The 54,904-nt window shown below is 65.9% G+C and carries 60 protein-coding genes (1 of these 60 cut by a window edge); 40 read left to right on the forward strand and 20 right to left on the reverse strand.

Annotation, left to right across the window (positions count from 1 at the left end):
- The 10 genes from HDC29_RS02640 to rbfA form a co-directional block, all read left to right on the forward strand.
- Window positions 1–93, forward strand: the 3' portion of a protein-coding gene (locus HDC29_RS02640; protein ID WP_179494107.1) for an acylase. It extends 2,064 nt beyond the left edge of the window; 93 of the gene's 2,157 nt are visible here — the last part of the coding sequence; the start codon falls outside the window, past its left edge; the stop codon is at window positions 91–93.
- Window positions 94–187: 94 nt separating this feature from the next.
- Window positions 188–3,067, forward strand: a complete 2,880-nt coding sequence (locus HDC29_RS02645) for a pitrilysin family protein (RefSeq protein WP_179494109.1) — start codon at window positions 188–190, stop codon at window positions 3,065–3,067.
- 26 nt (window positions 3,068–3,093) lie between these two features.
- Window positions 3,094–3,396: a hypothetical protein gene (locus HDC29_RS02650; RefSeq protein ID WP_179494111.1), complete on the forward strand. Its 303-nt coding sequence runs from the start codon at window positions 3,094–3,096 to the stop codon at window positions 3,394–3,396.
- A 172-nt stretch (window positions 3,397–3,568) separates the two neighbouring features.
- Window positions 3,569–4,762, forward strand: coding sequence for a multidrug effflux MFS transporter (locus HDC29_RS02655; RefSeq protein ID WP_257018007.1), 1,194 nt, complete (start codon window positions 3,569–3,571; stop codon window positions 4,760–4,762).
- Between the two features lie 219 nt (window positions 4,763–4,981).
- Window positions 4,982–5,527, forward strand: coding sequence for a ribosome maturation protein RimP (rimP, locus tag HDC29_RS02660; protein ID WP_179494115.1), 546 nt, complete (start codon window positions 4,982–4,984; stop codon window positions 5,525–5,527).
- Entirely contained in the window at window positions 5,527–7,161 is a 1,635-nt protein-coding gene (gene nusA, locus HDC29_RS02665; protein WP_179494116.1) for a transcription termination factor NusA, read from the forward strand. The genes rimP and nusA overlap by 1 nt, the downstream gene beginning before the upstream one ends.
- A complete protein-coding gene (locus HDC29_RS02670; RefSeq protein ID WP_179494118.1) occupies window positions 7,142–7,912 on the forward strand; it encodes a DUF448 domain-containing protein in 771 nt (256 codons plus the stop codon). The genes nusA and HDC29_RS02670 overlap by 20 nt, the downstream gene beginning before the upstream one ends.
- A gap of 17 nt (window positions 7,913–7,929) precedes the next feature.
- The gene (gene infB, locus HDC29_RS02675; protein ID WP_179494119.1) at window positions 7,930–10,473 is read left to right on the forward strand and encodes a translation initiation factor IF-2; all 2,544 of its coding nucleotides are present in this window, start codon (window positions 7,930–7,932) and stop codon (window positions 10,471–10,473) included.
- A gap of 36 nt (window positions 10,474–10,509) precedes the next feature.
- A complete protein-coding gene (locus HDC29_RS02680; protein ID WP_179494121.1) occupies window positions 10,510–11,067 on the forward strand; it encodes a DUF1697 domain-containing protein in 558 nt (185 codons plus the stop codon).
- Window positions 11,064–11,480: a 30S ribosome-binding factor RbfA gene (gene rbfA, locus HDC29_RS02685; protein ID WP_179494123.1), complete on the forward strand. Its 417-nt coding sequence runs from the start codon at window positions 11,064–11,066 to the stop codon at window positions 11,478–11,480. The genes HDC29_RS02680 and rbfA overlap by 4 nt, the downstream gene beginning before the upstream one ends.
- A gap of 115 nt (window positions 11,481–11,595) precedes the next feature.
- Here the strand turns inward: rbfA and HDC29_RS02690 are convergent, their stop codons facing one another.
- Window positions 11,596–13,017: a wax ester/triacylglycerol synthase family O-acyltransferase gene (locus tag HDC29_RS02690; protein ID WP_179494125.1), complete on the reverse strand. Its 1,422-nt coding sequence runs from the start codon at window positions 13,015–13,017 to the stop codon at window positions 11,596–11,598.
- A gap of 124 nt (window positions 13,018–13,141) precedes the next feature.
- Between HDC29_RS02690 and HDC29_RS02695 the strand changes: the two genes are divergently transcribed.
- From HDC29_RS02695 to pnp, 6 genes are all read left to right on the forward strand, one after another.
- Window positions 13,142–13,744, forward strand: coding sequence for a thymidine kinase (locus tag HDC29_RS02695; RefSeq protein WP_179494127.1), 603 nt, complete (start codon window positions 13,142–13,144; stop codon window positions 13,742–13,744).
- Window positions 13,737–14,273: a GNAT family N-acetyltransferase gene (locus tag HDC29_RS02700; protein ID WP_179494129.1), complete on the forward strand. Its 537-nt coding sequence runs from the start codon at window positions 13,737–13,739 to the stop codon at window positions 14,271–14,273. Before HDC29_RS02695 ends, HDC29_RS02700 begins: the two co-directional genes overlap by 8 nt.
- 49 nt (window positions 14,274–14,322) lie before the next feature.
- Entirely contained in the window at window positions 14,323–14,727 is a 405-nt protein-coding gene (locus tag HDC29_RS02705) for a DUF6491 family protein (RefSeq protein WP_257018008.1), read from the forward strand.
- An 84-nt stretch (window positions 14,728–14,811) separates the two neighbouring features.
- A complete protein-coding gene (gene truB, locus HDC29_RS02710; RefSeq protein ID WP_179494131.1) occupies window positions 14,812–15,705 on the forward strand; it encodes a tRNA pseudouridine(55) synthase TruB in 894 nt (297 codons plus the stop codon).
- Between the two features lie 27 nt (window positions 15,706–15,732).
- Window positions 15,733–16,002 carry a 30S ribosomal protein S15 gene (gene rpsO / locus HDC29_RS02715; RefSeq protein ID WP_179494133.1) on the forward strand — a complete coding sequence of 90 codons (270 nt, stop codon included), beginning with the start codon at window positions 15,733–15,735 and terminating at the stop codon, window positions 16,000–16,002.
- Window positions 16,003–16,195: 193 nt separating this feature from the next.
- Complete coding sequence (pnp, locus tag HDC29_RS02720; RefSeq protein ID WP_179494135.1) at window positions 16,196–18,508, forward strand: polyribonucleotide nucleotidyltransferase; 2,313 nt, start codon at window positions 16,196–16,198, stop codon at window positions 18,506–18,508.
- Window positions 18,509–18,722: 214 nt separating this feature from the next.
- Here the strand turns inward: pnp and HDC29_RS02725 are convergent, their stop codons facing one another.
- From HDC29_RS02725 to HDC29_RS02735, 3 genes are read right to left on the reverse strand one after another with little or no spacing between them, the layout of a single operon-like run.
- Window positions 18,723–19,256 carry an SRPBCC family protein gene (locus HDC29_RS02725; RefSeq protein WP_218844286.1) on the reverse strand — a complete coding sequence of 178 codons (534 nt, stop codon included), beginning with the start codon at window positions 19,254–19,256 and terminating at the stop codon, window positions 18,723–18,725.
- Window positions 19,240–19,635, reverse strand: a complete 396-nt coding sequence (locus HDC29_RS02730; RefSeq protein ID WP_179494139.1) for a helix-turn-helix transcriptional regulator — start codon at window positions 19,633–19,635, stop codon at window positions 19,240–19,242. Before HDC29_RS02730 ends, HDC29_RS02725 begins: the two co-directional genes overlap by 17 nt.
- 48 nt (window positions 19,636–19,683) lie before the next feature.
- Window positions 19,684–20,367 carry a hypothetical protein gene (locus HDC29_RS02735; RefSeq protein ID WP_179494141.1) on the reverse strand — a complete coding sequence of 228 codons (684 nt, stop codon included), beginning with the start codon at window positions 20,365–20,367 and terminating at the stop codon, window positions 19,684–19,686.
- Window positions 20,368–20,500: 133 nt separating this feature from the next.
- Between HDC29_RS02735 and HDC29_RS02740 the strand changes: the two genes are divergently transcribed.
- The 11 genes from HDC29_RS02740 (at window position 20,501) to HDC29_RS02790 (ending at window position 33,001) form a co-directional block, all read left to right on the forward strand.
- Window positions 20,501–21,193, forward strand: coding sequence for a peptidylprolyl isomerase (locus tag HDC29_RS02740; protein ID WP_179494143.1), 693 nt, complete (start codon window positions 20,501–20,503; stop codon window positions 21,191–21,193).
- A gap of 76 nt (window positions 21,194–21,269) precedes the next feature.
- Entirely contained in the window at window positions 21,270–22,064 is a 795-nt protein-coding gene (locus HDC29_RS02745) for an outer membrane protein assembly factor BamD (RefSeq protein WP_179494145.1), read from the forward strand.
- A gap of 47 nt (window positions 22,065–22,111) precedes the next feature.
- Window positions 22,112–23,779, forward strand: coding sequence for a DNA repair protein RecN (recN, locus tag HDC29_RS02750; protein WP_179494147.1), 1,668 nt, complete (start codon window positions 22,112–22,114; stop codon window positions 23,777–23,779).
- Between the two features lie 17 nt (window positions 23,780–23,796).
- Window positions 23,797–24,456, forward strand: a complete 660-nt coding sequence (locus HDC29_RS02755; RefSeq protein WP_179494149.1) for a DUF4240 domain-containing protein — start codon at window positions 23,797–23,799, stop codon at window positions 24,454–24,456.
- A 13-nt stretch (window positions 24,457–24,469) separates the two neighbouring features.
- Window positions 24,470–25,156 (forward strand): GNAT family N-acetyltransferase, encoded by a 687-nt coding sequence (locus tag HDC29_RS02760; protein ID WP_179494151.1) that lies wholly within the window; start codon window positions 24,470–24,472, stop codon window positions 25,154–25,156.
- Window positions 25,153–25,548, forward strand: a complete 396-nt coding sequence (locus HDC29_RS02765) for a putative quinol monooxygenase (RefSeq protein ID WP_179494153.1) — start codon at window positions 25,153–25,155, stop codon at window positions 25,546–25,548. Before HDC29_RS02760 ends, HDC29_RS02765 begins: the two co-directional genes overlap by 4 nt.
- Complete coding sequence (gene ligA / locus HDC29_RS02770) at window positions 25,545–27,689, forward strand: NAD-dependent DNA ligase LigA (RefSeq protein ID WP_179494155.1); 2,145 nt, start codon at window positions 25,545–25,547, stop codon at window positions 27,687–27,689. Before HDC29_RS02765 ends, ligA begins: the two co-directional genes overlap by 4 nt.
- Before the next feature lie 153 nt (window positions 27,690–27,842).
- Window positions 27,843–29,012: a sterol desaturase family protein gene (locus HDC29_RS02775; RefSeq protein WP_179494157.1), complete on the forward strand. Its 1,170-nt coding sequence runs from the start codon at window positions 27,843–27,845 to the stop codon at window positions 29,010–29,012.
- Window positions 29,013–29,171: 159 nt separating this feature from the next.
- Complete coding sequence (locus tag HDC29_RS02780) at window positions 29,172–29,564, forward strand: DUF2946 family protein (RefSeq protein WP_179494160.1); 393 nt, start codon at window positions 29,172–29,174, stop codon at window positions 29,562–29,564.
- Between the two features lie 69 nt (window positions 29,565–29,633).
- A complete protein-coding gene (locus HDC29_RS02785) occupies window positions 29,634–31,643 on the forward strand; it encodes a TonB-dependent receptor domain-containing protein (RefSeq protein WP_179494162.1) in 2,010 nt (669 codons plus the stop codon).
- A gap of 11 nt (window positions 31,644–31,654) precedes the next feature.
- Window positions 31,655–33,001 (forward strand): PepSY domain-containing protein, encoded by a 1,347-nt coding sequence (locus HDC29_RS02790; protein ID WP_179494164.1) that lies wholly within the window; start codon window positions 31,655–31,657, stop codon window positions 32,999–33,001.
- Here the strand turns inward: HDC29_RS02790 and HDC29_RS02795 are convergent.
- Window positions 32,998–33,870, reverse strand: a complete 873-nt coding sequence (locus HDC29_RS02795; RefSeq protein ID WP_179494166.1) for a sterol desaturase family protein — start codon at window positions 33,868–33,870, stop codon at window positions 32,998–33,000. The two genes, HDC29_RS02790 and HDC29_RS02795, sit on opposite strands and share 4 nt — an antisense overlap.
- A gap of 86 nt (window positions 33,871–33,956) precedes the next feature.
- Here HDC29_RS02795 and HDC29_RS02800 point away from each other — a divergent pair, with 86 nt between their 5' ends.
- The 5 genes from HDC29_RS02800 to phhA are packed head-to-tail and all read left to right on the forward strand — an operon-like array spanning window position 33,957 to window position 37,590.
- On the forward strand, window positions 33,957–34,589 hold the full coding sequence (locus HDC29_RS02800) for a Crp/Fnr family transcriptional regulator (protein ID WP_179494168.1): 633 nt from the start codon (window positions 33,957–33,959) through the stop codon (window positions 34,587–34,589).
- Window positions 34,590–34,608: 19 nt separating this feature from the next.
- On the forward strand, window positions 34,609–35,373 hold the full coding sequence (gene modA, locus HDC29_RS02805) for a molybdate ABC transporter substrate-binding protein (protein WP_179494170.1): 765 nt from the start codon (window positions 34,609–34,611) through the stop codon (window positions 35,371–35,373).
- Window positions 35,373–36,068: a molybdate ABC transporter permease subunit gene (gene modB, locus HDC29_RS02810; RefSeq protein ID WP_179494172.1), complete on the forward strand. Its 696-nt coding sequence runs from the start codon at window positions 35,373–35,375 to the stop codon at window positions 36,066–36,068. The genes modA and modB overlap by 1 nt, the downstream gene beginning before the upstream one ends.
- Window positions 36,058–36,678 (forward strand): molybdenum ABC transporter ATP-binding protein, encoded by a 621-nt coding sequence (locus HDC29_RS02815; RefSeq protein ID WP_179494174.1) that lies wholly within the window; start codon window positions 36,058–36,060, stop codon window positions 36,676–36,678. The genes modB and HDC29_RS02815 overlap by 11 nt, the downstream gene beginning before the upstream one ends.
- 39 nt (window positions 36,679–36,717) lie before the next feature.
- A complete protein-coding gene (gene phhA / locus HDC29_RS02820; RefSeq protein WP_179494176.1) occupies window positions 36,718–37,590 on the forward strand; it encodes a phenylalanine 4-monooxygenase in 873 nt (290 codons plus the stop codon).
- A 3-nt stretch (window positions 37,591–37,593) separates the two neighbouring features.
- On the opposite strand, the gene HDC29_RS02825 is transcribed toward phhA, so the two are convergent.
- The 5 genes from HDC29_RS02825 to HDC29_RS02845 all read right to left on the reverse strand — a co-directional run bounded on the left by HDC29_RS02825 (window position 37,594) and on the right by HDC29_RS02845 (window position 42,158).
- Window positions 37,594–38,406 (reverse strand): hypothetical protein, encoded by an 813-nt coding sequence (locus tag HDC29_RS02825; RefSeq protein WP_179494178.1) that lies wholly within the window; start codon window positions 38,404–38,406, stop codon window positions 37,594–37,596.
- Between the two features lie 60 nt (window positions 38,407–38,466).
- Window positions 38,467–39,438 carry a 50S ribosomal protein L11 methyltransferase gene (locus tag HDC29_RS02830; protein ID WP_179494180.1) on the reverse strand — a complete coding sequence of 324 codons (972 nt, stop codon included), beginning with the start codon at window positions 39,436–39,438 and terminating at the stop codon, window positions 38,467–38,469.
- Between the two features lie 3 nt (window positions 39,439–39,441).
- Window positions 39,442–40,149, reverse strand: coding sequence for an SDR family NAD(P)-dependent oxidoreductase (locus tag HDC29_RS02835; RefSeq protein ID WP_179494182.1), 708 nt, complete (start codon window positions 40,147–40,149; stop codon window positions 39,442–39,444).
- An 85-nt stretch (window positions 40,150–40,234) separates the two neighbouring features.
- Window positions 40,235–41,587: a methyl-accepting chemotaxis protein gene (locus HDC29_RS02840; protein ID WP_179494184.1), complete on the reverse strand. Its 1,353-nt coding sequence runs from the start codon at window positions 41,585–41,587 to the stop codon at window positions 40,235–40,237.
- A gap of 103 nt (window positions 41,588–41,690) precedes the next feature.
- The gene (locus HDC29_RS02845) at window positions 41,691–42,158 is read right to left on the reverse strand and encodes an Lrp/AsnC family transcriptional regulator (protein ID WP_179494186.1); all 468 of its coding nucleotides are present in this window, start codon (window positions 42,156–42,158) and stop codon (window positions 41,691–41,693) included.
- Between the two features lie 157 nt (window positions 42,159–42,315).
- On the opposite strand from HDC29_RS02845, the gene ald reads away from it, so the two are divergent.
- The 4 genes from ald (at window position 42,316) to HDC29_RS02865 (ending at window position 45,349) form a co-directional block, all read left to right on the forward strand.
- On the forward strand, window positions 42,316–43,431 hold the full coding sequence (ald, locus tag HDC29_RS02850; RefSeq protein WP_179494188.1) for an alanine dehydrogenase: 1,116 nt from the start codon (window positions 42,316–42,318) through the stop codon (window positions 43,429–43,431).
- 21 nt (window positions 43,432–43,452) lie between these two features.
- Window positions 43,453–43,686 (forward strand): hypothetical protein, encoded by a 234-nt coding sequence (locus HDC29_RS02855; protein WP_179494190.1) that lies wholly within the window; start codon window positions 43,453–43,455, stop codon window positions 43,684–43,686.
- Window positions 43,687–44,075: 389 nt separating this feature from the next.
- Window positions 44,076–44,534, forward strand: coding sequence for a hypothetical protein (locus HDC29_RS02860; protein WP_179494192.1), 459 nt, complete (start codon window positions 44,076–44,078; stop codon window positions 44,532–44,534).
- Complete coding sequence (locus tag HDC29_RS02865; RefSeq protein WP_179494194.1) at window positions 44,534–45,349, forward strand: ferredoxin--NADP reductase; 816 nt, start codon at window positions 44,534–44,536, stop codon at window positions 45,347–45,349. Before HDC29_RS02860 ends, HDC29_RS02865 begins: the two co-directional genes overlap by 1 nt.
- A gap of 116 nt (window positions 45,350–45,465) precedes the next feature.
- Here the strand turns inward: HDC29_RS02865 and HDC29_RS02870 are convergent, their stop codons facing one another.
- Window positions 45,466–45,780, reverse strand: coding sequence for a M20/M25/M40 family metallo-hydrolase (locus tag HDC29_RS02870; protein WP_373562792.1), 315 nt, complete (start codon window positions 45,778–45,780; stop codon window positions 45,466–45,468).
- 73 nt (window positions 45,781–45,853) lie between these two features.
- Here HDC29_RS02870 and HDC29_RS02875 point away from each other — a divergent pair, with 73 nt between their 5' ends.
- Genes HDC29_RS02875 through HDC29_RS02885 form a run of 3 tightly spaced genes read left to right on the forward strand, consistent with a single transcriptional unit; the run spans window position 45,854 to window position 47,672 of the window.
- On the forward strand, window positions 45,854–46,480 hold the full coding sequence (locus HDC29_RS02875) for a lysophospholipid acyltransferase family protein (RefSeq protein ID WP_218844348.1): 627 nt from the start codon (window positions 45,854–45,856) through the stop codon (window positions 46,478–46,480).
- The gene (locus HDC29_RS02880) at window positions 46,477–47,292 is read left to right on the forward strand and encodes a DUF1295 domain-containing protein (RefSeq protein ID WP_179494198.1); all 816 of its coding nucleotides are present in this window, start codon (window positions 46,477–46,479) and stop codon (window positions 47,290–47,292) included. Before HDC29_RS02875 ends, HDC29_RS02880 begins: the two co-directional genes overlap by 4 nt.
- Window positions 47,268–47,672: a ribose-phosphate pyrophosphokinase gene (locus HDC29_RS02885; RefSeq protein ID WP_179494200.1), complete on the forward strand. Its 405-nt coding sequence runs from the start codon at window positions 47,268–47,270 to the stop codon at window positions 47,670–47,672. The genes HDC29_RS02880 and HDC29_RS02885 overlap by 25 nt, the downstream gene beginning before the upstream one ends.
- A gap of 8 nt (window positions 47,673–47,680) precedes the next feature.
- On the opposite strand, the gene HDC29_RS02890 is transcribed toward HDC29_RS02885, so the two are convergent.
- Together HDC29_RS02890 and HDC29_RS02895 are read right to left on the reverse strand one after the other, a co-directional pair.
- Window positions 47,681–48,751 carry a S9 family peptidase gene (locus HDC29_RS02890; RefSeq protein WP_179494202.1) on the reverse strand — a complete coding sequence of 357 codons (1,071 nt, stop codon included), beginning with the start codon at window positions 48,749–48,751 and terminating at the stop codon, window positions 47,681–47,683.
- Window positions 48,752–48,912: 161 nt separating this feature from the next.
- Entirely contained in the window at window positions 48,913–49,842 is a 930-nt protein-coding gene (locus tag HDC29_RS02895) for an isopenicillin N synthase family oxygenase (RefSeq protein ID WP_179494204.1), read from the reverse strand.
- 131 nt (window positions 49,843–49,973) lie between these two features.
- Between HDC29_RS02895 and HDC29_RS02900 the strand changes: the two genes are divergently transcribed.
- Entirely contained in the window at window positions 49,974–50,399 is a 426-nt protein-coding gene (locus HDC29_RS02900) for an EVE domain-containing protein (RefSeq protein WP_179494206.1), read from the forward strand.
- A 5-nt stretch (window positions 50,400–50,404) separates the two neighbouring features.
- On the opposite strand, the gene HDC29_RS02905 is transcribed toward HDC29_RS02900, so the two are convergent.
- The 7 genes from HDC29_RS02905 to HDC29_RS02935 form a co-directional block, all read right to left on the reverse strand.
- Window positions 50,405–50,734 (reverse strand): PilZ domain-containing protein, encoded by a 330-nt coding sequence (locus tag HDC29_RS02905; protein WP_179494208.1) that lies wholly within the window; start codon window positions 50,732–50,734, stop codon window positions 50,405–50,407.
- Between the two features lie 87 nt (window positions 50,735–50,821).
- A complete protein-coding gene (locus tag HDC29_RS02910; protein ID WP_179494210.1) occupies window positions 50,822–51,412 on the reverse strand; it encodes an SOS response-associated peptidase family protein in 591 nt (196 codons plus the stop codon).
- 13 nt (window positions 51,413–51,425) lie between these two features.
- A complete protein-coding gene (gene arfB, locus HDC29_RS02915) occupies window positions 51,426–51,827 on the reverse strand; it encodes an alternative ribosome rescue aminoacyl-tRNA hydrolase ArfB (protein ID WP_179494212.1) in 402 nt (133 codons plus the stop codon).
- Entirely contained in the window at window positions 51,820–52,503 is a 684-nt protein-coding gene (locus tag HDC29_RS02920; RefSeq protein WP_179494214.1) for an RluA family pseudouridine synthase, read from the reverse strand. Before HDC29_RS02920 ends, arfB begins: the two co-directional genes overlap by 8 nt.
- A gap of 24 nt (window positions 52,504–52,527) precedes the next feature.
- On the reverse strand, window positions 52,528–53,286 hold the full coding sequence (locus HDC29_RS02925; RefSeq protein ID WP_373562746.1) for a class III extradiol ring-cleavage dioxygenase: 759 nt from the start codon (window positions 53,284–53,286) through the stop codon (window positions 52,528–52,530).
- A gap of 46 nt (window positions 53,287–53,332) precedes the next feature.
- A complete protein-coding gene (locus tag HDC29_RS02930) occupies window positions 53,333–53,929 on the reverse strand; it encodes an FMN-dependent NADH-azoreductase (RefSeq protein WP_179494218.1) in 597 nt (198 codons plus the stop codon).
- 121 nt (window positions 53,930–54,050) lie between these two features.
- Complete coding sequence (locus tag HDC29_RS02935) at window positions 54,051–54,746, reverse strand: pirin family protein (RefSeq protein WP_179494220.1); 696 nt, start codon at window positions 54,744–54,746, stop codon at window positions 54,051–54,053.
- Window positions 54,747–54,904 lie beyond the last annotated feature (158 nt).

Genomic DNA, 54,904 nt, shown 5'->3' on the forward strand with positions numbered 1-54,904 from the left:
CAGGCCCCCCTGTTCGTGGCGCACAAGCTCAAGCCCGTGCTGTTCGATCCGGCGGCGCTGAAGGCGAGCGGGGCGCGATTCTATCGGCCTTGAAAGCCGGGGGGCGCTGTCCTAAACCATTGATACAGTGCCGTCCGGCACCCGATCGGCAGGCCTGCGCCTGCATGCCTTGATCTAGGGGATTTTCATGGCTCGTTTCCATCGTTTCGCTGTCGTCCTTGCCTTGTCGACCTCGCTCGTCGCCGCCGCTCCAGCCCTCGCCAAGGCCGCGGCGCCCGCGCCGACCGCCGACCTCGTCAAGGCGGTCGATATTCCGTACGAAGCCTTCACGCTCGACAATGGCCTGCGCGTGATCGTCCATGAGGATCGCAAGGCGCCGGTCGTTGCGGTGTCGGTGTGGTATCGCGTCGGGTCGAAGCACGAACCCGCGGGGAAGACGGGTTTTGCCCACCTGTTCGAGCATCTGATGTTCAACGGTTCCGAAAACGCTCCCGACGATTTCTTCGAGCCGCTGCGGCAGGTTGGCGCGACCGATTTCAACGGCACGACCTTCCTCGACCGCACCAATTATTTCGAGACCGTGCCGACCGGCGCCCTCGACCTCGCGCTGTTCCTCGAAAGCGACCGCATGGGGCATCTGCTCGGCGCGGTGACGCAGGAAAAGCTCGATAACCAGCGCGGCGTCGTCCAGAATGAAAAGCGCCAGGGCGACAATAATCCCTACGGCCTGCTGCGATACGAGATTTTCGAGAATCTCTTTCCCAAGGGGCACCCCTATCACCACAGCACCATCGGCTCGATGGCCGACCTCGACGCGGCGAGCCTCGACGATGTGAAAAAATGGTTCACCGACAATTACGGCCCGAACAACGCGGTGCTCGTCCTTGCCGGTGACATCGACGTACCGACGGCCAAGGCGAAAGTCGGCGAATGGTTCGGCGATATTCCGCGCGGCCCCGAGATCAAGGCGCCCGCGGCCCCGGTGCCGACGCTTCCCGCGCCGCTCGCGAAAGAGGTCAAGGATATGATCCCGACCACGCGAATCTATCGCATGTGGACGATGCCGGGGCTCAACGATGCCGAAGCCGTGCCGCTCCAGATGGCGATGTCGGTGCTCGGCGGGCTGTCGTCGTCGCGGCTCGACAACGCGCTGGTGCGCAAGGACCCGATCGCGGTCAGCGTCTCGGCGGGTGCATCGCCGTTCGAGGACGCGGGGATCGTCCTCGTCCAGGCCGACGTCAAGGAAGGCGTCGATCCGGCGCATGTCGCGAAACGGCTTGACGAGGAAATCGCGGCCTTCCTCGAAAGCGGGCCGACCGCCGACGAATTGCAGCGCGCGACCGCCAGCTATCTGGGTGGCGCGATCTCGCAGCTCGAATCGGTCGGCGGCTTCGGCGGCAAGGCGGTGACGCTGGCCGAGGGCGCGCTCTATTCGAACGATCCCGACCATTACAAGGTCGAGCTCGAACGCCTCGCCAAGGCGACGCCCGAACAGGTGCGCGACGCCGCGCGCAAATGGCTGACGCGCCCGGCCTTTTCGCTGACCTATACCCCCGGCGAGCGCACCGAAGGCGGTGAGAACCGCGGCGGCGCTGTCGTGGGGGCAAAGGGCGCGCCCGCAGTTCAGCCCGACCGCTACTGGAACCCCGCGCTGGGCGACGTTGGCCCCGACAGCGGGATCGGCGCGGCGACGTCGATCGCCGACCGCTCGCAATTTCCCGGCGTCACGGGCCTGAAGGCGCTCGAATTCCCCGACATCGAGCGCGCCAGGCTCAAAAATGGCATCGAGGTGGTTTTCGCCCGCCGGACGACGGTGCCGACGGTCAACGTCCAGGTGAGTTTCGACGCCGGCTATGCCGCCGATCCGCGCAGCGCGCTCGGCACCCAGTCGCTGATGCTCAGCCTGATGGACGAAGGCACGACCAGCCTCGATTCGATCGCCTTTGCCGAAGCGAAGGAGCGGCTCGGCGCGCAGACCTATGGCTATGCCGACGCCGACGAAACCGCGCTCGGGCTGTTCGCGCTCAAGCCGAATTTGCGCGCGTCGCTGGCGCTGCTCGCAGATTATGTGCGCAACCCGGCGTTCGATGCGAAGGAACTGGAACGCGTGCGCGCGCAGCAGCTCAACCGGCTGAAGGCCGAACTCAACGAACCGCGCGCGATCGCGAGCCGCGTGCTGATGCCCGCGCTTTACGGCGCCGAGCATCCCTATGGCATCCCGCCTTCGGGCCTCGGCAATGCGGCGGCGGTGACCGCGGCGACGCGCGACCAGCTCGCGGCTTTCCACTCGGCGTGGATCCGTCCCGACAATGCGCGGATCTTTGTCGTCGGCGACACGACGCTTGCCGAAGTGAAGAAGGAACTCGATGCGACATTCGGCGACTGGAAAGCGCCGGCGGCGGCGAAACCGAGCAAGCATTTCGAGATTGCGATCCCCAAGCCGCAGCCGCGCATCCTGCTCGTCGACCGGCCCAAGGCGCCGCAATCGGTGATCCTCGCGGGCAGGGTGCTCGACGTGAAGGGCGGCGACGGGCTGGAAGTGCTGCGGTCGGCGAACGACATTTTCGGCGGCAATTTCCTGTCACGCTTCAACATGAACCTGCGCGAGACGAAGGGCTGGTCCTATGGCGTGCGTACGCAGGTCTCGGGCGAAAAGGACCGCGTCAGCTGGATCGTGTCGGCGCCGGTGCAGGCCGATCGCACCGGCGATTCGATCAAGGAGCTGCAAAGCGATCTCAAGGCCTTCCTCGGCGACAAGGGCGTGACCAAGGAGGAATTGCAGCGCACCGTGAACGGCAGCGTTCGCGAACTGCCCGGCAGTTTCGAAACGTCGAGCGACGTGCTCGGCGGGCTGCGCGCGATCGCCAAATTCGATCGCCCCGACGATTATTACGAGAAACTGCCCGCGACCTATGAAGCGATGACACCCGAAGCCGTCGATGCAGCGGCGCGAAAGGCGCTGAGCACCGATGATCTCGTCTATGTCGTCGTCGGCGACGCCGCGGTGGTGAAACCGCAGCTTGACGGATTGGGTCTGCCGGTGGAAACGGTGTCCCCCGCTAACTAACATCAGTTTCAGTAAGGAGAGCCCCAATGTCCCAAGTCGATGGCAGCTATGATTGCGTCACCAAGTCGCCGATGGGCGACCAGAAGTCGGTTTTCACCGTCACCAGCAACGGCTACAGCTTCACCGGGCAGAATGCCGGCGCGATGGGTTCGCTCGACGTCGAAAATGGCAAGGTCGACGGCAACAAGCTGAGCTGGACGATGAACATGAAGGTGCCGATGCCGATGACGCTCGAATGCGAAGCGACGATCGACGGCGACGCGCTGACCGGCACGATCAAGGCCGGCGCCTTCGGCTCGATGGCGATGACGGGCACGCGCCAGGCCTGACCCGCCCGTCGGCAACAAGCGAAGGGCCGCCTTGATCGGGCGGCCCTTTTTCTTTGCATAGCAATGCCCTTTCGCCTTGGGGGCTATCCAAAGCGGCGGCTTGGGCGCATAGGCTCCTGCCATGCACAAGCCGGCCCAATCCCCCCAACGGAGCCTGCCGGGCGCCCGTGAAATGGTAGTCATGATGGCGATGGTCATGGCGCTCAATGCGCTCGCCATCGATTCGATGCTGCCCGCACTGCCCGCGATCGGCGAAACGCTGGGCGTGACCGTCGCCAACGATCGGCAGCATGTCATCTCCATCTATCTGCTCGGTATCGGGTTCGGGTCGCTGCTTTACGGGCCGCTCTCGGACCGGTTCGGACGCAAGGGTGTCCTCGTCCCGGCGCTCTTCGCCTATCTGGCGCTCTCGATCGGTTGCGGTCTGGCAACCAGTTTCGCTATGCTGCTCGCGCTGCGCTTCGTCCATGGGCTGGTCAGCGCCGCGCTCGGCGTCATCGTCGTCGCGGTGATCCGCGACCTGTTCGCGGGCGATGCGATGGCGAAGCGATTGTCGCTGATATTCCTCGTCTTCATGATCGTGCCGATCATTGCGCCGACGATCGGCGCGGGCATCGCCGCGGTGGCGGGCTGGCGCGCGATCTTCATCGTGCTCGCGGTGATGTCGATCGTGATGCTGTTCTGGCTCCGGCGCCTGCCCGAGACGCTCGATCCCGCCGATGTGCGCCCTCTCGATCTCAGGACGATGGTGGCGGGCTGGGCGACGGTGACGCGGCACCGCCGCGCCGCGGGCTATATGATCGCATCGGGGATGATGCAGGGCGCGCTCTACGGCTATCTCAACAGCAGCGAACAGATCATCGCCGAGGTGTTCGGCGCGCGCGCGATGTTCCCGCTGATCTTCGCCTGCGTCGCGGTGGGCATCGCGATCGCCAATTTCTCGAATGCCGCGATCGTCGAGCGGTACGGCGCGCGGCGCGTGTCGCAATCGGCGGTCTTCGCCTTCATGGCGACGTCGATATTGCAGATCGTCGCGGCGCTCAGCGGCGCCGAGACCCTGTGGATGTTCACCGCGCTGATGATGGTGAACGTCGGCCTCGTCGGTTTCATCGGCAGCAATTTCGGTTCGATCGCGATGGAGGATTTCGGTCATATGGCCGGCGTTGCCTCATCGTATCAGAGCTTCGCCAAGACTTTGCTCGCGGCGACGGTCGGTGCGACGATCGGCCAGCAATATGACGGCACCACGCTGCCGCTCGCCTATGCCTTCCTGATCTCCGCCGTCGTCGGCCTCGCGCTCGTTTTCTGGGCCGAGCGCGGCAAGCTGTTCACCCGGCCGGGAACCGCCCCGAAAAGTCCGTACTGACGGCCAGCAGGCTTCCGGTCGAAACCGGTCGCTTCCAACCTCGACCGGCTGCCAAACAGCCGGGTTCCGCGATCGTCCGCCTTTCCCCTTGCCGACTCACGCGGTAAGGCCTATATCGCGCTCACTTCTTGACATGGTTAGCCAGTTGGGACGTCGGGGCCGCGGGCCGCGGCGGCCATAGCTGCATGGCTTTCCGGTCATCCGGATTGGGAAATTTCATTGGTCGATTTCGACGCTCTCCACGCGATCATCGCGCCCGAAGCCGAGGCCATGGGCCTCGCGCTCGTGCGCGTCGCTTTCTTCGGCGGCGACAGCGATCCGACGCTGCAGGTGATGGCCGAGCGGCCCGAGACGCGCCAGCTGACGATCGACGATTGCGCCGACCTGTCGCGCCGCATTTCGGACCGGCTCGACGCGCTTGAGGAAGCGGGCAAGGACCCGATCGATGCCGCCTACCGGCTCGAGGTGTCGTCGCCGGGCATCGACCGGCCGCTGACGCGCCGCGCCGACTTCGCCGACTGGGCGGGGCACGAGGCTAAGATCGCGCTGAAAGAGAAGCGCGACGGGCGCCAGCGCTTCAATGGCGAACTGATCGGTATCGACGGCGATGTCGTTTTGATTTCGGATAAAGAAGGGGTGGAGCACAAGCTGCCGTTCGACGCGATCGACACGGCGAAGCTGGTTCTCACCGACAAATTGATTGCCGCAACCGTTCCGCTCTCGATCGAGGGCGCCGACGAAATGGAAGAAGAAGGACAGGACTGATGGCCACTGCCATTTCCGCCAACAAGGCCGAGCTGCTCGCGATCGCCAACAGCGTCGCCAGCGAGAAGATGATCGACAAGGGCATCGTCATCGAGGCGATCGAGGAAGCGATCCAGCGCGCCGCGCGCGCGCGCTATGGTGCCGAGAACGACATTCGCGCCAAGCTCGATGCGCAGACCGGCGACCTCCGTTTGTGGCGCGTCGTCGAGGTGGTCGAGACGGTCGAGGATTATTTCAAGCAGGTCGACCTTGCCGCCGGCCAGAAATTGCAGAAGGACGCCCAGCTCGGCGACTTCATCGTCGACCCGCTGCCCGCGGTCGACCTCGGCCGCATCGACGCGCAGTCGGCGAAGCAGGTGATCTTCCAGAAGGTCCGCGAAGCTGACCGCGAGCGCCAGTATGAGGAATTCAAGGACCGCGCGGGTGAGATCATCACCGGCGTCGTGAAATCGGTCGAATTCGGCCACATCGTCGTCAACCTCGGCCGCGCCGAAGGCGTGATCCGCCGCGACCAGCAGATCCCGCGCGAACTGATGCGCGTCGGTGATCGCGTCCGCGCGCTGATCCTGTCGGTGCGCCGCGAGAACCGCGGCCCGCAGATTTTCCTGTCGCGCGCGCACCCCGACTTCATGAAGAAGCTGTTCGCGCAGGAAGTGCCCGAAATCTACGACGGCATCATCGAGATCAAGGCCGCGGCCCGCGACCCGGGTTCGCGCGCGAAGATCGGCGTCATCAGCTATGACGGCAGCATCGACCCCGTCGGCGCGTGCGTCGGCATGAAGGGCAGCCGCGTCCAGGCCGTCGTCCAGGAAATGCAGGGCGAAAAGATCGACATCATCCCTTGGTCCGAAGACACGGCGACCTTCGTCGTCAACGCGCTCCAGCCCGCAACGGTCCAGCGCGTCGTCATCGACGAGGATGACAGCCGCATCGAAGTCGTCGTTCCCGACGACCAGCTCAGCCTCGCCATCGGTCGCCGCGGCCAGAATGTCCGTCTCGCCAGCCAGCTCACCGGCAGCCAGATCGACATCATGACCGAGGCCGATGCAAGCGAAAAGCGCCAGCGCGAATTCGTCGAGCGCTCGACGATGTTCCAGGAAGAACTCGACGTCGACGAAACGCTCGCGCAGCTGCTCGTCGCCGAAGGTTTCGGTGAGCTCGAAGAAGTCGCCTATGTGCCGGTCGAGGAACTGGCGAGCATCGAAGGCTTCGACGAGGAACTCGCGCAGGAATTGCAGAGCCGTGCCGCCGAAGGGCTGGAACGCCGCGAGGAAGCATCGCGCGCCGAACGCCGCGAACTGGGCGTCGAGGACGCGCTTGCCGACATTCCGCACCTGACCGAAGCAATGCTCGTCGTGCTCGGCAAGGCCGGTATCAAGACGCTCGACGACCTCGCCGACCTTGCGACCGACGAGCTGATCGCGAAGAAGCGCCAGGACAATCGCCGTGGCCCGGCGCGCAGCGAGCGCGCCGAGGACAAGGGCGGCGTGCTCGGCGAATATGGCCTGAGCGAAGAGCAGGGCAACGAGATCATCATGGCGGCACGCGCGCACTGGTTCGACGACGAGCCGGAAACCGAGCCCGCGGCGGCGCCGCAAACCGGGGAGGCCGCCGATGCGGACCCCGCGCAATGATCAGCTGACCGAAACCGACCGCGCAAAGGGGCGCGGCCAGCATGTGCCCGAGCGGCGCTGCGTCGTGACCGGTGAGGTTTCGCCGGCGGAGCAGCTCGTGCGCCTGGCGCTCGGCCCCGACGGCAGCATCGCCCCCGACGTCCATGGCAAGGCGCCGGGACGCGGCGCGTGGATCGGCGTTTCCCGCGCCGACCTCGAAGCCGCGCAGGCCAAGGGCAAGCTCAAGGGGGGGCTCGCGCGCGCGCTTCACGAGGGCCATATCGCGATCCCCGACGATCTCGGCGCGCGGATCGAGACGCAGCTTCAGCGCGCGACGCTCGACCGGCTGGGGCTGGAGTCGCGATCGGGTACCTTGCTCAGCGGCAATGAAAAGATCGAAACTGCGGCGCGCAAGGGGCAGGTCCGCCTGCTCCTCCACGCGAGCGATGCGGGCGAGGATGGCCGCAAGAAACTTGCGCAGGCATGGCGCGTCGGCGAGGACGACGAAGGCTCGGGCCGCGAAGGTCTGGTCTTGCCGGTGGACCGCGGCACCCTATCTATGGCATTGGGGCGCGAGAATGCGGTGCATCTGGCCTTGACCGATGCTCGCGCAGCGGCGCGGGTGCTGGCGCATTTGAGCCGCTGGCAGTTTTTCACAGGATGGAGTAGGGACGCGGCCAACCGCGATTCCGACCCGCACGCCACGTCAGTCTCTGGCGAGGAAAATATTGGGGCGTTGCCGACAAGCACCGCCGCTTCGGACGCGTTTTGAAGGAATGATGGTTTTCGATGAGTGACGAACAGGACAAACCGACCCTTACCCGCAAGCCTCTGGGGCTGAAGCGGACGGTCGAGGCCGGACAGGTGCAGCAGCAATTCAGCCACGGGCGCCGGAATACGGTGGTGGTCGAGGTGAAGCGGCGCCGCGTGCTGGGCCGTCCGGGCGAAGCCGCCCCGGCACCCGAGGCCGAAGAGGTCCAGGCCGCTCCGGCGCCTGAGCCCGCACCGGCGCCCGCGCCGGCGCCCAAGCCTGCTGCGCCGAAGGCCGCCGCGCCCGACAGCTTGATGACGCGCCAGGAACGACAGGCGCAATTGCTGCGCGAGGCCGAAGAAGCGCGCATGAACGCGCTCGAGGAAAATCGCCGCCGCGAAGAAGCGGCGCGCGCGCGCGCTGCCGATGAAGAGAAGGCCCGTGCCGAAGCGCGGCAGGAACAGGCCGCAGCAGAAGCGGCCGAACCCGCCCCCGCTCCGGCCGCACCGGAACCCGCCGCCGAAGCGCCCGCGGCCGCCGCTGAGCAGCCGCAAGCAGACGCCCCGGCCGCGCGTCCTGCGACCAGCGCCGCTCCCGCGCCGCGCCGCTTCACGCCGGTCGAGGCGCCGAAGCGCCCCGAACCCAAGCGTCCGGAGCCGAAAGCGAACCGCGGTGCCGACAATCGCCGCCAGTCGGGCAAGCTGACCGTCACGCGCGCGCTCAACGAGGACGAGGGCGCCCGTGCGCGCAGCCTCGCCGCGCTGAAGCGCGCTCGCGAAAAGGAAAAGCGCTCGCACACCGCTTCGTCGGGGCCGCGCGAAAAGCAGGTCCGCGAAGTCGTCGTGCCCGAGGCGATCACGGTTCAGGATCTCGCCAACCGCATGGCCGAAAAGGGCAGCGACCTGGTGAAAGCGCTGTTCAAGATGGGCATGCCCGTCACGATCAACCAAACGATCGACCAGGACACCGCCGAACTGCTCGTCACCGAATTCGGGCACGAGATCAAGCGCGTCAGCGAAGGCGACATCGACATTCGCCACGACCAGGACGTCGACGATGCCGCGCTGCTTCAGCCGCGCGCGCCCGTCGTCACGATCATGGGCCATGTCGACCACGGCAAGACCAGCCTGCTCGACGCGCTTCGCGGCGCGAATGTCGTCGCGGGCGAGGCCGGCGGCATCACCCAGCATATCGGCGCCTATCAGGTGAAGACCCCCGATGGGTCGCTCGTCACCTTCCTCGATACGCCGGGCCACGAGGCGTTCACCGAAATGCGCCAGCGCGGCGCGAACGTGACCGACATCGTAATCCTGGTGGTCGCCGCCGACGACGGGCTCAAGCCGCAGTCGATCGAGGCGATCGCCCATGCCAAGGCGGCAGGCGTGCCGATCATCGTCGCGATCAACAAGGTCGACAAGGAAGGTGCCAACCCGCAACGCGTCCGCGAACGCCTGCTCGAGCATGAGCTGGTGGTCGAGGAAATGGGCGGCGACGTCCAGAATGTCGAAGTGTCGGCGCTGAAGAAGACCGGCCTCGACAAGCTGCTCGACGCGATCGCGGTGCAGGCCGAGATCATGGAACTGAAAGCCAACCCCGACCGCGCCGCGGAAGGCACGGTGGTCGAGGCGAAGCTGGACAAGGGCCGCGGCCCCGTCGCGACGATCCTCGTCCGCCGCGGGACGCTCAAGGTCGGCGACATCTTCGTCTGCGGCGCCGAAAGCGGCCGCGTTCGCGCGCTGATCAACGACAAGGGCGAGCAGATCAAGTCGGCCGGCCCGTCGTTGCCGGTCGAGGTTCTCGGCCTCGGCGGTGTGCCGATGGCGGGCGATACGCTGACCGTCGTCGAGAATGAGGCGCGCGCCCGCGAAGTCGCCGCCTATCGCCAGGAACAGGCGCTTCGCAAGCGGACGGCGCAGGCGCCGGTCAGCCTCGAAGGCATGTTCGAGGCGCTCGCCGACAAGGCGAACGTCATCCAGTTCCCGGTGGTCATCAAGGGCGATGTGCAGGGGTCGGTCGAAGCGATCGTCAACGCGCTGAATCGCCTGTCGACCGACGAGATCCGCGTCCGCGTGCTCCAGTCGGGTGCCGGCGCGATCACCGAGAGCGACGTGACGCTCGCCGCCGCTAGCAACGCGCCGATCATCGGCTTCAACGTTCGTCCGAACGCCAAGGCGCGCGAGATTGCGAACCGCGAAAAAGTCCGCTTCATGTACTATGACGTCATCTACCACCTGACCGACGAGATCGCGAAGGAGATGGCGGGCGAGCTGGGTCCGGAACGCGTCGAAACCGTCGTCGGCCGCGCCGAGGTCAAGGACGTCTTCCCCGCCGGCAAGCGCGACAAGGCCGCGGGCCTGCTCGTGCTCGAAGGCGTCATTCGCAAGGGGCTGCACGCACGCCTCACGCGCGACGACGTCATCGTCTCGGCGACGACGATCTCGTCGCTCCGCCGGTTCAAGGACGATGTTGCCGAAGTGCGCGCCGGTCTCGAATGCGGTGTGGTGCTCGCCGATACGAACGACATCAAGGCGGGCGACCATCTCGAAGTCTTCGAAGTCGAACTGCGCGAACGGACGCTGTAAAAAGCGTCCGCTTTGCGGAGCAGCGGGGGTGCCGGCATGGCTCGCTATGTGGCCCTATTCGGTAGCATCAACGTCGGCGGCAACCGGCTGACGATGGCCGACCTGCGTGCGGCATTCGAGGCGGAAGGGTTCTCCGACGTCGAAACCGTCGTCGCCAGCGGCAATGTCATCTTCTCGCACCCCGCGCGTCCGACGCGCGGGCTTGAGGAGAAGCTGACGCTGATGGTCGATGACCGCTTCGACATGCGGTGCGCCGCGTTGGTTCGCAGCCGCGACGAGCTTGCCGCGGCGATCGCCGATAATCCCTTCGCCGGCACGAACGAGGACAGGTTCGTCCACACCATGTTCCTCGACGGCCAGCCGACCCAGGCGCAGTTCGACGCGCTGGCGGCCGACAAGTGGATCAAGCCGAACGAGCGCCTCGCGCTCGGTGACCGCGCCCTTTATATCGATTATGGCGAGGGCGTCGCCGACAGCAAATTGACCGCGCGGCTGATCGAACGGCGGTTGGAACATAAGGGCACGGCGCGCAACATGCGTTCGATCGCCCGGATCGTCGACAAGCTCGACCAGTTGGAGAAAGCCGAGCCATGAAACCCGAAAAGGATCGGAAAAGGGACAGCGGCCCCTCGGTTCGCGTGCTGCGCGTCGGCGAGCAGGTGCGCCATATTCTCTCCGAAATCCTCGCGCGCGGCGACGTCCACGACGACCTGCTCACCAAGCATCCGGTGAGCATTACCGAAGTCCGCATGTCGCCCGACCTTCGCCACGCGACCGTCTTTGTGAAGCCGTTGCTCGGCAAGGACGAGGAAGCGGTGCTGAAGGCGCTGCGCACCAACACCGCCTGGCTGCAAAAGAGCGTCGCCGAAAAGATGAGCATGAAATATGCCGCGAAACTGAAATTTCTGAGCGACGAAAGCTTCGACGAGGCGAGTCATATCGACAAATTGCTGCGCGATCCGAAGGTGGCGCGTGATCTGACGGCGCCCGAAGGCGAGGGGGAGTAAGGCCACCTTCCCGCTCCGTCATTGCGAGGAGCGCACGACGAAGCAATCCCCAGCGCACGGCATGTCCGGACGAGGGCGGGAGATTGCTTCGCTTCGCTCGCAATGACAGGGAAGGCTATTTCCCCTTCTTGATCCCCGCTGCCGCTTCCAGTTCGACCAGCGCTTCCTCCAGATAGTCGATCATCCGCTGCGCGTGCGGCACGCTGCGGCGGCAGGCGGTGATGCCGAAGTCGATGTTCCTGAAATTCGAAACCTGCGTGATGTTCATCGCCATGCCATCGACGGGGATGCTCGCGGGGTACATGCCGTCGAGCCGCGCGCCGTTCCAGTACATCTGCTCGCGCGGGCCGGGGACGTTCGAGATCGTCACCGAGTAAGCGGGGAATTTGTCGGCGGTGCGGGTGAGCGCGGTGAGCATCATGGGAAAGCTGGTGATCGCGGTATAGAGCTGGATCTGCGCCGCGGTCATCGCGCGGAGCTGCGCCTTCGCCGAATTCATCGATTCCTGGATCATCGCCATGCGCGTCGCCGGATCGTCGATATGCGTCGCGAGGTTCGCGGTCACCGATGCGACCGAATTGCCCGAATCGATATCGTCCTTGGGCCGGATCGACACCGGCGCCATGGCTTTCAATGGCTTGTCGGGCAGTTCGTTCAGCGACTGGAGATATTTGCGCATCGCCCCCGCGCACATGCCGAGCACCGCGTCGTTGATCGTGCCGTCATAGGCCTTGCCCATCGCGCGCACGCGCTCGAGCGACCAGCTTTGCGCGACGAAACGGCGCGCGCCGGTGATGTTGCGGTTGAAGCTGGTGCGCGGCACCCCGGCAAAGGGCGTCGCGAGGCCCTCGCCGCCGATGCCGAACATCGCGGCGAGATACTGGTTCATCGCCTTCGTCACCCCGACGCTGTTGCCCCATTGCTCCTTCAGGAAATCGCCGATCGCCTTGATGTCGGTCAGGCTGGGGCGCGCGGGCTTTTTCGGCGGCGGGAACAGGCGCTTATAGGCTTCATAGGCTTCGACCGAGAGCGGCGATGCGGCGCGCCGTTCCCCTGGGTCCGCCGACAGCATCGAATTATAGAAATGGATGCTTGCGGCGCCGTCCATCAGCGCGTGGTGCACCTTCTTGAAGGTCGCGATCTGGCGGTTGGGAAGGCCCGAGATCAGCGTGATTTCCCAGAGCGGCCGGGTGCGGTCGAGCAGTCCAGAATGAAGCCGCGAGGCTAGTTCGAACATCTCGCGGTAGCGCCCCGGCTTGGGCAGTGCGGCGGCGCGGACATGGTAATGCATGTCGATGTCGCGATCGGGCTCGAGGCGGATCGGGCCATACTGGCCAAACGGCGTCAGTTTCAGCACCTCGCTGAACGGCCGCCTGAGGCCCTCCGACTGGCGGAGCAGCGCGAGCTGCTCGTGCAGCCACTCGGTCTCGTCGACCCCGTCGGGCAGCGTGTAGAGATTGATGCCGCCGATGTGCATCGGCGTCTCGCGGCTCTCCCCCCACAGGAACATCGCGTCGGTCACCGGCATCAATCGCATCGCAGCTCTCCCCACTGAATATGCTGCACTCTTTGGCGTGCAGCATGACAGGGGGCGTGGTCGAGTCAAGTTGTCCCCCCGATTCCACGGTGACGAGGGTCGATATGCAGGTTATCGCGCACGCATGGCCAAGCTCTATTTCTATTATGCCAGCATGAATGCGGGCAAGTCGACGACGCTGTTGCAGGCGGATTTCAACTATCGCGAGCGCGGCATGGAAACGATGCTGTGGACCGCGGCGCTCGACGACCGCTACGGGCAGGGGCAAGTGACGAGCCGCATCGGGCTGATGGCCGAGGCGCACAAGTTCGACCCCGACAGCGACTTGTTCGCGGCGGTCGGCGAAGAGAATGGGCAGCGCCCGCTTGCCTGCGTGCTCGTCGACGAGGCGCAATTCCTGTCGCGCGAGCAGGTGCTGCAATTGGCGCGCCTCGCCGACGAGGCGAATATTCCGGTGCTTTGTTATGGCCTCCGCACCGACTTTGCCGCCAACCTCTTCCCCGGATCGGCGGCGCTGCTCGGCATCGCCGACGCGCTCGTCGAATTGAAGGCCGTGTGCGAATGCGGGCGCAAGGCGACGATGAACCTGCGCGTTGATGAAGCGGGCCGCGCGGTGGTCGAGGGCGCACAGACCGAAATCGGCGGCAACGACCGCTATATCGCGATGTGCCGGCGGCATTTCATGGCCAAGCGGCGCGAGGCTGCCGGGGCGCTCGCCGATGCTTGACCGGCTCTATGCCGAGCTCGCCGATGGCGGTCTGAAACTCGTCAAACTGGCGGAGCCGCATCGCAAGGCGCTGCGCGCCGCCTGCGCCGCCGATGCCGACATCTGGACGATCTATTCGTCGAGTTTCGATCCCGAGCATTTCGATGCCGCGTTCGATGCGCTGGTCGGGCATGCGAGCCGTATGGCCTACGCGATTTTCGACGGCGATACGCTTGTCGGCATGACCGCCTATTTGCGGCCCGACGTCTCTGCGCAAACGGTCGAGATCGGTAACAGCTATATCCACCCCGACGCGCGGGGGACGGGGCTCAACACGCGGATCAAAAAGCTGATGATCGATCACGCGTTCGCGGCCGGCATCCGCCGTATCGAGTTCCGCATCGACGAGCGGAACAAGCGCAGCCAGGCTGCGGTCGCCAAGCTTGGCTGCACGAAAGAAGGCGTGCTGCGTTCCGAGCGCATCACCTGGACGGGATATGTTCGCGACACCGGGCTCTGGTCGCTGCTCGCGGATGAGTGGACGGGGTAACGGGCAGAGGTCAGCACCGGTTCAGCCTCGCTCTGCTACGCGAGTCGTCATGAAGAAACTCGCACTCTCCCTGGCCGCCTTGCTGCTTCCCCTTTCTGCGGCGGCGGCCATCGAGCCCGCCGAGGAACCGCGCGCGCTCGGTGTCGAGGCGAGCATCGTCTTCCCCAGCGATAGCTCGATCCGCAACTGGCAGGCCGACCGCGATCGCGGCATCTGGATTCAGGATCGCCGACGCAACTGGTATTACGGCACCTTCATCGGCATCTGCCGCGACGTCGATTTCGCGCACGCCATCGGCGTCGAAACGCGTGGTGCCGGGCGGCTCGACAAGTTCGCGTCGATCATCGTTCGCGGCGAACGCTGCCCGCTGACCTCTTTTGTCACATCGGGGCCGCCGCCGTCGAAGGAAGAGCGCAAGGCGGCGCGCGAGGCCGAAAAGGCCGCGCAAGATTGACAGCGGCGTGTCCGCGATTTTTATCTTCCGCATTTTACGAACCGTCAGGTTCCACCTGACTTGAAAATGCTCTAGCGGCGCGGGATGAACGGCTGGATCATTCTCGACAAACCCGTGGGGCTCGGATCGACGCAGGCGGTCGGCGCGGTCAAGCGCGTGTGCCGCGAAGCGGGGCTGGGCAAGGTCAAGGTCGGCCATGGCGGGACGCTCGACCCGCTCGCGTCGGGCGTGCTCCCGATCGCGCTCGGCGAGGCGACGAAGCTGTGCGGCCGGATGCTCGATGCGAGCAAGACCTATGACTTCACGATCGCGTTCGGAACCGAGACCGCCGGTCTCGATGCCGAGGGCGAAGTAGTCGCGACGAGCGACGTGCGACCGACGCTGGCGGACATCGAGGCGGTGGTGCCGCGCTTCACCGGGCCGATCGAGCAGGTGCCGCCCGCCTATTCGGCGATCAAGATCGACGGCCAGCGGGCCTATGACCTCGCGCGCAAGGGCGAAGCGGTCGAGATGAAGGCGCGCAGCGTTACCATTTTCTCTCTCCGGGGTGACGAGCGCGGGGAAGGCCCGCTCGAATCGATCACACTCACCGCGCATGTCTCGAAGGGCACCTATATCCGAAGCCTTGCGCGCGACATCGCACGCGCCGTCGGCTCCGTCGGGCATGTCACGATGCTCCGCCGCACGAAAGCCGGGCCGTTCACGCTCGAACAGGCGATTTCGCTGGACAAATTGAACGCTTTCGGCCAAGGGGCCGCCCAATCAGAAATTATTCTGCCGCTCGAGGCAGGGCTGGTCGACATCCCGGCTCTGAACCTTTCCCCGGAAGCGGCAGGGGCGATCCGTCAGGGTCGCGTCTGGACCGGGGTAAGCGCGGATGACGGGCTCTATTGGGGAAGGGACAGCGACATGCGTCCCGTTGCCCTGATCGAGGCTTTGGCGGGAACGCTGAAAGTCGTCCGGGGCTTCAACATTTAAACAAGGATGTTCGAAGGAAGTCTGAATATGTCGATTACCGCCGAGCGCAAAACCGAAGTCATCAATGACAATGCCCGTGCAAAGGGCGACACCGGTTCGCCGGAAGTGCAGGTCGCAATCCTGACCGACCGCATCAACACGCTGACCGCCCACTTCAAGGCGCACCACAAGGACAATCACAGCCGCCGCGGCCTTCTGATGATGGTCAACAAGCGCCGCAGCCTCCTCGACTATCTGAAGAAGAAGGACGAGGGCCGCTATCAGGCGCTGATCGCGAAGCTTGGTCTCCGCAAATAAGAATTTCTGGCGGCCCCGGACTTCCGGGGCCGCTGTCATATTGGCCCCGCGCATGATGCCCGGGGTCACAGGGCCGCTCCCGCATCCGGCGGGACCGCCATAGGGCAGACAGACGCCCTACACCGCCCCGGGCCGGATTGCCCGGACACAGAGGCCCCGCCCGGCATAGGGCTCGGCGGGCGAAGGAAACCACATGTTTGACGTGAAAAAAGTATCGATCGAGTGGGGCGGTGAAACGCTGACGCTCGAAACGGGCAAGGTTGCCCGCCAGGCCGACGGCGCCGTGATGGCGACGCTGGGCGAAACGGTCGTCCTGTGCGCCGTGACCGCCGCCAAGTCGGTCAAGGACGGGCAAGACTTCTTCCCGCTCACCGTCCATTATCAGGAAAAATATTCGGCCGCCGGCCGCATCCCGGGCGGTTTCTTCAAGCGCGAACGCGGCGCGACCGAAAAGGAAACGCTGGTCAGCCGCCTGATCGACCGCCCGATCCGCCCGCTGTTCCCCGAAGGTTTCTACAACGAAATCAACGCCATTGCCCAGGTTCTGAGCTATGACGGCCATAACGAGCCCGACATCCTCGCGATGGTCGCCGCGTCGGCCGCGCTCACCATCTCGGGCGTGCCGTTCATGGGCCCGATCGGCGCCGCGCGCGTCGGCTATGTCGACGGCGAATATATCCTGAACCCGACCGACGCGCAGGTTGCCGAAGGCGACCTCGACCTTGTCGTCGCCGCCACCTACGACGCGGTGATGATGGTCGAATCCGAAGCCAATGAGCTGTCGGAAGAGATCATGCTCGGCGCCGTCCTCTTCGCGCACGATGCGTGCAAGGAAGTCGTCAAGGCGGTCGTCAAGCTCGCCGAACAGGCCGCGAAGGATCCGTGGGAAGTCGCTTCGTCGGACGACAATGCCGGCATCAAGGACAAGCTGAAGAAGCTGATCGGCAAGGACATTGCCGCCGCCTACAAGTTGACCGACAAGTCGGCCCGCTCGAACGCGCTCAACGAAGCGCGCGCGAAGGCGAAGGCGCAGTTCACTGAAGACGGTCTCGCGCCGCAGGAAGTCATGGCCGGCATCAAGCTGACCAAGAAGCTCGAAGCCGAAATCGTCCGCGGCGCCATCCTAAAGGACGGCAAGCGCATCGACGGCCGCACGACGACGCAGATCCGTCCGATCGTGGCCGAAACGCACTTCCTGCCGCGTGCGCACGGCTCGGCGCTGTTCACGCGCGGCGAGACGCAGACGATCGCGACCGCCACGCTGGGCACCAAGGATGCGGAGCAGATGATCGACGGCCTCAACGGCCTGTCGTACCAGAACTTCATGCTGCACTATAACTTCCCGCCCTATTCGGTCGGCGAAGTCGGCCGCTTCGGCGCGCCGGGCCGCCGCGAAGTCGGTCACGGCAAGCTGGCATGGCGTGCGCTGCACCCCGTGCTGCCGACCAAGGACGAATTCCCCTACACGATCCGTCTGACCAGCGACATCACCGAGTCGAACGGCTCGTCGTCGATGGCGTCGGTGTGCGGCGGTTCGCTCGCGATGATGGACGCCGGCGTGCCGATCAAGCGTCCCGTCTCGGGCATCGCCATGGGCCTGATCCTCGAAGGCAAGGATTATGCGATCCTGTCGGACATCCTGGGCGACGAGGATCACCTCGGCGACATGGACTTCAAGGTCGCGGGCACGTCGGAAGGCATCACCACGATGCAGATGGACATCAAGATCGCGGGCATCACGCGCGAGATCTTCGAAGCCGCGCTGAACCAGGCCAAGGAAGGCCGCGCGCACATCCTCGGCGAGATGAACAAGGCGCTCGGCGAAGCCCGCAGCGAATTGTCGGCGCACGCGCCGCGTATCGAGACGATGCAGATCGACAAGGCGAAGATCCGCGACGTCATCGGCACCGGCGGCAAGGTGATCCGCGAGATCGTCGCGACCACCGGCGCGAAGGTCGACATCGACGACGAAGGCCTGATCAAAATCTCGTCGAGCGACCTCGACCAGATCGACGCCGCCCGCAAGTGGATCAGCGGCATCGTCGAGGAAGCCGAAGTCGGCAAGATCTATGACGGCAAGGTCGTCAACCTCGTCGATTTCGGTGCGTTCGTGAATTTCATGGGTGGCAAGGACGGTCTCGTCCACGTCAGCGAAATCAAGAATGAGCGCGTCGAGAAGGTCGCCGACGTCCTTTCCGAAGGTCAGGAAGTCAAGGTCAAGGTCCTCGAGATCGATCCGCGCGGCAAGGTTCGCCTGTCGATGCGCGTCGTTGATCAGGAAACCGGCGAGGAACTGGAAGACACGCGTCCGGCCCGCGAACCCCGCGAACCGCGCGGCGATCGTGGTCCGCGCCGTGACGGCGACCGCGGCCCGCGTGGCGGCGGCGGTCGTGACCGCGACCGTGGCCCGCGCCGTGACGGCGGCGCCGACCGCGGCCCGCGCCGCGAGCGCTCGGAAGACGGTCCGGAAGACCAGGGCCATGTGCCCGACTTCCTGAAGGACTAATCCTTCCATCAAGGAAAAGAGAAGGGGCTGCCGAAAGGCGGCCCTTTTTTTTGTTGGGATGGAATGGCGGCTTTGGGGTGGGGAGCCGCCGTTGAGGTCATGAACGGATTTCTCCTCCCGCAAGCGGGAGGGGAGAAGGGCGTCCGCAATCGGTCGTTTCAGCCACATGGAAAGGGCCGCTTGTGCGGCCCTTTCCTTCGGAATCGCAGGCAAATCAGCCGAACAGCCGCTCGGCATAGGCGTCGCGCAGCCGGACCCAATTGTCCCAGTGCGGCGCCGCCTGCGTTCCGCGCGCGCGCGCTTCGAGCACGTCGAGGTGCGCGTGCCAGCCCGCGCTGACGTTGAGCCGCACCTCGGGATCCTCGATCCGCTTGTGGACGATGGTCAGCAGCACCTCGTCGCCCTTTTCGTCGAGCGTGAAGGTGACGCCGCCGGTGCTGCCCCAACTGATCGACAGGAGGCGCGGGGCGTCGATCGCGACGACTTCGCAGAGCATCCGGTGTTCGTCGCCGAAACCGTCGGGGCGCGTGCCCGGCGGATCGGTAAGCTCGTCGTTGCGCCAGACGAGATCGACCGGAGCGCCGACCCTTTCCTCCATCGCGCCCGCCGCCAGCCACTGGCGACGCAGATCGCCGTCGATGAGATAGGCCCAGATCCGGTCGACCGGGCCGGAAAGCAGGCGGGTGATCGTCAGTGTCGCGGGCTCGGTGAGCACCCCGTAACGGTCATGGTCAAGCATCGTCGTCATCGTCATTCTCCTTCTTTCCCGGGGAGGGGTTTCTTGGGGGCGGCGGCGCGGCCGCGTCGGCGCGCAGGATTTTCTCGAGCACATCGAGGCGATCGGTCCAGAAGCGCCGGTAGATGCCGATCCACTGATCGGCACGCATCAGCGGAACGGGATCGAGGCTGCAGACGTGGGTGCGGCCACGGATGTCGCGGCGGACCAGCCCGGCGGCCTCGAGGACCTTGATATGTTTCGACGCTGCGGCAAGCGACATCGCGAACGGCTTGGCGAGTTCGCCGACGGTGCGTTCACCGGCGGCGAGTTCGCCCAGCATCGCGCGGCGCGTCGTATCGCCCAGCGCGTGGAAGATCGTGTCGAGGGTGTGCGAATCATATTCAACCATGTCGTTGAATATGCACAGCCGGACCTTATTGTCAACCGACTGGTTGAATTACTTGGGATCGACCCCGGCAATCCGGTTTCCCGCATCCTCGCGATAGAGCGACCAGTCGGCGGGGCATTTGTTGACCGCCTTGGGCAACCCCTGCATGCCTTCGGTGATCCAGCAATCGTTGAAGATCGAGCAATAGCAGGAGCGAACCTCGAGCTTCCATCGCTCCTTGTTGAATGTCTGCCAGACCTTCTCCGATGCGGGGGTGCGCGGGAAACTGACGAATTCGATGGTTTCGCCGGGCCGCACCGCGATCCCGGTCGAAGGCGAGGTCGAAAAGCGCAAGGCGCGCGCCTCGCTTTCCGTGCAGCATGCCCTGAGCAAGTCGACCGGGGTGGTTATCGGCTTGCCTTCGTAGCGGATTTCGATGGGGCCGAGGATCGCGGGGCCGACGCCATTGTTCGTCAGCGTCAGCGCTATATCCTGATTACCCTCCTCGTCCCCGTTGCTTGTGCCGAACGTGACGAAGGGCATGACGCCGCCGGTCTGCATCTTTTGCGTCGCGTCGGCCTGCACGAAAGCGAAATAAGCGAGCGCGAGCGATGCAATCAGCGCCGGCAGGCCGATCAGGAAATGCGCGACGGTGATAAGCGGCAGGTAGCGCAGCAGGCGCGATCCGGCCGCGGCGGCGGGCGAGGCAGGCGCGGGTTCGGGCGCGGCGTCGCGGTTCGGCGTCTCGGACATCGGTTTCCTCTTCTTCGCTTTATTCCTGGCGCACGTGCCTAGCCCGGCTCGGTGCCTTTTCCAATCACGCGCTCGTCGCCGCTGGCTCAATCGGGGGTCGCCAGCGCCTGCTTTCTTTGTCTATGTATCGGCCATGCTCACGATCCTCACCGCCATCGCACTTGCCGCCCAATCGCCGGCCGTTCCGCCGCAGGCGACCCAATTGCCGCCGCCCATCCCCTCGGTCCCGGTGCCTGTCACGCCGGTGGTCGAAGCCGACACGCGGCCCTATGTGGCGCTCGTCACCGACCTTGGCACGATTACCTTGCGGATCGAGGACAAGCGCGCGCCGGTCACCGCGGCGAATTTCCTCCGCTATGTCGACGCAAAACGGATGGACGGATTCAAATTCTACCGCTCGACGAAGAGCTGGGGCCCGGCGAACCAGCTTATCCAGGCGGGCAACCGCGGCGACGCGCGCCGGAGTTTCCCGCCCATCGCGCACGAGCCGACGGCGACCACCGGCCTCACCAACTGCAAGGGCGCCCTGTCGATGGCGCGGCTCAACCCCGGCGACGCGACGAGCGATTTCTTCCTGCTCCTGTCCGACATCAAGGGATTCGACAGCGATGCGCCGGGCGGTGACGGCGCCGGCTTTGCCGTGTTCGGCGAAATTGTCGGCGGCGCCGAGGTGGCGGAGGCGATCTTCAACGCGCCGATCTCGCCCACCGCGGGCGAAGGCGTGATGGTCGGCCAGATGCTCGAACCGCAAGTGACGATCAAGACCGCGCGCCGCGTGCCGACGCCAGCCGACGCGCCGGAGGGCTGCGTCGTCAAAACGGGCTGATCTGGCCCCCTGGAAACGCGACCGGGGGCCCCATCATTTATTTTGCGTTCATCCACGCTGTGGCTATACCGCGCGCATGACTCAGCGTTCCTCCTTGCGCGCCACGACGCGCCTCGTCGCCGCCGCTCTCGTGATCCCCCCGATGCTGGCGGCCTGCGCCGGTGGCGGCGGGGTCAAGCAGGACACGCGTTACGTCGCGCGCGATGTCAATACGCTGTACCGCGCGGCGCAGGACCGGCTCGACCGCAAGCAATATGGGCTGGCGGCGGCGCTGTTCGACGAGGTCGAGCGCCAGCATCCCTATTCGCCCTGGGCGCGCCGCGCGCAGCTGATGAGCTCGTTCAGCTATTATATGGACCGCGAATACACACCGGCGATCGAAGCCGCGCAGCGTTTCCTCGCGATTCATCCGGGCAACAAGGATGCGCCCTACGCCTATTATCTGATCGGCCTTTCCTATTATGAGCAGATCAGCGACGTGACCCGCGACCAGAAAATCACCCAGCAGGCCAGCGCCGCGCTGGGCGAGATCATCCGCCGCTATCCCGACAGCCGCTATGCCGCCGACGCGCGGCTGAAGGTCGACCTGGTGCAGGACCATCTCGCGGGCAAGGAAATGGAAATCGGCCGTTTCTACCAGCGCAGCTCGAACTGGCTTGCCGCGTCGATTCGCTTTCGCGAAGTCGTCGACAAATATCAGACGACCAGCCACGCGCCCGAAGCGCTTTATCGCCTGACCGAATCCTATCTCGCGCTCGGTATTCCGGCCGAGGCGAAAAAGTCGGCCGCCGTGCTCGGTGCCAACTATCCGGGCAATGAATGGTATGAGCGCGCCTACAAGCTGATGCAGAGGCACGCGCCGAGCGCCTGATCGCGGCGGGAATAGATTCTGCCTTTGTTCTGCGGTAAGGACGGCCCGTGCTGACCGCTTTGTCCATCGCCAATATCGTTCTGATCGAACGGCTCGACCTTGAATTCGAGGCGGGGCTCGGCGTGCTCACCGGCGAAACGGGGGCGGGCAAATCGATCCTGCTCGACGCGCTCGGGCTCGCGCTCGGCGCGCGCGCCGACAGCGCGCTGGTGCGGCAGGGCAGCGACAAGGCGCAGGTGACCGCGAGCTTCGCGCCGCCCACGGCGGATACGCCGCTTGCGGCGCTGCTTGCCGATAACGAGATCGCGCTGGAGGCGGGCGAACCGCTGCTGATCCGCCGCACGTTGAAGGCCGATGGCGGCAGCCGCGCCTTCCTGAACGACCAGCCCTGTTCGGCCGCCCTGCTGCGCGAGGTGGGCGGGCATCTGGTCGAAATCCACGGCCAGCATGACGATCGCGGGCTGCTCGCGCCCGCAGGACATCGCGTGCTGCTCGACGTCTATGCGCGTGCCGACACGCGCGCCGTCGCCGCGGCGCATGCCGCGTGGCGCGCCGCCGAGGAGCAGCTTGCCGCCGCCCGCGCCGCCATCTCCGCAGCCGAACGAGACCGTGAGTGGCTCGCGCATTGCGTCACCGAATTGCAGGCGCTTGGCTCCCAGCCCGGCGAGGAAGCCGAACTCGCCGAAGCGCGCGCCGCGATGCAGAAGGGCGAGCGGCTGGCCGGCGATCTCGGCGCGATCATGGAAGCGTTCGAGGGCAGCGATAGCGGTCCCGCGCAGTTGCGCGCGGCGGCGCGGCGGCTCGACCGGCTCGCGGGCGATCATCCGCTGCTCGCCGAGGCGCTCGCAGGGCTCGATCGCGCGATCATCGAGGCCGATGAGGCGGAGGGCAAGCTGCACGAAGCGGCGCGTGCGATGGAATATGACCCCGAACGGCTTGAGGCGACCGAGACGCGATTGTTCGAATTGCGTGCGATGGCGCGCAAGCATAATGTTCAGCCCGACGAGCTTGCAGAATTGACGGGTACGCTCGCCGCGCGGCTCGACGCGATCGAGGGCGGCAGCGCCGGGCTCGCGAAGCTCGAAGCCGCCGTCGCCGAGACGGCATCGGCCTATACCCATGCCGCGACAGCCCTTTCCGACCAGCGCGCGAAGGCGGCCATCCGTCTCGACACCGCGGTCGCGGGCGAACTCGTGCCGCTCAAGCTCGACGCCGCGCGCTTCCAGACGCTCATCGAACGGCTTCCCGCCGACCGCTGGGGGCCAGAGGGCATGGACCGCGTCGAATTCCTCATCTCGACCAATCCCGGCGCGCCCTTCGCGCCGCTCGCAAAAATTGCCTCGGGCGGCGAACTCTCGCGCTTCATCCTCGCGCTGAAGGTCGCGCTCGCCGAAGAGGGCGGGGCCGGCACGATCATCTTCGACGAGATCGACCGGGGCGTCGGCGGCGCGGTGGCGAGCGCGATCGGCGAGCGGTTGGCAAGGCTGGCAGGCGCGGGCAAGCAATTGCTCGCGGTGACGCACTCGCCCCAGGTTGCGGCAAAGGGCGCCGCGCATTTCATCATCGCCAAATCGAGCGAGGGGGTGGTCACTCGCACCAGCGTCCACGCGCTCGACGAACCGGGCCGCCGCGAAGAGATCGCGCGGATGCTGTCGGGGGCCGAGGTGACCGACGAGGCACGCGCGCAGGCGGAGCGGTTGCTGGAGGTGGTGTGATGCAATGGAGGCGGCGAATGAACCTCGGAATTTTGGCAGTGGTTGCTGCGATACTCGTCGTGGGCCTGTTCTTTGCCGTTCAAAATGGCCGGGCAAGGTCTTTGGATGTTCCATCGACATCGACGAATTGGTCTGGAGACAGTGCTGGGCAAGAGGCCGAATTTTGGAGTGTCATTGAAGCCACAAACCCTGCGCACAGGGGTGATCAGCGGCAGCTCGCCGAACTGCGACGGCGGCTCGATACGCTGTCGACCCCCGATCTCGAAAGCTTCATTCGCGTCAATGATCGCCTTATGGCGCAGAGCTACAACTGGGATTTGTGGGGCGCAGCCTATGTCGCGCAAGGAGGTGCCAGTGACGACGCCTTTGAGGACTTTCGCAAATGGCTCATTTCAAATGGCAAGAGTGTCTTTGAACAGGTATCGGCTGACCCGGACAGTCTGGCCGACATCATCCCTGCCGGTTACGAGGGCGATGCTAGTTTCGAAGAGTTTTCCTATCTTTTTGCCGATATCTGGACCGAACGAACGGGTAAGCCGATAACCGACCTGCCCAAGGAAAAGGGATCACTCTATCCGTCGGAGCCAAACGGCGAGCCATTCGTTGAGGATCCAGAGCAGTTGTCCGCACGCTATCCGAAGCTTTGGGCGAGATTTGGTGAGGACCCCTTGCAATGATCGCCGGGGCGGCATGACAGCGTCGCACCCCCTCGACCGCCCGGTCTGGTCGATGCTCACCGGCCGGCAGGCGCATCTCGCCGAGGGCGATGCGCGCGCGATGCGGATCGATCGGGGGTATGGCGTCTTCGGGGCCGCCGCCGACGCTGGCGATGATGCGCAGGCGGCGCTCGCGGCACTGGTGCCCGCCGATGGCGAATTGTGGATCGTCGAGGGCGCACCGTGGCCGCTGCCCCCCGGCACGCGCGGGGTGAAGCGGGCGGTGCTCGCGCAGATGGTCGCCGATGGCGCGGCGCCCCCGGCGCGTCCGGGCGAACCCGCGATCATCGCGCTCGGCGATGGCGACGCCCCCGAAATGGCGGCGCTCGCCGACCATGCCCGGCCGGGGCCGTGGGGGCCGAAAACGCATCGCTACGGCCCTTTCTTCGGCATTCGCGAAGAGGGGCGCCTGCTCGCGATGGCCGGGCAAAGAATCCTCGTGCCCGGCATGGCCGAGGTCAGCGGCGTCGCGACATGGGCGGATTGCCGCGGACGCGGGCTCGCGCGCACGCTGATCGGCCATGTCATGCGCCAGATGGTCGCGCGCGGCGAGACGCCCTTCCTGCACAGCTACGCCGACAATGCGGGCGCGATCGGGCTTTATGAATCGCTCGGCTTTCGCATCCGGCGCGAGGTGCATGTGCTGGCGATCGCGAAATGAACCGGCGCGAGCATCTGGCCGCGCTGTTGGCGACGGCGGCGGTGCTGTTGCCCGCGACGAAACTTGATGCCCTGGAGGCAAGGATGGAAGAAGCCGATCCGCAATACGGCCTGCTCGGCCAGATGATGGCGCAGCCCGGAAAGCGCGCCGAACTGGTCGCGATCCTGTCCGAAGGCACGGGCGAAATGCCCGGCAACATCGCCTATCTGATCGGCGAGGACAGCGCGAACCCCGACGCGATCTGGATCGTCGAATTGTGGGAGAGCAAGGAAGCGCACGCCGCCTCGCTGAAGCTCCCCGCGGTGCAGGACGCGATCAAAAGGGGGCGCCCGCTTATCGCAGGATTTGGTACTCGCGCCGAATTCAAGCCGGTGGCAAAGACCGGTGCATGACCGAAATCGAATCGCTGTCCGAGGCCGATGCCGCCAATGAATTGATGCGGCTGGCGAAGCAGATCGCCCATCATAACAAACTCTATCACGCCGAGGATTCGCCCGAGATTTCGGATGCCGACTATGACGCGCTCGTTCGCCGCAACAACGCGATCGAGGAGGCTTTCCCGCATCTGATCCGCGCCGACAGCCCGAACCGGCTCGTCGGCGCGGCGGTCGAGGCGTCGCCGCTCGCCAAGATTGCCCATGCGGTGCGGATGATGAGCCTCGACAACGCCTTTTCGGCGGAGGATGTCGAGGAATTCGCCGCGCGCGTGCGGCGTTTCCTCAACCTGGGTGCCGACGCGGTCGTCGCAATGACCGCCGAGGACAAGATCGACGGCCTCTCCTGCTCGCTGCGTTACGAGAAGGGCAAGCTGATCCAGGCGGCGACGCGCGGCGACGGCAGCGTCGGAGAGGATGTCACCGCGAACGTCCGCCACATCGCCGACATCCCGCAGGAATTAAGGGGCGATGCCCCCGACGTCTTCGAGATTCGCGGCGAGGTCTATATGGCGAAGGCCGATTTCACCGCGCTCAACGCGCGGCTGCTCGCCGAAGCCGAAGACCCGGAAAAGGCGCGCCAGTTCGCCAACCCGCGCAACGCTGCCGCCGGATCGCTGCGCCAGAAGGATGCGAGCGTCACCGCATCGCGCCCGCTGCGCTTCCTCGCGCATGGCTGGGGCGAGGTGAGCGCGCTGCCCGCCGATACGCAATATGCGGTGATGAAGGCGATCGAGGGCTGGGGCGTGCCCGTCTCGCCGCTCCTGAAACGTGCCGACAGCGTCGCCGCCCTCCTCGCGCACTATGCCGAAATCGAGCGCCGCCGCGCCGAGATGGACTATGATATCGACGGCGTCGTCTACAAGATCGACCGGCTCGACTGGCAGCAAAGGCTGGGCTTCGTCGCCAAGGCGCCGCGCTGGGCCATCGCGCATAAATTCCCCGCCGAACGCGCGCAGACCACATTGGAAGCGATCGACATCCAGGTCGGCCGCACCGGCAAGCTGACCCCCGTGGGAAGGCTCACCCCCGTCACCGTCGGCGGCGTCGTCGTGTCGAACGTCACGCTCCACAACCGCGACGAGATCGGCCGTCTCGGCGTGCGCCCCGGCGACCGCGTCGTGATCCAGCGCGCGGGCGACGTCATCCCGCAGGTGGTCGAGAATCTGACCCGCGGCGAGGGCCGCGCACCCTATATCTTCCCCGACCATTGCCCCGTCTGCAACAGCGAGGCGGTCGCCGAGGAGGGCGAGGTCGATGTGCGTTGCACCGGCGGCCTCATCTGCAACGCGCAGAAATTCGAACGCCTGCGCCACTTTGTCAGCCGCGGCGCGCTCGATATCGAGGGGCTGGGCGAAAAGAGCATCCAGGAATTCCTCGACCTTGGCTGGCTCGACAAGGGGCCCGCCGACATCTTCCGCCTGAAAAGCCACCGCGCCGACTTGCTCGGGCGTGAGGGCTGGAAGGAAAAGTCGGTCGACAATCTGTTCGCCGCGATCGAGGCCAAGCGCGCGCCCGACGCCGCACGGTTGCTGTTCGGGCTCGGTATCCGCCACGTCGGTGCCGTGACGGCGCGCGATTTGCTGAAAGGGCTGAGCGACATCCGGCGCCTTCCGGAAAAGGCAGCCGAAATTCACGCCTATTTGGAAGAAAATCCGCGCGCCGAGGGCGAATCCGACGGCAAATATACGGCGCGCCGCGTCGAGGCGTTCAAGGCGATCCTCGAAGTGCGCGCCGACGGGATCGGCATCGCGGTTGGCGAGGCGCTCGCCGATTTCTTCCACGAACCGCACAATCGCGCCCTGTGGGACGACCTTCTCTCCGAAGTGGCGCCGCCGCTCTACGTTGTCGAGACTCGCGAGAGCGAGGTGTCGGGCATGACGGTGGTCTTTACCGGCAAGTTAGAGACGATGAGCCGTGACGAAGCCAAGGCACAGGCCGAGGCGCTCGGCGCCAAAGCCGCGGGCAGCGTCAGCGCCAAGACCGACCTCGTCGTCGCTGGGCCCGGCGCGGGATCGAAGCTTAAGCAGGCGAGTGCACTCGGTATCCGGGTGATTGACGAGGCGCAATGGGCGGAGATTGTCGCAGCGGCCGGTTAACTTATCGGTCAGTTCTCTTCGTCACCCCGGACTTTATCCGGGGTCCATGACGCCGGGGCAGGAATGGATGCCGGATCAAGTCCGGCATGACGAAGGTTGAAAATGGTGCGCGCCGTCACAGACCGCGCGGCCGAAATGCTGTGAGGGGCCAACATGGCGAAGCGTGATTATCTGAACAATCTGATGCGCGACCTCGAATCGCATACCGAGGTGCGGCGCTTCGGCAGCGGATGGCTTTCGGGCTTTTTCGGACTACTCTTCGCGATCGCGGGCCTTTTCATGGTCGTCGCGCTGCGCTTCCCGGACTGGTTCGCGACCCCCGAGTTGGAAATCGTCAAGCATTGGGGCGGCTTCCGCGGCCTCGTCCACGCGACACTTCTGATCAGCTACGGCCTCTCCTTGCTCAGCCTGCTGCTGCGCCCGCGCAAGGTGCTCGGCCTCACCGCGCTGATGATCGGGCTCGCGGCGATTCTCATCGGCGGAGCGAACGTCCAGCCGCAGGAAACGCGCGACTGGGGCATTTTCTTCGGGCTAGACTTTTTCGTCGTGAACCTGCTCGTCACCGGCTTCATGTTCGCGCCATTGGAGCGCGCCTTCCCGCATCGCCGGACACAGCGATTGTTCCGCACCGAATGGCGCGAGGATCTTTTCTATTATCTGGTCAGCACGATGTTCGTGCAGGTGCTGGGCTTCCTCGCGCTCGCGCCGTCGACGATCATCAACGAGAATACGAGCAATTGGGAGGCGTTCCGCGCGGGGGTCGCCTCGTTGCCGTGGATCGTCCAGTTCGTCATCGTGCTCGTCGCGTCGGACCTGGCGCAATATTTCTTCCACCGCAGCTTCCACCGCTACCCCTTCCTCTGGGGTTTCCATGCGGTGCACCACAGCGCCAAGTCGATGGACTGGCTCGCGGGATCGCGGATGCACTTCGCCGAGATCATCCTCTTGCGCTCGATCACATCGCTGCCGCTCTTCACGCTCGGCTTCGCGCCGTCGGTGATGCAGGCCTATATCGGCTTCGTCTATGTGTGGTCGTCGCTGCTCCACGCCAATGTCGGGGGCAATTTCAACCGGCTCGGCCACTGGATCGCGACCCCGCGTTTCCACCACTGGCACCATGGGCTCGAACGCGAGGCGTTCGACGTCAATTTCGCGATCCATTTCCCGTGGATCGACAAATTGTTCGGCACCTTTCATCTGCCCAAGGACCGCTGGCCCGAAAATTACGGCATCCCCGAGGATGTCCCGCGCAGCTATTGGGGCCAGTTCCTCTATCCCTGGACGCGCACGGGCAAGAAGACCGACGAGACGCCCGCGGAATAAACACTGTCATTGCGAGGAGCCGAAGGCGACGCGGCGATCTCCAGCTATCGGCAGCGCGTTGCCGATAGCTGGAGATTGCTTCGCTTCGCTCGCAATGACGACCGGGTTGAGTAGCATGTCCGCTTGTCAGTCGGCGCCGCACCTCATAAGGCGCCTTCCGTGAGCCTGCTCGCCGCCTTTCGCCGTCCCGGCATCCTGCTGCTTTTACCGCTGCTGCTTGCACTGGCCGCGCGGGTGCTCGTTGCGCCGGGCTGGATGATCGAAAGCGATGCGGGCGGGTCGATCACCGTGCGTATCTGTTCGGACCCGGGCAACCCCGGCGGCACCGTGACGATCCCGCTCGAGAAGGCGGGCAGCCACGACGCGGGCGAAACGCAGCAGCATTGCCCGTGGGGCGCGCTCGCCAATGCGCCGATTGTTCCCGACGTGCCGGTGCTGGCTGCCGCGCCGATGATTGCCGAGATGGTCCCTGTCGCGGTTCGCTCGCTCGGCTTTGCGCCGGGGATCGCCTCGCCGCTCCCGCCGAGTACCGGCCCCCCCGCCTTCGCCTGATCCAGATCGACCGGCTGTCCGCGCGTTCGCGTGGTGCGGTCCGTGACTGCATCCAGCGAAGGAAAAATTATGAAAACCCGCATCCATGGCGCGGCGCCGTTGCTGGCGCTCGCAACCTGTCTTGCCGCCCCCTCCGTCCGTGCCGAAGAGGCCGATTCGACCATCATCGTAACCGCGCCGGCCGCCACTGACGCCGCCGAGGAGCGCGCCGGCCGCACGCCCGGCGGCACCGACGTCGTCTCTTACGAAGATTATGCCGACAAATCGGTCGTCTCGCTCCGCGACACGCTCGCCTTCTCGCCCGGCGTCTATCTCCAGCCGCGCTACGGGCAGGAGGTGCGCCTTTCGATCCGCGGTTCGGGCCTGTCGCGCGGCTTCCACATGCGCGGGCTCACGCTTTTGCAGGACGGCGTGCCGATCAACCTCGCCGATGACAATGGCGATTTCCAGGAACTCGAACCGATCTTCTTCGACCATCTCGAAGTCTATCGCGGCGCGAATGCGCTGCGCTTCGGATCGGGAACGCTGGGCGGCGCGATCAACGGGGTGACCCCGACGGGGCGCACCGCGCAGGGCCTCTACATGCGCGCCGACGTTGGTAGCTTCGACAGTTTGCGCGGGCTCGTCTCGGCCGGCGTCGCGAGCGACCGCGTCGACGCGTGGGGCGCGATTGGCGCTGACACGTCGGACGGCGACCGCGACCATGCCAAGCGGCGCAGCCTGCGGTTTCAGGGAAATGTCGGGCTGAAGCTGAGCGATGTGGTGAGCACGCGCTTCTATGCCAGCATCAACAATATCGACCAGCAGCTGCCGGGCGCGCTGACGATGGCCGAGGCGCTGTCGACCCCGCGCAAGGCCAATGCGGGCGCCGTCGCGGGCGATCAGGGACGCGACATCGACTCGCTGCGTCTCCAGAACCGCACGACCTTCGATTGGGGTGCGCTAACCCTCGACGTCGGCGGCTTCGTCAATGCGAAGTCGCTCCACCATCCGATCTTTCAGCTCATCGACCAGAAGTCGGTCGACGTCGGCGGCTTCTTCCGCGCCGACTATGCGACCGGCCCGGTCGAGGTGACCTTCGGCGGAGAAATGCGGCGCGGCAACACCGACGCGCGCCAGTTCGTCAACAATGGCGGACGTCGCGGCGCGCGGACCTTCGACGCCGACCAGAAGGCGCAGACCGCGACGCTCTATAGCGAAGTCCGGGTGCGGCCGGTCGAGGCGCTGACCTTGGTCGCGGGCGGCGTCTACGCCGACGGCTGGCGCCAGCGCCAAGTAAATTTCTCGGTCGCTCCCGCGACCGACGGCCGGGTCGACTTCGACGCCTTCTCGCCCAAATTCGGCCTGCTGTTCGAACCCGCCGCCGATATCCAGTTCTTCGCCAACTACAGCCGCTCGGCCGAATTCCCGGGCTTCGGCGAGGTGTTCCAGACGATCGGCACCCCGCCCGTCAGCACCGTCGTGTCGGACATCCGCCCGCAGCGCGCCTGGACCGCCGAAATCGGCACGCGCGGCAAGCGAGGTTTCGCAAGCTGGGACGTCGCGCTCTATCGCTCGACGCTGAAGGGCGAGCTTCTCCAGTTCACGACGAACAGCAATATTCCGGCGGCAACCTTCAACGCCGACCGCACGCTGCATCAGGGCGTCGAGGCGGGGCTGGATCTCGCGCCGACCGGCTGGCTGCGCCTGCGGCAAGTCTATACCTACAGCGACTTTCGCTTCCGGGACGACAGCCAGTTCGGGGACAACCGCCTGCCGGTGGTGCCGAAGCATGTCTATCGCGCCGAGCTGCGCCTCGGCACCGACGCGCTGCACATCGCGCCGAACCTCGAATGGGTGCCGGACGGTCCCTTCGCCGATTACCGCAATCAGGTGCGTACTTCGGGCTATGCGCTGATCGGGATCACGGGCGGGGCGCCGATCGCCGAAGGTGTCGACGCTTTCGTCGACATCCGCAACATCACGGGCAAAAAGGCGATCGGCGACATCAGCGCGGCGATTACGGTCACCGACACCTCGGCGATCTATTACCCCGTCGAACGCCGCGCGGTTTCCGCCGGCATCCGCGCGCGCTTCTAAGGGGACGGGGGATGACCGACAGCAACCGCGTTCCGCTCTACCGCACGATCTGGCGCTGGCATTTCTACGCCGGGCTGTTCGTCATCCCCTTCATCCTGCTCCTGTCGGTGACGGGCGCGGCCTATCTGTTCAAGCCCGATCTCGACCGGTGGGAGGAGCGGGCATGGCGCGGCTTGCCGACCGCGGGTACGGTCGACGCCGATGCGCAGGTCGCCGCCGCGCTCGCCGATTTTCCGGGCGCCAGCTTCCATTATTACCGCATCCCCGAAGCGCCCGGCGATGCCGCGGTCGTCCACCTCGGCCTGTCGAACGGGACGATGCGCGACGTCGCGGTCTCACCGCAGGGGTGCGTGATCGGATCGGCCGATCCCGATGCGCGCATTTCGGCGTGGCTGTCGCGTATCCACGGCAGCCTGTTGATCGGGCGCGCGGGCAGCCTCATCGTCGAGCTCGCCGCAAGCTGGGCGATCGCGATGATCCTCACCGGCCTCTATCTCTGGTGGCCGCGTGGACGCGGGCTCGCAGGGGTTGCGTGGCCGCGGCTGTCGCTGGGCGGACGCATCGCGCTGCGCGATCTCCACGCGGTCACCGGCTTCTGGGTTTCGGGGCTTGCGCTGGTCCTGCTCCTCACCGCGCTGCCGTGGACCGACGTCTGGGCGAGCGGCTTTCGGGCCGTCCGCGCCGAAATGGGCTGGGTATCGGGCCTGCCGGACTGGAAAGGCGGCGCGGACCCCCATGCCGCGCACGATCATGGCGCGATGGCGATGGCCGGCCCGATGATCCACGCTTCGCCCGCGATTCCGCTGGCGCGCATCGTCGAACGCGCGAAGGCCGAGGCCTTGCCCGCGCCCGTCATCGTCCAGCCGCCCGGCGCGCCCAATCTCTTCGGCCCGCCGAACGGCGACACATGGACGCTGACGACGCAGACGCAAAACCGGCCGCAGGTGCGCAAGGTCAGTTACGATATCGCGACCGGCGCCGAAGTCGCGCGCAGCGGCTTCGCCGACAAGCATATCATCGACCGCGTCGTGAACATGGGCATCGCGTGGCACGAAGGCCAGCTTTTCGGCCGTATCAACCAGCTGATCGGCGTCATGACCGCGCTCGCGCTGTTCACGCTCGCCGTCTCGGGCTTTCTGATGTGGCGACGCCGCAAGCCCGAGGGCACGGTAGGCGCGCCGCCGGCGGCGCGCGACCCGGCGCGGCTTCGGGGCATCACCGCGATCGTGCTGATCCTCGCTGCGCTCCTGCCGCTGCTCGCCGCCTCGCTGATCCTGTTGTGGATCGCCGAGCGGCTGGTGCTGCCGCGTCTGCCGCGCGCCGCGGGCTGGCTCGGGGTCGAACGCGCGACAGGCTAGGTCAGCGGGACCGTCCTGGGCGTCACCGGCTCGGCGCCCGCGATATGCGCGTTCATATCCTTGTTCTCGGGGAAGATCGGCCACAGCAGTTGCTGCCCCAGCGTCGCGGGCGGCAGATTCTCGACGCCATAGCTCGCCGGATAATGCCGCGTGATCTTCGCCGTGCCGAACAGCACATCCCAGAAGAAGAGCAGGTTTCCGAAATTGCCCTTGTAGTTCACCGCCGGGTCGTCGGCGTGGCGGCCATGGTGCGCATGGTGCGTAGCGGGGGTGCTGATCGTGCGTTCGACGACCCACATCAGCGGCGACAGCGCCTTGATCCGGTAGAACGGCGCATCCCATGCGACATCGCTGTGCGCGCCGATGATCACCGCCATCTTGACCACCAGATAGCCCGCATAGAACCAACCGAGCCCGAGATAGACCAGCACCCCCGCGAACCAGATGCTCGGCATCATCGCATAATAGATGATGTTGTTCCTGTAGACGAGCCGCACGCTCATATAGCGCGCGTTATGATGCGCGCGGTGGAGGTTGTAGAGCCAGGCGAAGCTGTGGCTCGCGCGGTGCCACCAATATTGCATCATGTCTTCGAAGACGAGGAAGAGCGCGAGCGCGGCGAGGAACGGCGCATTCGCCAGCGCGCCCTCATAGTGCGGAAAGAATCGATGGCCGAGCGCGCCGACGACCAGCAGGATCGTGGGCTGGGTGACGATCAGCAGCGTGAAGGTGCTGATAATCTCGATGATCCCGTCGTGACGCGACTGCTCGTCCTTGGCGAACAGCCGCGTGCGGGCGAGTTCGATCAGGCAGAAGCCGAAAAAGATCGCCGCGACGATCGCGCTCGACTGGGCGGTGGTCAGGTGCATCCCAAATCTCCCGTTGCGGCCTCGCCGCTTGTTATTGCGCGCACCGTGCCGCAAAAGCGGTGGCAGAAATGCAAAGAAGTTATCAATTGGCGCTCGCAGAGCGCACGCGGCTCGCGGGCGGGGAGCGCGACCGCTTGCTCGCGGCGCGCGAGCCGCGCGGCTTCGCCGACGGCCAGTTCGTGCAGCATCAGGGCGATCCCGGCGATGCCTTCTGGGCGGTGATCGAGGGGCACGTCCTCGTTGGCCGTTATGCCGAGGACGGCGCCTTCACCGCCTTCGCGGTGCTCGGGCCCGGCGACATCTTCGGCGAGCTTGCCTTCTTCACCGGCATGGAGCGCCAGGTCGATGCGATCGCCAGCGGGCCTGCGCGGCTGATCGCGATCGATCGCCCGCTGCTCCGCGGGCTGATGCAGGAGGATGTCGGCTGGGCCGAGCTGCTGCTGCGCAGCCTGGGGCGGCAGCTCGCGGTGTCGCTCGACATCATCGATGCCGAGCGGCGGCTGCCGACCGCCGAACGATTGCGGCGTCTTCTCACCGCCATGGCCGCCGAGGCGCCCGACGGCCGCACCATTCGCGCGACGCAGCAGCAGCTCGCCGACCTGCTCGGCGTCTCGCGCGTGACGCTCGGCGCGGCGCTCCGCGCACTCGCCGCGCGCGGGGCGCTCATCTGCGGTTACGGCCGCATCGAGCTGCGCGCGCCGCTTTCGCAGGGTGGGTGAGGGCGCTATAGCTCCGCCGATGGCCCGCCTCCTCCGCCTGTTCCCACTGCTTTTCGCGCTACTTCTGGCGCCCGCCGCGATGGCACAAGCGCGCGGCCCGGTGGTGCTTGCGGCGGCCAGCCTGCAGGAATCGCTCACCGAAGCGGCCGACGCCTGGGCCGCGAAGGGTCACCCCAAACCCGTCCTCTCTTTCGCCGCCTCGTCGGCGCTCGCGCGGCAGGTGATTGCGGGCGCGCCCGCCGATCTTTTTCTTTCGGCCGATGAGCCATGGATGGATGCCGCGGCGAAAGCGGGGATGTTGCGTGCGGGCACGCGCGCGACCCTGCTCGGCAACCGGCTGGTGCTGATCGCCCCCGCCGCCAGCCGCGCGAGGCTCACGATCGCGCGCGGGTTCCCGCTCGCGAGGGCGCTCGGTTCGGGCCGCCTCGCGCTCGCCGATCCGGGCGCGGTGCCCGCGGGCAAATATGCGAAGGCCGCGCTCGCTCATCTCGGCGTTTGGAGCGGCGTCGCGGGCAGGGTCGCGCCCGCCGAAAATGTTCGCGCCGCGCTGGCGCTTGTCGAGCGCGGCGCCGCGCCTTTCGGTGTCGTCTACGCGACCGACGCGCGCGCGTCGACGGCGGTGCGCATCGTCGGGGTCTTCCCCGCGTCGAGCCATCCGCCGATCCGCTATCCGGTCGCGGTGCTCAAGGCATCGCGGCACAGGGATGCGGGGGCTTTCCGGGCCTTCCTCTTCTCGAAACGGGGCCGCGCGATTTTCGCCCGCCACGGCTTCTCGGCGTCCTGATGCTGTCTCCGGAGGAGTGGGGGATCGTCGCGCTGTCGCTGAAGGTCGGTGGCGTAGCGGTACTCGCGACGCTTCCGGTCGCCTTCGGCCTCGCATGGATTCTCGCGCGTTATCGCTTCCCTGGCCGCGTCGTCCTCGACGCGCTCGTCCACCTGCCGCTCGTCCTGCCGCCCGTCGTCACGGGCTGGCTGTTGCTCATCGCCTTCGGCCCGCTCGGCCCCGTCGGCCGCTGGCTCGAAAGCTGGTTCGGTGCGACCTTGATGTTCCGCTGGACTGGCGCCGCGCTCGCGGCGGCGATCATGGCGCTGCCGTTGATGGTGCGCGCGATGCGGCTGTCGATCGAGGGGATCGACCGGCGGCTGGAAGGCGCGGCGCGCACATTGGGCGCGACGCCGTGGCATTGTTTCTGGAGCGTCAGCCTGCCGCTCGCGCTTCCGGGTGTCCTCGCTGCGCTCGTGCTCGGTTTCGCGCGCTCGATCGGCGAGTTCGGCGCGACGATCACCTTCGTCTCGAACATCCCCGGCGAAACGCGCACGCTGCCACTCGCCATCTATTCGGCGCTGCAGGTTCCGGGGGGCGAGGCGATGGTGACGCGGCTCGCTCTCCTGTCGGTTGCGCTGTCGCTCGGCGCGCTCATCCTTTCCGAATGGCTCGTCCGCCGCACCCATGGCGAAAGGCAGCGTCGTGGCGATTGATATCGACGTCACCCGCCGCCTCGGCGACCGGGTCATCGCCGCGCGCTTCGCCGCCGGCCCGGGGCTGACCGCGCTTTTCGGCCCTTCGGGCGCGGGCAAGACGAGTATTCTCAACATGGTCGCGGGGCTGCTTCGCCCCGATCGGGGGCATATCCGCGTCGGCGACCGCACCCTGTTCGATAGCGCGACCGACCTGTCGCCCGAGGCGCGGCGCGTCGGCTATGTCTTTCAGGACGGCCGGTTGTTCCCGCATCGCCGCGTCCGTGCGAACCTGACTTATGGTCTCGATCTCGCTCCGCCGGCGAACCGCTGGATGAGCCTCGACGAAGCCACGCGATTTCTCGGCATCGATCATCTTCTCGATCGCTGGCCGCAAGGCCTGTCGGGCGGCGAGGCGCAGCGCGTCGCGATCGGCCGCGCGCTCCTGGCGGGTCCCGAAATCCTGTTGATGGACGAACCCTTGTCCTCGCTCGACGCCGCGCGGCGGGGCGATATCATGAAGGTGATCGAGCGGATTCGCGACGAGCTGGGGCTACCGATCCTGTATGTCAGTCACGACCGCGCCGAGGTCGATCGCCTTGCAACGCAGGTCGTGGAAATCGGCGAATAAAGTTTCACTTGAAACCATTTTGATGATAGAAGCTTGTCCATGGAAAGCCAGTTTACCCACGTCCATGACACGCCGCCGCCGGGCGCCGCCGCCGACTGGACGATTCCGCAAGATTGGGACGCCTTCACCGCCAACGAACATGCGATGTGGGACCGCCTCTTTGCGCGGCAGTCGGACATGCTGCCCGGCCGCGCGTCGGAGGCCTTCCTGCGCGGCATCGACGTGCTGCGCCTCGAAAAGCCGGGCATTCCCGATTATCGCGAGCTCAACGCGCGGCTGATGGCCGCGACCGGGTGGCAGGTCGTCGCGGTGCCGGGGCTCGTTCCCGACGATGTTTTCTTCGACCATCTCGCAAACCGGCGCTTTCCGGCGGGCAATTTCATCCGCACCCCCGAACAGCTCGACTATCTGCAGGAACCCGACGTCTTCCATGACGTGTTCGGCCATGTCCCGATGCTCGCCGACCCGGTGTTCGCGGACTATATGGTTGCCTACGGCGAAGGAGGCCTCAGAAGCCTGAAATTCGATGCGCTGAAACAGCTCGCGCGGCTTTATTGGTATACGGTCGAATTCGGCCTGATCCGCGAAGCCGGCGGGCTGCGCATCTATGGGGCTGGCATCGTCTCTTCCTTCGCCGAAAGTGTCTTCGCACTCGATTCGGACAGCCCGAACCGTATCGGTTTCGACCTCGCCCGCGTGATGCGCACCGACTACCGGATCGACGATTTCCAGCAGAATTATTTTGTGATCGAGAGCCTCGACCAGTTGCTCGACACGACGGTGAACACCGATTTCGCGCCGCTTTATGCGCAGAATGCCGCGCTGCCGCCGATCCCGATCGCCGATATCCTGCCCGACGACGCGGTGATCACGCACGGCACGCAGGACTATGCGCTCGCAAAGAGCGGCTGACCGTCATTCCTCGCCTTTGCGGACGGCTCCGACCAGTCGGCGCCGGTGCTGATAGGCTTCGCGGTCGGGTGGCAGGCTGTAGATTCCGCGCAACAGCGCCATATCTTTGCCCGACAGCGAGCGATGCTCCGGCTCGTCGCCGAACAGCCCCATGATCGAATCCTTGGGCGGCGGCGGATCGCTGTTGAGTTCGGCGAGCGCGACCATCGCGGTGTAGGACGCGACCGCATCGAGCAACGTGCCGTCGGCCTGCTCGGCATCGACGATGACCGTCGCGGATCGCAGCGCGCGCACCACCTGCGTGCTGACGATGCTGCTGTTATACTGCTTGAGTATACCGTCGGTCGTTGGCATCCCGTCGCGGCTTTCGTCGCGCGTGCCGTACCACCAGCGGATCGGCCCGTCGCCTTGCACGAGGCGCTCGCGTTCCGTCGATGATAGCGCGGCGGCCAGTCGCGGCGATTTGTCGAGAATCGCGCGGGTCAGCCCGTCGCCATTGTCGGTAAAGATCACCGCGATATTGGGGGTGCATGGGGTCGGCGCCACCGGTGCTCCCGCCGCGGTCGCCACCTCGCGAATCCTATCATCGACGATCCCGGCGATCTTGGCGGCGACGCCCAAGGTGCGCGGGCATACGGGTGCGATCCACCGCGCGACGGGTTCGAGCTGCGCGACGCCCGCGCGGCGCACGAATTCGGCGGCGCGCTTGCGCTCTTCCCGCTTCGCGTCGGGGATGCCGGTCACGATGATGGAATCGGGGTCCTCTCCAGCGGCGGGGGCAGCGGCGAGCAGGGCAAGGGTGATAAACAGGCTCATGGCCGATTCTCCCGATGATGGCGAAGGCTATCAAATCACCGAGAAAAATCTACCATTTAGCTACCAGCTGCCGAAGCTGGCGTCCGACGGATTGGCGCGGTGGAAGGCGCGCTCCTTGCGCCGCCAGCCGTAGCGGCGGCGCTTGACGAGCAGCAGGCACGGCCACTCGGCGCTGCCCCCGCGCGTGGCGAGACGAAAGCCCTGCGCGCGATAGGCGGCGAGCACCGGCTCCATCTGACGCGCGATCAGCCCCGCTAGGATCGCATGGCCGCCCGGCGCGGTGGCCGCAGCAATATCGGGGGCGAGGGTGATCAGTGGCCCCGCGAGAATATTGGCGACGACCAGGTCATAGGGCGAGCGGTGGCGGATTGCGGGGTGGTCGGTTCCCGGTGCGACCGCGAGCGCGAGCCGCCCGCCGCCGCGACCGAGGGGCACCCCGTTGATGCCCGCATTGTCGCGCGTCACGAAAATGCTCGCGGGGTCGATGTCCGAAGCGATCGCCTTCGCGCGCGGCCACAATGCCATCGCGGCAAAGGCAAGCAGTCCCGTCCCGGTGCCGATGTCGGCGATGTTTCGCGGGCTCGCGCCTTGCCGCGCGAGCCGGTCGAGCATGGCGAGGCAGCCCGCCGTCGTGTCGTGGCCGCCGGTTCCGAAGGCTTGGCTCGCATCGATAAGGAACGGCGTCGTGCCGGGCGGCACGCGATCGGCATAGCTGCTGGTGTGAACGAAAAAGCGCCCTGCCTGAACGGGTTCGAGCCCCTGCTGGCTCAGTGTCACCCAATCTTCCTCGGGCAATTCTTGGACGACGGGCTTGCGGCCCTGCGCGCTGGGCAGGAACGACTGGAGCAGCTTTACCAGATCTGCCCCGGGCTTGGCGTCCATATAGGCGTCGAGTTGCCACAGGCCCGCATTCTCGTCGATCTCGCGCGTCACGACAACGGGCGCTTCGGGCATCGCGTCGAGTTCGGGGATATCGCCCGACAACGCCTCCGCCTCGGCGCGGGTGCAGGGGAGCGAGATGACCCAGCTCATGGTCTAGCGCACATAGCTTGCGCCGTTGACGTCGAGAACCGCGCCGGTCATCGACGCCGGCGCATCGAGCGCGCACCAGCGCGCCATCTCGCCGACCTCGTCGGGCATCGCGACGCGCCCCAGCGGAATGTCGGCAAGCAATTTGTCGCCGCCGCGGCTCGCGAGATATTCGTCGGCCATTCCGGTCATCGTGAAGCCGGGACAGATCGCAAAGGCGAGGATGCCGTCCTTGGCATAGGCGCGCGCGATCGTCTTGGTCATCGCGACCATGCCCGATTTCGATGCCGCATAATGCCAGTGCGCGGGGCTGTCGCCGCGGTACGCCGCGCGGCTTGCGATGTTGACGATGCGGCCGCCCGTCTTTTCACCCGGGCTGCCGCGCTCGTGCCAGTGCAGCACTGCATGGCGGCACAATTGCGCGCTCGACGTCAGATTGACCTGCATCGTGCGGTTCCAGTTCGCGAGCCAGTCGGCGTTGGGGTCACCCAGCGGATTGGCTTCGAACACGCCGGCGTTGTTGACGAGCACGTCGATGCGACCGTCCAGCCGGTCGAGGCTCGCCTGCCACAGCCGGTCGGGGGTCGTGGGGTCGGCCAGGTCGCCGTCGGCGCTCGACAGCGCGACCACCTTCGTTGCGTCACCGGTGAGGGCGTCCGCGATCGCGGCGCCGATGCCGCGGCTCGCGCCGGTGATCAGGATATGCGTGTTCATGCCTCCGCCTTAGGCAGCGGGGCAGGGCTTGCCAAGCGGGAGCGAGCGGAGTGCCCTCTCCGCTATGACGCTGACGTAGGTGAATTTACGCCACGCGGCGGCTGAATTCGCTAGCGGCCTGCTCGAGTTGCTGGAGGCGGCCACCCATTTTGGCGAATTCCTGGCTCAGCACGCTGATTTCGCTCGCGACCATGCCCGAATCGTTGCGGATGCTTGCGATCGTCGACGACATCGAATCGGCGGCGAGCGCGGTTTCGTCGACCGCCGCGGTGATCGACGTGACCGTCTGCGCCTGCGCGTCCATCGCGTCGCGAATGCGCTGCGCCGAGTTTTGCACCTCGACGATCGTCTGCTGGATCGACTGGTTTGCGCTGACCGATCCCTTGGTCGCCTGCTGGATCGCGGTGATCTTGCCGGCGATGTCGTCCGTGGCGCGCGCGGTTTCATTGGCGAGGCTCTTCACCTCCTGCGCCACGACGGCAAAACCGCGACCCGATTCGCCCGCGCGCGCCGCCTCGATCGTGGCGTTGAGCGCGAGGAGGTTGGTCTGCCCGGCGATCTCGCGGATCAGGCCGAGGATCGATTCGATCGATTCGGCGTGATGCGACAGAGCTTCGGACATGGCGACGGCTTCGCCCGCCTGTTCCGACGCGCGCGTCGCGACGGTCGCCGAGGCTTCGACTTCGCTCCGCGCATCCTCGATCGCGCGGATCAGGCCCGCGGCGGTCGATGCGGCCTCGCGCATCGCCATCGCCGACTGTTCGGACGCCGCGGCGACCTCGCTCGTCTTGGCGATCATGCCCTTCGCGGCCTGGTCGGCAGAGGCGGCTTGTTTGGCAAGTTGTTCGCGCACCCCGTCGGTGTCCTGGACCAGCGAGGCGATCGAGCGGTCGAAATCGCCCGCGAGCGTCTGCCGCTCGCTCGAAAATACCGCGCGGTCGAGCTTCGCCGCGTAACGCTGCATGATGTCGAACTCGAGCAGCGCGAGCCGGTTGATCGCGCTCGTCAGCCGCGCCAGCCGCTCGGGATCACCGATGCAGGCTTCGACGACATATTCGATCGTGAGGCGGTGGCTTTCGGCGATGCACGACATGACCGAGGCGAGCGGCAGCTTCACCCGCCGCGCCATATGCGTGTTCTGGCAGGCGATCGTCGCGACCTCCTGGCCGGCGGCGTCGGCATATTTGACCGTCGTGTGACGCGCGCTGCCGCGGACATAGCTGTCGTAAAGCTCGCCCTCGACCTTGCGGTCCGGGTCGGGAAGCTGGTTGAACGCGTCCCAATAGGCGCGCGCGACCGCTTCTTCGCGGCCGGCGATGATCGTGTGGATTTCGGTTCCGCAGGCGGCCAGACGGCCGTCGAGATCGTAATAGGGAAAACGCTCCGACATCAAAATCGGATCGATCTGCTGCTTATGAATCGGATTTTCCTTCACCATGATCCTGCTTCCCTGATCACCCCAAAGACGCGCGGGTCTGTCGCCCGCATTCATCCTGCGAAACTGGTGAACGGGATATGCGGCATCAGTGGTAAATGCGCCGTTAACCCGCGGGAGGAACCGGATAGCCCTCGAACGCCTTGATCGTGCGCAGCGCAAAGGCGCTATGCATCGCCGCGACGCCGGGCAGGCGCGAGAGGCAATGGCGGTGCAATCGGTCGAAATCGGCGACATTGCGCGCGGCCACGCGCAAGCGATAGTCGGAAGCTCCCGAAAGAAGCTGACATTCGAGGATTTCGTCGAAACTTTTGACCGCGCTCTCGAAGGCGGTCAGCGCGTCTTCGCTCTGCGAGGTCAGGCTGATGTCGACGAAGACGTCGAGCCCCAGCCCAATGCGTTCGGGATCGAGCCTTGCCGAATAGCCCGTAATGATCCCCGCCGCCTCCAGCGCGCGGATGCGGCGATGGCACGCCGAGGCCGACAGCCCGACGATGTCGCCCAGTTCGGCCGCCGGACGCGGCCCGGTGCGTTGCAGCAAGTCGAGCAGCTTTGCATCGATCCGGTCGATCATTGTGCGTCCTTTGCTCATTATGCGCAAAATCTGTGCGTGATACTCGCGAATCCGCGATTCATATGCAAGCACCTCGCGGCGCGTTTCTGCTAAAAGCGCCGAAAGTTTTCGGCGGCCGCTGTCGGTCGCCGAGGACGTTCATATTCGGAGAGCGACCATGATCATCGGCACCCCCAGGGAAATCAAGAACCACGAATATCGTGTCGGGCTGACCCCCGAGAGCGCGCGCGAACTCGTCGTCCACGGCCACCGCGTGCTCGTCGAGACCGGCGCGGGCGAAGGCATCGGTGCACATGACCGCTTTTACGAACAGGCGGGCGCCGAGATCGTCGCGACCGCCGAAGAGATTTTCGCGCAGTGCGAGATGGTCGTGAAGGTCAAGGAACCCCAGCCGGTCGAGCGCGCGATGCTGCGCCCCGGTCAGATCCTCTATACCTATCTCCACCTCGCGCCCGATCCCGACCAGACGCGCGACCTGATGAAATCGGGCGCCGTGTGCATCGCCTATGAAACCGTCACGAGCCCGCATGGCGGCCTGCCGCTGCTGAAGCCGATGAGCCAGGTCGCGGGGCGCATGTCGATCCAGGCCGGCGCGACCGCGCTCGAAAAGGCGCATGGCGGCCGCGGCGTGCTGCTCGGCGGCGTCCCCGGCGTCGCGCCGGGCAAGATCTGCGTGATCGGCGGCGGCGTCGTCGGCTTCAACGCGGCGCAGATGGCAGCTGGCCTCGGCGCCGATGTCACCATCCTCGACCGCGATCCCGAAGTGCTCGAGCGTGTCGGCACCTTCTTCGAGGCGCGTGCGAAGACGCGGTTCTCGAACCGTGCGAACCTCGCCGAATGCGTCGCCGAGGCCGACCTCGTCATCGGCGCGGTGCTGATCCCCGGCGCCGAGGCGCCGAAGCTCGTCACGCGCGAGATGCTCGGCACGATGCGTCCGGGCTCGGTGCTCGTCGACGTCGCGATCGACCAGGGCGGCTGCTTCGAGACGAGCCACGCGACGACCCACGCCGACCCGACCTATGTCGTCGACGGCATCGTCCATTATGCCGTCGCTAATATGCCCGGCGCGGTCGCGCGCACCAGCACCTATGCGCTGAACAACGTCACCCTGCCGCACGCGCTGCGCATCGCCGACCTCGGCTGGAAGGAAGCTTTGAAACGCGACGTGCATCTTGCGCAGGGTTTGAACGTTTGGAACGGTAAGGTGACGTTCGAGGCCGTAGCCGAAGCGATCGGAACCGATTATGTGCCTGTCGAACAGGCACTCGCCTGACAATAAGGAACGACAGAGACGATGACCGACCAACTGCCGCCTCCCCCGCCCGAAGAGGAAGAAAATGAAGTGCTGCGCGCCGCGCGCGAGCGGCGACAGCAAAAGGAAGCGGCCGATGCCTCCGAGGCGGCCGACAAGGAAGCGGCAAAGGGTAAGCGCGCCGGCTGGAAAACCGCCGCCGCGGCGGGCCTCGGCATCGGGTCGGCGGCGGTGATCGCCGCGCTGCTCTATGCGAACCGCGACAAGATCAGGTAGCGCCAGCTAACGGCCGCGTTGGGGCGGTTGGGCAGGTGCATTATTTCGGCCTGAGTGGCGGCTTTGGGGTGGGTTGCTGCCATTCCCCACAGTCGTCATTCCCGCGAAAGCGGGAACCCAGAGCGTGCGTCGGCTGATCCCGCACTCGGTTCCCGCTTTCGCGGGAATGACGAGTTAATGAGACACCAAGCGCCGCTTTTCGGTCGTTCTCAATCTGTCGTAACCGTTCCCTATTCCGCTAAAGTGAACGGCTCGGGAGATTGTTTTCCTCTACCGCAGACGAGTCATTCGGCCTTTCTCCATCCCGCTCGAATTTCTGAATTGCAAATGACTCGCAATAACATATAAACCCGCCGACGTTGCGCCGACGCGCGTTGGAAAGGGAATCGATGTACGCCTTTGTCGACCGGCCGGTGGAAAGCCTCTGCAACAGCGGGCGTTTTCTGCTCTGGGCGATGCGGGGATGGGTTGCGGCGGCCGCGCGCGGGCGGTGCCCGCCGCAGACGCTGCACCGGGGCTTCACTTCGGTGAACGCGGCGGGCGCGTTGCCCGATTTTCACGTCGCGATGGCGTTGATCGGCGGCGATGCCGTCGAAACGCTCGTCCTGGCGCCGATGCCGTGCCTCCAGATTTCAGAGGATGAAGCAATTCTGCTTGGACTCTGGCGCGATATTTCGCTTGGGGGCGTGACAAATGCCCGCGCGACGCTGGCCTTGCTGGCCGAGGGAGACAGCGTCGGTCCGATCGCAAAGGCGATGGGCGCCGCGGTCGACAGGTTGGTCGCGGCGGGTTTCGATATGCCGGCCCTCGCGGCCGGCGCCATGACACATCAGGAAAGTCCAAAGTGATGAGTGACCGTATTGCCGAAGCTGCCAAGCTGGCCCCCTCCGCCTCGCTGACCGTCGAGGAAGTGCGTTCGGTGCGCCACTGGAACGAGCATCTGTTCAGCTTCACGATCACCCGCCCGCCTAGCTTCCGCTTCCGTTCGGGTGAGTTCGTGGTGATTGGCCTGCCCGGCGAAGGCCGCCCGCTGTTGCGCGCTTATTCGATCGCCAGCCCTGCTTATGCCGACGAGCTTGAGTTCCTCTCGATCAAGGTGCCCGACGGCCCGTTGACCTCGCGGCTGCAGAAGATCCAGCCGGGCGATCCCGTCTATCTCGGGCGCAAGCCGACGGGGACGCTTGTCGCCGACGCGCTGCTGCCCGGACAGCGGCTGTTCCTGCTGTCGACCGGCACCGGCCTCGCCCCCTTCCTCAGCCTCGCGCGCGATCCCGACATCTACGAACGGTTCAGCCAGATCCAGCTCGTCCATTGCGTGCGGCAGATCAGCGACCTCGCGTTCCGCGACGAACTCGAAAGCCAGCTCGCGGGCGATCCGCTGGTGCAGGACCAGGCGTTGCTGCAATTCCATTACCTCCCGACGGTGACGCGCGAACCCTTCCGCACCACGGGACGCATCGACGCGCTGATCGAGGACGGGTCGCTCTTCGGCCATCCGCTGACCGGCCCCACGCATTTCGACCCGGCGACCGACCGCATCATGATGTGCGGCAGCATGGCGATGATCCGCGACCTCGAAGCGCGCTTCGAGGCGCTTGGCTTCAAGGAAGGATCGAACGCCGCGCCCGGCGACTTCGTGATCGAGCGCGCGTTCGTGGGTTAGCGTCCCTCAATCGTCATTGCGAGAAGCCGAAGGCGATGCGGCAATCCAGGGGCGGTATAAGCTCGCTCTGGATTGCTTCGCCGCGCTCGCAACGACGAATGATACCGAAGGCTGGATCAAGGTTTATCCGCATAGGCCTTCACCAGGTCGAACATATAGTCGCGCCCGACATAGACCGAGCGCACTTCCATGCGTTCGTCGAGGCCGTGCGCGCCGTTGCCGTCGGGGTCTCCCCACATACCGGGAATGCCATAGGTCGGGATGCCGACCGCGCCGAGGAAGGTCGCGTCGGTATAGCCATTGGCCATCGACGGGATCACCTTCAGCCCCGGCCAATATGTGTCGACGAGCGTCTGCATCGGGCCGATGATCTTGGGGTCGAGCGGCGGCGCGGGCGGCGCGGGGCGCTTGGGCGGGGCACAGCATCGAATCGATCAAGGACGAGCCCTTGCGCGGCGAAGGGCTTTCGCGCAATCGGGGGATGAGTGGAGAGGAGCCGTGACCATGTTTGACGACGAGCCGCCGGGGCCGGTGGCGCGGGCGGTGCGCCGCCTTTTGCTCCTCTTATACCGGATGCGCGGCTGGAAGGCCGAGGGCGCCGTGCCCGAACCGCGGCGCTTCGTCCTGATCGCCGCGCCGCACACGAGCAACTGGGATTTCGTCAATTTCCTCGGGCTTGCCGCCGACCTCGGCATCCGTCCGCATTTCATGGGCAAATTGTCGCTGTTCCGCTGGCCGATCGGCGGCTTCATGAAACAGATGGGCGGCATCCCGGTCGATCGTCGCGGCGGCACCAATGTCGTACAGCAGATGGCGGGCGAATTCGCACGCCGCGCAGAGTTCATCCTGACCGTCGCGCCCGAAGGAACGCGCGGCAAGACGAAGAAATGGCGCACCGGTTTCTACCAGATCGCGCTCGCGGCCAAAGTCCCGCTTGTCGTCGGGGTGATGGATTATGGCAAGAAAAGCGGCGGTCTCGGTCCGCTGATCTGGCCGACAGGAGACTTCCGCGCCGACATGCTGAAGGTGCTGGAAACCTATAAAAATTGCATTCCGAAATTCCCCGAGCGTGCAGTGCGCTCGATCGATGATATAGTCGGCGCCGATGAGGAACCGGACACGCGCGCATGACTGATGCAATCTTGCTTCTGGCGATCAATTTTGCCGGGCTGCTCGCGGTGATCCTGTTCCTGTGGGGCGTCGCGGTGACGATCCGCGACGTGTCGTTCATCGACGCTTTCTGGGCCTTCGGCATGGTGCTGCTCGCATGGGGGACAGCATGGCAGACGGGGGTCGGGGCGCCCCATGCCAAATTGCTCCTTGGCCTCACGACGCTGTGGGGACTGCGGCTTGCGATCCACCTGGCGATCCGCTGGGCGCGCGACGGCGAGGACCTGCGCTACAGGAAAATTCTCGCGCACAGGATGGAGAAGCACAAGTGGAGCTGGGCGAAAGCCGCGCTGCTTACCGTCTTCCTGACGCAGGCGCCATTGCTGTTCCTCACCTGCCTGCCCGCGCAGATCGGCATCTGGGCGGGCGCGAACGCCCCGCAAGACATCGGCGTCTTCGGATGGCTGGGCGCCGCGGCGGCGCTGGCCGGCATCGCGTTCGAAAGCATCGGCGACGCGCAGCTCGACGTGTTCCGCAAGAATCCGGCGAACAAGGGCAGGGTGCTCGACACCGGCCTGTGGCGCTACACACGCCATCCGAATTATTTCGGCGACGCACTGACCTGGTGGGGCATCTGGCTCGTCGTGCTCGACCTCGGTTGGGGCCCCGCGCTCGCGAGCGTGATCGGGCCGGTCTTCCTGACCTTCACCCTCACGCGGTGGTCGGGCAAGGCGCTGCTCGAAAAGGGGCTGCACAAGACGCGGCCGGACTATGCCGCTTATGTCAAACGCACCTCGGGCTTCATTCCATGGCCGCCAAAGACCAAGGCCTAGGCGGCGACGAACGCCCGGCCGACGCGTCGGCGCTCGGCGACGCAGTGCGGATCCGTACGATCCTGATCGATGCGGCGCGCGCGGCGCGCAGCGTCAGCTATTCCGAACTGCTCGGCGACCTCGGCTTCCGTTTCACCCGGCCCAAGATGCGCGCGGTGTGCAGGACGCTCGAGGAGGTAGACCGGCTTTCCGCACTCGAGGGCGAACCCGACCTTGCGGTGCTGGTCGTACGCGAGTCCGACCGCCTGCCGGGGCAAGGCTGGTGGGTCGGCGGCACCGCGCTGCTCCTCGGCTATGACGGGCCGTGGGAGGGCGCCGCGGCGGCGCGCTTCATTCGCGAGCAGCAGCAGGCGGTGTTCGATTATTGGGCGGAGCGATAGGGAGCCCTTCAGTCCCCGGCGAAACCGTGCGCCGCCAGCCAGCTCGCCAGCAGCGCGAAATATTCGGGCGAATCGGGCCGCTCGGTGCCGTCGTGCTTGGGATCGAGCGACGTCTCGAGGTCCGCCGACATCTGCATCGCGTGATCGGCGCCCGCGATCACATGGGCATCCATATTGGGCATCTGCGGTGCGATGGCTTTCAGGCGCCTAGCCGAATCGGCGACCGGCACGACCGCATCGTCGGCGCCATAGAGGATGAGCGTCGGCACCGTGACTGCCTTCAGATTGACCAGCGGATCATTTTCGATCTCCTTGCGCCAGCCCGATACTTCGCGGTCGCGGAAGGTTTCGCCCATGTATAGATATTTGAACCACGGCTTGGTCTTGATCGCGTCGAGCTTCGCCTGCGCCTCGGCGCGGCTTACCGTGCCGCGCATATAATCGTCGACCGCCTTGCGCGCCGCGACCATCTGGTCGATGTCGGCCTGTGAATAGCCATTGGCCTTCAAATGGTTCGTCGAGGAAAAGATCATCTGGACGTCGGCGGTGACGACCGGCGCCGACACCGCGACGACAAACGCGATGTCGGGGCTCCGCGACGCGGCGAGCGGCGAAATCCAGCCGCCCTGGCTCAGCCCCCAGGTGCCGATGCGCCGCGGATCAATGCGCGGGTCGGTTTTCAGATGCTTGACGGCGGCGATCGCGTCGTCGGCGAGGATCGTGAAATTGCCCCCGGCATCCTGCGTACCCGACTGCCCCGATCCGCGCCGGTCGTATGTGAAGACGGCGATGCCCAGCGCCGGCAAAATGGTCTTGAGATGATCGTAGAGCGACGCGGCGCGCAGCGGCGACGAGGCGCTGTGCGTCACGACGACCGCTGCGACCGGCTGGCCGCTGCGCGGCATATGGAGCGTACCGGAAAGCTCGACGTCCCCGTTTGCGAACTTGCGGTCCTCCACCACAACCTCGGTCGTCGCGGGCGCGCTCCACGGAAGGGGGGGCGCCTTCTCCGCCGCTGCAGCCGGATGCAGCGAACCGAAGGCTGCCATGAATGCGAAACAGATGGTTGCGGGTCGCATAGGTTCTCCAGGAACAGTCCACCGGTCGGACGCCGGCGGGAAAAGGCGGAATCAATCGGCCTTCTGGCATTGGCGCCAGTGAAGGACAATCGGTCGTCGGCGAACGTTCGATTGCCGCTGGCGAATGCCGATTCGTCCCGAACCCCTGCTACGCGACGCTGCTATTTCTTGAGCCCGATCTCGCGCAGCCGCTCCTGCAGATAGTCATCGGCGGTGATCGGGGTTGGATAGAGGTTCGGGTGCGCGGCGTCGATGCAGCTTGCGAGCGTTTCGATTGGATAATCCGAGCGGAAATGCAGGAAAAACGGCATCGAATAGCGCGCGACGCTCGCGCGGCCCGCGTCGGGGTTGCGGACGCGGTGCGTCGTCGAGGGCAGGCGGTTGTTGGTGAGCCGCTGCAGCATGTCGCCGACATTGACCGCCATCGCGCCCGGCGGCGGCGAGACGGGAAGCCAGCTGCCGTCCTTGTCGAGGATTTCAAGGCCGGCTTCCTCGGCGCCGAGCAGCAGGGTGATCGTGTTGATATCCTCATGCGCCTCGGCGCGGATGCCCTTTGCGGGGGCTTCGACCGGCGGATAGTGGAGCAGGCGCATCACGCTGTTGCCGTCCTTCACCGTGTCGTCGAAGAAATCGGAGGCGAGGCCGAGGTAGCGCGCGATTCCCGACAGCAGGCGTCCGCCGACGCGGTCGAACTCGGCGAAGAGCTTGTCATAGGCGGCGCGGAAGCCTTCGACTTCCTTGGGCCAGACATTGTTCGGCTGCTGCGCGGCGAGGGGGTGGCCTTCGGGCAGGTCGCGGCCGACGTGCCAGAATTCCTTGAGGTCGACCTCTTTCGCGCCCTTGGCGATTTCGGTGCCGAAAGGCGTATAGCCGCGCGCGCCGCCGCCGCCTGCGATATGATAGGCGCGCTTCACCTCTTCGGGCAGCGCGAAAAATTCCTTCGCCTTCGTCCAGGCTTCGTCGATCAGGTCGGGATCGATGCCGTGATCGGTGATCATCGCAAAGCCGAAGCGTTCGAACGAGGCGCCGAAATCCTTTGCGAACTGGTCGGCGGGAAGCGACATGGAAATGACAGGAACGGCAGCGGTCATGCGAGGTAAGTCCATTCGATAAGCGGCGCCGCCATGGGCGCGTGATGAGTCGCGATTTAGGCGCTGCGCCGCGAGGGTTAAAGGGAAAAAGGCGGTTCCGCCCCGCGCGCGGTTCGGCTAAGCCCGCCGCCATGGCAAAGCAATATTGGTTGATGAAATCCGAACCCGACGCCTATGCGTGGGAGCAACTCGTCAAGGACGGCACCGGCATCTGGGATGGGGTGCGCAACCACACCGCCAAGCTCAACATGATGGCGATGAAGAAGGGTGACGAGGCGCTCTTCTATCACAGCAATATCGGCAAGGAATGCGTCGGGATCATGGAGATCGTCGAGGAGTCGTTCCCCGACCCGACCGCCGACGAGGGCTCGCCCTGGGTCGTGGTGCGCGTCGCGCCGGTGCGCGCGCTCGCCCATCCGGTCACGCTCGCGGCGATCAAGGCCGATCCCAAGCTTGCCGACATGGACCTGATCCGCCAGTCGCGGCTCTCGGTCGGGCGCGTCACGCCGGCCGAGTGGAAGCATATCCTGAAAAATTCGGAGACGCCCGAGGGCTGACCCCGCTACTCGCCGCGTAGCTTCGCCTGCAGATGCTGTGCGACCGACACATGGAGCGGGTGGACGAACTCGCATCCGTAATTATTGCCGTCGGCGCGGCGGACGATCGCTTCCAGGGGATTGAGCCCGGGCAAGTTCACCCAGATATGCTTGCCGATCTGCGGCCGGAACGAGGTCACCATGCGAAAGCCGGTCGACGAGAGGTCGAACAATTCGACGTCGAAGGGGTTGAGCCCCGGTTCGCGAAAACGCGCGCGTGCGGTCACAGGCGCGCGCTCGGCGCCGCGTGCTGCCTTGGGCGCCTTCTTGGTTTCGATGGTGTGATTTCCCAACACGGATACGGTCCCTGATTTCATTCCTGGTCGGGATGATTTTAGGGCGTCACTGGTTAGCGCAACGTGAAGCGATATGGTGAAGTTCGCCTATACCGGAGGCGCGTCGCCGACGGCCATCAGCTGGCTGGGAAACGGGACCGCGAGCGCCACCGCGGCGCGCCACTCGCCGCTAAGCCAGGTCGCGTGATCCTCGCGATGCAGGATCACCGGCATCCCCTTCGGCTGGTGATGCGCGACCAGCCGGTTCGCCTCGGTCGCGAGCATAGCAAAGCACGGCCAGTCCTCGCCCTGCCGCATGACGCCGGCAAAGGCGAAGACCGGCTGCGACGGAACGGAGAACCAGTGCTGTCGCCGCGCGCCCTCGCTTCCCGACCAATAGGCAAAGGCGGTCGCGGGGATCAGGCAGCGCAGTTCGGCATGGCGCAGCGTGCCGATCCAGAAGGGGCTGGTCAGGTTGCGGACGTGGGTGACGGGCTGCGTGCCCTGCGGCGGGGGCGGCACGCCCCACAGTTTCGGGCGCAGCCAGCGCCGCGATCCGCCGCGCCCGTCGCTGACGATCACCGGCGCGGGACGCGCGGGCGCGACATAATCGCCCGTCCACGGGTCATTGCCTGCCTCGGCGCCGAGGGCCGCGGCGATCGCGTCGGCGGGCGCGTCGAGGCGATAGAGGTTGGTCATCGCAAGGCGCGCCCTAGTCGGTGCTGCGCACCCGCCCGCGCCCGGCCTTGATGCTGCTGCGCGCCTTCTTGCTGTCGATGCGCCGGGCTTTCGCCGCCTTGCTCGGCCTGGTCTTGATGCGCTTTTCGGGGCGGACGAGCGCGGCATCGACCAGCTCGTTCAGCCGCGCGCGCGCGTCGGCGCGGTTCGCTTCCTGGGTGCGGAAACTGCGCGCGAGAATGACGAGTTCGCCCGCCGAGGTCATCCTGCTTCCCGCGAGCGCCTTGAGCCGGCGATAGGCGTCGGGCGCAAGCCCCAGCGCGAAGACATCGACGCGCAGCTGGCACGCGGTCGCGACCTTGTTGACATTCTGGCCGCCCGGTCCCGACCCCGCGAGAAACTTCTCGCTGATCGCGCTTTCCGGAATCTCAGCCACGCGTCGGCTCCGCTCCCTCCGGCGCCGCGAAGCCCAAGGCGATGAAGCTCTCGGGGAAGGGTGCCTCGGCAATTATCGACGGCTTGACGTCACGTTTTACCACCAGCCGTTCGGCGTGAAGCAAGGTGCGCGTTTTGGTGCCGCCGCGCCCGTAGACGGGATCGCCGACGAGCGGAAAGCCGAGCCCCTCGAGCGCGTGGACACGCAGCTGGTGGGTGCGGCCCGTTTCGGGGCGGAAGCGGAGCAGGCTGCGCTCGCCGACGACGGCGAGCTTTTCCCAATGCGACACCGACGGCTTGCCTTTCGGGTCGCCGACCATGCGCCAGCCCTCCTCGACGGTCGACACCTTGGCGAGCGCGATGTCGATCGTGCCGCTGTCGCCCTCGGGCACCCCATCGACGATCGCGAGATATTGCTTCTCGACCTCGCGGCTTTCGAAGGCGCGGGTGAAGCGGCCGTGCGCCTTTGGGTTGCGCGCGAGGAGCAGGCAGCCCGAGGTGTCGCGGTCGAGCCGGTGGACCGGAAGCGGCCAGCGCTTGAAGCCGAAGCGCAGCAGGTCGAGATGATTTTCGAGGCTGAGGCTGCCGTCGCGCGGCGCGTCGACGGGAAGGCCCGCGGGCTTGTCGATGACGAGGGCCTCGCCGTCGAGGAAAAGGACACGATCTGAAAGGAGCATGGCGCGCTATAGGCGGGCTGCCCCTTAGTCGAAAGCGTAAACGTCTATCGCGAGCACGGCATAGGTGGAGCTGGCGTGCAGGCGTCTGGCTTTGAGGGGTGTGTCGCCCGCGCCCATCGCGACGAACAGCGGCAATAGATGATCGGGCGTCGGGTGATTGTCGGCGCCGTGCGGTGCGCGCTCGACGGCGTGGAGGACATCGTCGACCGCTCCGGTCTTCATGCGATCGGCGACCCAGTCGGTGAAATCGCTGACCCACGCGGGCGCAGGAGCGTCGATCGGCGGACGCGTGGTGAAATAGGCGCGGAGGTTGTGCGTGATGCTTCCCGACCCGGCGATCAGCACGCCGTCGTCGCGAAGCGGAGCAAGCGCTTGCCCCAGCGCATAATGAAATTCGGACGATGCGCTCGAATGGATCGAGAGTTGGACGACCGGGATGTCGGCCCGTGGGTAGATGAGCGACAGCGGCACCCACGCGCCATGGTCGAAACCGCGTTCGGGATCGGCGGTGACCGTCAGGCCGCAGCTCGCAAGCATTTCGACCACGCGGCTCGCCAGTACCGGGTCGCCCGGCGCGGGGTAGCGCATCGCGAACAGCGCGTCGGGAAAGCCGCCGAAGTCGTGGATCGTCGGCGGGGCGGGCGAGGCGGTGACGGTGACGCCGCCGCCCTGATACGCGGCATCATGGTGCGCGGAGACGAGGAGGATTGCGCGCGGGCGCGGCAAATGGGCGCCCAGCCCGGCGAGGAAGTCCCGCGCCGGGCTGGGCTCGAGCGCCATCATCGGCGAGCCATGCGAAAGGAAAAGGCTCGGGAGACGGCGCATCGGTTCAGGCAGCCTGCTTCAGCTCGCCGATCGCCGCGGTCGCGCGGTTCAGCGCTTCGCCGTCCATCATCTGCTGGTCGGCGGCGATGATCGTGACATCGGTGATGCCCACGAAGCCGAGGACGTGGCGCAGATAGCCGGTGGCGAAATCATAGTCGCTGCCGACCGGCACGCCGCCCGATGCGACGACCAGATAGGCTTTCTTGCCCTTCAGCAGGCCTTCGGGACCGGCTTCGGTATAGCGGAAGGTGCGGCGCGCACGCGCGATCAGGTCGACCCAGGCCTTGAGCGAGGCGGGGATCGCGAAATTATAGACGGGGACGCCGATGACGATCGTGTCGGCGGCTTCGAGCTCGCCGATCAGCTCGTCCGAGCTTGCAAGCGCGGCCTTCTGTTCCTCGCTGCGGTCGGCGTCGTCGGTGAAATTGGCGCCGACCCAGCTTTCGGTGAGCAGCGCGGGCGGGGTGAGCGCGAGGTCGCGGTGGACGACGTTGGCGCCATAGCCCTGTTCGATAAGGTGGTTCACGAGCTGGCCCGAGAGCTGGCGCGTGGTCGACCCGCTGGTGCGGGCGCTGGCGTCGATACGAAGGATATTGGTCATGGCATTACTCCTTGGCTTTGAGGGGAGGGGAGAGGGGGTGCCGCGAGCCTGCCCATCGGGGGAGGCTCGCGGCGGGGTGGCCGCCGCCGGGGGAGGGGTAAGGCGGCGGCCGGGGGCTCCGTCAGAGGCTGTCGACGAGCACCAGTTCGGCGTCGTCGAGCGCCTCGACCTTGATCGTCCCGACATCGCGGAGCGCGATGCCGTCGCGAGGATCTGCCTCCTCGCCATTGACGCGGATGCGGCCCTTGGCGGCGACCAGATAGGCGTGGCGTCCGGCTTCAAGGTCGTAGGAGACGCTTGCGCCGGCGTTCACCGTCGCCGCGGCGACGCGGGCATTGGCGCGGATAGGCAGCGCGTCATCGCCCTCGATCCCGCTCGCCAGCGTCACAAACTGTCCCGAACGGTCGGCCTTCGGGAACTGGCGGGCGCCCCAGCCGGGATTGCCACCCTCGAGATCGGGGATGATCCAGATCTGGAACAGCGTCGTTTCCTCATCCTCGAGGTTGAATTCGCTGTGCGTCACGCCGGTGCCCGCGCTCATCACCTGGACATCGCCCGCCGCGGTGCGGCCGCTGTTGCCCATGCTGTCTCGGTGCGTGATCGCGCCGGTGCGGACATAGGTGATGATTTCCATGTCGCGGTGCGGGTGCGGGGGGAAACCCGACTGCGCCGCGATGGCGTCGTCGTTCCAGACGCGCAGCGCGCCCCAGCCCATGCGCTTCGGGTCGTTATAGCTCGCGAACGAGAAATGGTGGCGGGCGTCGAGCCAGCCATGGTTGGCGTGGCCCAGCGTGTCGAATTTGCGAATGTCGATCATGGCCTTGTCCTTTCTTTCGCAGCCACCCGGGGCTTTGGAGCCCGGCGGCGTTAGTCTGTTGAGGACAAAATAGGCATTTGGATCGTTTCTAAAATAGCGTAGATGGAAAACCATCGTTTCCAATATTGAAGTCCTTGCGAGCGGAGCGAAGCAATCCC

Source organism: Sphingopyxis sp. JAI108 (genome assembly GCF_013410105.1).
In the GTDB taxonomy this organism is placed as follows: domain Bacteria; phylum Pseudomonadota; class Alphaproteobacteria; order Sphingomonadales; family Sphingomonadaceae; genus Sphingopyxis; species Sphingopyxis chilensis.

Bases quoted from the DNA above. Each gene is read 5' to 3' on its own strand.
- HDC29_RS02645 (WP_179494109.1), top strand. From the start codon at position 188: ATGGCTCGTTTCCATCGTTTCGCTGTCGTCCTTGCCTTGTCGACCTCG.
- HDC29_RS02650 (WP_179494111.1), top strand. From the start codon at position 3,094: ATGTCCCAAGTCGATGGCAGCTATGATTGCGTCACCAAGTCGCCGATG.
- HDC29_RS02655 (WP_257018007.1), top strand. From the start codon at position 3,569: ATGGTAGTCATGATGGCGATGGTCATGGCGCTCAATGCGCTCGCCATC.
- nusA (WP_179494116.1), top strand. From the start codon at position 5,527: ATGGCCACTGCCATTTCCGCCAACAAGGCCGAGCTGCTCGCGATCGCC.
- HDC29_RS02670 (WP_179494118.1), top strand. From the start codon at position 7,142: ATGCGGACCCCGCGCAATGATCAGCTGACCGAAACCGACCGCGCAAAG.
- infB (WP_179494119.1), top strand. From the start codon at position 7,930: ATGAGTGACGAACAGGACAAACCGACCCTTACCCGCAAGCCTCTGGGG.
- HDC29_RS02680 (WP_179494121.1), top strand. From the start codon at position 10,510: ATGGCTCGCTATGTGGCCCTATTCGGTAGCATCAACGTCGGCGGCAAC.
- rbfA (WP_179494123.1), top strand. From the start codon at position 11,064: ATGAAACCCGAAAAGGATCGGAAAAGGGACAGCGGCCCCTCGGTTCGC.
- HDC29_RS02690 (WP_179494125.1), bottom strand. From the start codon at position 13,017: ATGCGATTGATGCCGGTGACCGACGCGATGTTCCTGTGGGGGGAGAGC.
- HDC29_RS02695 (WP_179494127.1), top strand. From the start codon at position 13,142: ATGGCCAAGCTCTATTTCTATTATGCCAGCATGAATGCGGGCAAGTCG.
- HDC29_RS02700 (WP_179494129.1), top strand. From the start codon at position 13,737: ATGCTTGACCGGCTCTATGCCGAGCTCGCCGATGGCGGTCTGAAACTC.
- HDC29_RS02705 (WP_257018008.1), top strand. From the start codon at position 14,323: ATGAAGAAACTCGCACTCTCCCTGGCCGCCTTGCTGCTTCCCCTTTCT.
- truB (WP_179494131.1), top strand. From the start codon at position 14,812: ATGAACGGCTGGATCATTCTCGACAAACCCGTGGGGCTCGGATCGACG.
- rpsO (WP_179494133.1), top strand. From the start codon at position 15,733: ATGTCGATTACCGCCGAGCGCAAAACCGAAGTCATCAATGACAATGCC.
- pnp (WP_179494135.1), top strand. From the start codon at position 16,196: ATGTTTGACGTGAAAAAAGTATCGATCGAGTGGGGCGGTGAAACGCTG.
- HDC29_RS02725 (WP_218844286.1), bottom strand. From the start codon at position 19,256: ATGACGACGATGCTTGACCATGACCGTTACGGGGTGCTCACCGAGCCC.
- HDC29_RS02730 (WP_179494139.1), bottom strand. From the start codon at position 19,635: ATGGTTGAATATGATTCGCACACCCTCGACACGATCTTCCACGCGCTG.
- HDC29_RS02735 (WP_179494141.1), bottom strand. From the start codon at position 20,367: ATGTCCGAGACGCCGAACCGCGACGCCGCGCCCGAACCCGCGCCTGCC.
- HDC29_RS02740 (WP_179494143.1), top strand. From the start codon at position 20,501: ATGCTCACGATCCTCACCGCCATCGCACTTGCCGCCCAATCGCCGGCC.
- HDC29_RS02745 (WP_179494145.1), top strand. From the start codon at position 21,270: ATGACTCAGCGTTCCTCCTTGCGCGCCACGACGCGCCTCGTCGCCGCC.
- HDC29_RS02755 (WP_179494149.1), top strand. From the start codon at position 23,797: ATGAACCTCGGAATTTTGGCAGTGGTTGCTGCGATACTCGTCGTGGGC.
- HDC29_RS02760 (WP_179494151.1), top strand. From the start codon at position 24,470: ATGACAGCGTCGCACCCCCTCGACCGCCCGGTCTGGTCGATGCTCACC.
- HDC29_RS02765 (WP_179494153.1), top strand. From the start codon at position 25,153: ATGAACCGGCGCGAGCATCTGGCCGCGCTGTTGGCGACGGCGGCGGTG.
- ligA (WP_179494155.1), top strand. From the start codon at position 25,545: ATGACCGAAATCGAATCGCTGTCCGAGGCCGATGCCGCCAATGAATTG.
- HDC29_RS02775 (WP_179494157.1), top strand. From the start codon at position 27,843: ATGGCGAAGCGTGATTATCTGAACAATCTGATGCGCGACCTCGAATCG.
- HDC29_RS02785 (WP_179494162.1), top strand. From the start codon at position 29,634: ATGAAAACCCGCATCCATGGCGCGGCGCCGTTGCTGGCGCTCGCAACC.
- HDC29_RS02790 (WP_179494164.1), top strand. From the start codon at position 31,655: ATGACCGACAGCAACCGCGTTCCGCTCTACCGCACGATCTGGCGCTGG.
- HDC29_RS02795 (WP_179494166.1), bottom strand. From the start codon at position 33,870: ATGCACCTGACCACCGCCCAGTCGAGCGCGATCGTCGCGGCGATCTTT.
- modA (WP_179494170.1), top strand. From the start codon at position 34,609: ATGGCCCGCCTCCTCCGCCTGTTCCCACTGCTTTTCGCGCTACTTCTG.
- modB (WP_179494172.1), top strand. From the start codon at position 35,373: ATGCTGTCTCCGGAGGAGTGGGGGATCGTCGCGCTGTCGCTGAAGGTC.
- phhA (WP_179494176.1), top strand. From the start codon at position 36,718: ATGGAAAGCCAGTTTACCCACGTCCATGACACGCCGCCGCCGGGCGCC.
- HDC29_RS02825 (WP_179494178.1), bottom strand. From the start codon at position 38,406: ATGAGCCTGTTTATCACCCTTGCCCTGCTCGCCGCTGCCCCCGCCGCT.
- HDC29_RS02830 (WP_179494180.1), bottom strand. From the start codon at position 39,438: ATGAGCTGGGTCATCTCGCTCCCCTGCACCCGCGCCGAGGCGGAGGCG.
- HDC29_RS02835 (WP_179494182.1), bottom strand. From the start codon at position 40,149: ATGAACACGCATATCCTGATCACCGGCGCGAGCCGCGGCATCGGCGCC.
- HDC29_RS02840 (WP_179494184.1), bottom strand. From the start codon at position 41,587: ATGGTGAAGGAAAATCCGATTCATAAGCAGCAGATCGATCCGATTTTG.
- HDC29_RS02845 (WP_179494186.1), bottom strand. From the start codon at position 42,158: ATGATCGACCGGATCGATGCAAAGCTGCTCGACTTGCTGCAACGCACC.
- ald (WP_179494188.1), top strand. From the start codon at position 42,316: ATGATCATCGGCACCCCCAGGGAAATCAAGAACCACGAATATCGTGTC.
- HDC29_RS02855 (WP_179494190.1), top strand. From the start codon at position 43,453: ATGACCGACCAACTGCCGCCTCCCCCGCCCGAAGAGGAAGAAAATGAA.
- HDC29_RS02860 (WP_179494192.1), top strand. From the start codon at position 44,076: ATGTACGCCTTTGTCGACCGGCCGGTGGAAAGCCTCTGCAACAGCGGG.
- HDC29_RS02865 (WP_179494194.1), top strand. From the start codon at position 44,534: ATGAGTGACCGTATTGCCGAAGCTGCCAAGCTGGCCCCCTCCGCCTCG.
- HDC29_RS02875 (WP_218844348.1), top strand. From the start codon at position 45,854: ATGTTTGACGACGAGCCGCCGGGGCCGGTGGCGCGGGCGGTGCGCCGC.
- HDC29_RS02880 (WP_179494198.1), top strand. From the start codon at position 46,477: ATGACTGATGCAATCTTGCTTCTGGCGATCAATTTTGCCGGGCTGCTC.
- HDC29_RS02885 (WP_179494200.1), top strand. From the start codon at position 47,268: ATGGCCGCCAAAGACCAAGGCCTAGGCGGCGACGAACGCCCGGCCGAC.
- HDC29_RS02890 (WP_179494202.1), bottom strand. From the start codon at position 48,751: ATGCGACCCGCAACCATCTGTTTCGCATTCATGGCAGCCTTCGGTTCG.
- HDC29_RS02895 (WP_179494204.1), bottom strand. From the start codon at position 49,842: ATGACCGCTGCCGTTCCTGTCATTTCCATGTCGCTTCCCGCCGACCAG.
- HDC29_RS02900 (WP_179494206.1), top strand. From the start codon at position 49,974: ATGGCAAAGCAATATTGGTTGATGAAATCCGAACCCGACGCCTATGCG.
- HDC29_RS02910 (WP_179494210.1), bottom strand. From the start codon at position 51,412: ATGACCAACCTCTATCGCCTCGACGCGCCCGCCGACGCGATCGCCGCG.
- HDC29_RS02920 (WP_179494214.1), bottom strand. From the start codon at position 52,503: ATGCTCCTTTCAGATCGTGTCCTTTTCCTCGACGGCGAGGCCCTCGTC.
- HDC29_RS02925 (WP_373562746.1), bottom strand. From the start codon at position 53,286: ATGATGGCGCTCGAGCCCAGCCCGGCGCGGGACTTCCTCGCCGGGCTG.
- HDC29_RS02930 (WP_179494218.1), bottom strand. From the start codon at position 53,929: ATGACCAATATCCTTCGTATCGACGCCAGCGCCCGCACCAGCGGGTCG.
- HDC29_RS02935 (WP_179494220.1), bottom strand. From the start codon at position 54,746: ATGATCGACATTCGCAAATTCGACACGCTGGGCCACGCCAACCATGGC.